Annotated in this window: 50 protein-coding genes (1 of these 50 running past the window's edge); 41 read left to right on the top strand and 9 right to left on the bottom strand. The window is 53.8% G+C overall.

Annotation, left to right across the window (positions count from 1 at the left end):
- From I9W95_RS01945 to I9W95_RS01920, 6 genes are all read left to right on the top strand, one after another.
- On the top strand, positions 1–818 hold the 3' portion of the coding sequence (locus I9W95_RS01945; RefSeq protein ID WP_225671277.1) for a DUF6160 family protein. 208 nt of this gene lie to the left of the window's left edge; the window shows 818 of its 1,026 coding nt (coding positions 209–1,026); its start codon lies beyond the left edge, outside the window; its stop codon occupies positions 816–818.
- A gap of 182 nt (positions 819–1,000) precedes the next feature.
- On the top strand, positions 1,001–1,933 hold the full coding sequence (locus I9W95_RS01940) for a C39 family peptidase (RefSeq protein ID WP_225671275.1): 933 nt from the start codon (positions 1,001–1,003) through the stop codon (positions 1,931–1,933).
- A gap of 25 nt (positions 1,934–1,958) precedes the next feature.
- Positions 1,959–3,026: a transporter gene (locus tag I9W95_RS01935; protein WP_225671273.1), complete on the top strand. Its 1,068-nt coding sequence runs from the start codon at positions 1,959–1,961 to the stop codon at positions 3,024–3,026.
- Positions 3,027–3,062: 36 nt separating this feature from the next.
- Complete coding sequence (locus I9W95_RS01930; RefSeq protein ID WP_225671271.1) at positions 3,063–4,721, top strand: OmpP1/FadL family transporter; 1,659 nt, start codon at positions 3,063–3,065, stop codon at positions 4,719–4,721.
- Between the two features lie 20 nt (positions 4,722–4,741).
- On the top strand, positions 4,742–5,506 hold the full coding sequence (locus I9W95_RS01925; protein WP_263866058.1) for a hypothetical protein: 765 nt from the start codon (positions 4,742–4,744) through the stop codon (positions 5,504–5,506).
- A 9-nt stretch (positions 5,507–5,515) separates the two neighbouring features.
- Positions 5,516–6,367, top strand: coding sequence for an alpha/beta fold hydrolase (locus tag I9W95_RS01920; protein WP_225671267.1), 852 nt, complete (start codon positions 5,516–5,518; stop codon positions 6,365–6,367).
- Here the strand turns inward: I9W95_RS01920 and ppsR are convergent.
- Complete coding sequence (gene ppsR / locus I9W95_RS01915) at positions 6,356–7,177, bottom strand: posphoenolpyruvate synthetase regulatory kinase/phosphorylase PpsR (RefSeq protein ID WP_225671264.1); 822 nt, start codon at positions 7,175–7,177, stop codon at positions 6,356–6,358. The two genes, I9W95_RS01920 and ppsR, sit on opposite strands and share 12 nt — an antisense overlap.
- Positions 7,178–7,278: 101 nt before the next feature.
- On the opposite strand from ppsR, the gene ppsA reads away from it, so the two are divergent.
- The 4 genes from ppsA (at position 7,279) to rraA (ending at position 11,832) form a co-directional block, all read left to right on the top strand.
- Positions 7,279–9,642: a phosphoenolpyruvate synthase gene (gene ppsA / locus I9W95_RS01910; RefSeq protein ID WP_225671262.1), complete on the top strand. Its 2,364-nt coding sequence runs from the start codon at positions 7,279–7,281 to the stop codon at positions 9,640–9,642.
- Positions 9,643–9,647: 5 nt separating this feature from the next.
- On the top strand, positions 9,648–10,589 hold the full coding sequence (locus I9W95_RS01905; protein WP_225671260.1) for an alpha/beta hydrolase: 942 nt from the start codon (positions 9,648–9,650) through the stop codon (positions 10,587–10,589).
- Positions 10,552–11,250 (top strand): Rossmann-fold NAD(P)-binding domain-containing protein, encoded by a 699-nt coding sequence (locus I9W95_RS01900; RefSeq protein WP_225671326.1) that lies wholly within the window; start codon positions 10,552–10,554, stop codon positions 11,248–11,250. Before I9W95_RS01905 ends, I9W95_RS01900 begins: the two co-directional genes overlap by 38 nt.
- 87 nt (positions 11,251–11,337) lie before the next feature.
- Positions 11,338–11,832 carry a ribonuclease E activity regulator RraA gene (gene rraA, locus I9W95_RS01895; RefSeq protein ID WP_225671258.1) on the top strand — a complete coding sequence of 165 codons (495 nt, stop codon included), beginning with the start codon at positions 11,338–11,340 and terminating at the stop codon, positions 11,830–11,832.
- A gap of 50 nt (positions 11,833–11,882) precedes the next feature.
- Here the strand turns inward: rraA and I9W95_RS01890 are convergent, their stop codons facing one another.
- Entirely contained in the window at positions 11,883–13,154 is a 1,272-nt protein-coding gene (locus I9W95_RS01890; RefSeq protein WP_225671256.1) for an FAD-dependent oxidoreductase, read from the bottom strand.
- 188 nt (positions 13,155–13,342) lie between these two features.
- Here I9W95_RS01890 and I9W95_RS01885 point away from each other — a divergent pair, with 188 nt between their 5' ends.
- From I9W95_RS01885 to prpF, 5 genes are all read left to right on the top strand, one after another.
- Positions 13,343–14,011, top strand: coding sequence for a GntR family transcriptional regulator (locus I9W95_RS01885; RefSeq protein WP_225671254.1), 669 nt, complete (start codon positions 13,343–13,345; stop codon positions 14,009–14,011).
- Positions 14,008–14,886: a methylisocitrate lyase gene (gene prpB / locus I9W95_RS01880; RefSeq protein ID WP_225671251.1), complete on the top strand. Its 879-nt coding sequence runs from the start codon at positions 14,008–14,010 to the stop codon at positions 14,884–14,886. The genes I9W95_RS01885 and prpB overlap by 4 nt, the downstream gene beginning before the upstream one ends.
- A 96-nt stretch (positions 14,887–14,982) precedes the next feature.
- Entirely contained in the window at positions 14,983–16,113 is a 1,131-nt protein-coding gene (gene prpC / locus I9W95_RS01875) for a bifunctional 2-methylcitrate synthase/citrate synthase (protein WP_225671249.1), read from the top strand.
- Positions 16,114–16,166: 53 nt separating this feature from the next.
- Positions 16,167–18,764 carry a Fe/S-dependent 2-methylisocitrate dehydratase AcnD gene (gene acnD, locus I9W95_RS01870; protein WP_225671247.1) on the top strand — a complete coding sequence of 866 codons (2,598 nt, stop codon included), beginning with the start codon at positions 16,167–16,169 and terminating at the stop codon, positions 18,762–18,764.
- Positions 18,765–19,005: 241 nt separating this feature from the next.
- A complete protein-coding gene (gene prpF / locus I9W95_RS01865; protein WP_225671245.1) occupies positions 19,006–20,178 on the top strand; it encodes a 2-methylaconitate cis-trans isomerase PrpF in 1,173 nt (390 codons plus the stop codon).
- 99 nt (positions 20,179–20,277) lie between these two features.
- Here the strand turns inward: prpF and rne are convergent, their stop codons facing one another.
- The gene (gene rne / locus I9W95_RS01860; RefSeq protein ID WP_225671243.1) at positions 20,278–23,403 is read right to left on the bottom strand and encodes a ribonuclease E; all 3,126 of its coding nucleotides are present in this window, start codon (positions 23,401–23,403) and stop codon (positions 20,278–20,280) included.
- Between the two features lie 459 nt (positions 23,404–23,862).
- On the opposite strand from rne, the gene I9W95_RS01855 reads away from it, so the two are divergent.
- The 15 genes from I9W95_RS01855 to I9W95_RS01785 all read left to right on the top strand — a co-directional run bounded on the left by I9W95_RS01855 (position 23,863) and on the right by I9W95_RS01785 (position 35,529).
- On the top strand, positions 23,863–24,831 hold the full coding sequence (locus I9W95_RS01855) for an RluA family pseudouridine synthase (protein ID WP_225671241.1): 969 nt from the start codon (positions 23,863–23,865) through the stop codon (positions 24,829–24,831).
- A complete protein-coding gene (locus tag I9W95_RS01850; RefSeq protein WP_225671239.1) occupies positions 24,818–25,486 on the top strand; it encodes an HAD-IA family hydrolase in 669 nt (222 codons plus the stop codon). Before I9W95_RS01855 ends, I9W95_RS01850 begins: the two co-directional genes overlap by 14 nt.
- A complete protein-coding gene (locus tag I9W95_RS01845; protein ID WP_225671237.1) occupies positions 25,479–26,459 on the top strand; it encodes a S49 family peptidase in 981 nt (326 codons plus the stop codon). The genes I9W95_RS01850 and I9W95_RS01845 overlap by 8 nt, the downstream gene beginning before the upstream one ends.
- A gap of 45 nt (positions 26,460–26,504) precedes the next feature.
- Positions 26,505–27,023: a YceD family protein gene (locus tag I9W95_RS01840; protein ID WP_225671235.1), complete on the top strand. Its 519-nt coding sequence runs from the start codon at positions 26,505–26,507 to the stop codon at positions 27,021–27,023.
- 25 nt (positions 27,024–27,048) lie between these two features.
- On the top strand, positions 27,049–27,234 hold the full coding sequence (gene rpmF / locus I9W95_RS01835) for a 50S ribosomal protein L32 (RefSeq protein ID WP_225671233.1): 186 nt from the start codon (positions 27,049–27,051) through the stop codon (positions 27,232–27,234).
- A gap of 1 nt (position 27,235) precedes the next feature.
- On the top strand, positions 27,236–28,258 hold the full coding sequence (gene plsX / locus I9W95_RS01830) for a phosphate acyltransferase PlsX (protein ID WP_225671231.1): 1,023 nt from the start codon (positions 27,236–27,238) through the stop codon (positions 28,256–28,258).
- Between the two features lie 134 nt (positions 28,259–28,392).
- The gene (gene fabD / locus I9W95_RS01825) at positions 28,393–29,331 is read left to right on the top strand and encodes an ACP S-malonyltransferase (RefSeq protein WP_225671229.1); all 939 of its coding nucleotides are present in this window, start codon (positions 28,393–28,395) and stop codon (positions 29,329–29,331) included.
- A 1-nt stretch (position 29,332) separates the two neighbouring features.
- Positions 29,333–30,073, top strand: coding sequence for a 3-oxoacyl-ACP reductase FabG (fabG, locus tag I9W95_RS01820; RefSeq protein ID WP_225671227.1), 741 nt, complete (start codon positions 29,333–29,335; stop codon positions 30,071–30,073).
- Between the two features lie 44 nt (positions 30,074–30,117).
- A complete protein-coding gene (acpP, locus tag I9W95_RS01815) occupies positions 30,118–30,351 on the top strand; it encodes an acyl carrier protein (RefSeq protein WP_145468776.1) in 234 nt (77 codons plus the stop codon).
- An 83-nt stretch (positions 30,352–30,434) separates the two neighbouring features.
- The gene (gene fabF, locus I9W95_RS01810) at positions 30,435–31,673 is read left to right on the top strand and encodes a beta-ketoacyl-ACP synthase II (RefSeq protein ID WP_225671225.1); all 1,239 of its coding nucleotides are present in this window, start codon (positions 30,435–30,437) and stop codon (positions 31,671–31,673) included.
- Positions 31,642–32,481 (top strand): aminodeoxychorismate lyase, encoded by an 840-nt coding sequence (gene pabC, locus I9W95_RS01805; protein WP_225671222.1) that lies wholly within the window; start codon positions 31,642–31,644, stop codon positions 32,479–32,481. Before fabF ends, pabC begins: the two co-directional genes overlap by 32 nt.
- The gene (gene mltG / locus I9W95_RS01800) at positions 32,478–33,524 is read left to right on the top strand and encodes an endolytic transglycosylase MltG (RefSeq protein WP_225671220.1); all 1,047 of its coding nucleotides are present in this window, start codon (positions 32,478–32,480) and stop codon (positions 33,522–33,524) included. The genes pabC and mltG overlap by 4 nt, the downstream gene beginning before the upstream one ends.
- Entirely contained in the window at positions 33,521–34,165 is a 645-nt protein-coding gene (gene tmk / locus I9W95_RS01795) for a dTMP kinase (RefSeq protein WP_225671218.1), read from the top strand. Before mltG ends, tmk begins: the two co-directional genes overlap by 4 nt.
- Positions 34,162–35,154 carry a DNA polymerase III subunit delta' gene (locus tag I9W95_RS01790; protein WP_225671216.1) on the top strand — a complete coding sequence of 331 codons (993 nt, stop codon included), beginning with the start codon at positions 34,162–34,164 and terminating at the stop codon, positions 35,152–35,154. Before tmk ends, I9W95_RS01790 begins: the two co-directional genes overlap by 4 nt.
- Before the next feature lie 21 nt (positions 35,155–35,175).
- On the top strand, positions 35,176–35,529 hold the full coding sequence (locus I9W95_RS01785) for a PilZ domain-containing protein (RefSeq protein WP_225671215.1): 354 nt from the start codon (positions 35,176–35,178) through the stop codon (positions 35,527–35,529).
- Positions 35,530–35,565: 36 nt separating this feature from the next.
- Here the strand turns inward: I9W95_RS01785 and I9W95_RS01780 are convergent, their stop codons facing one another.
- Positions 35,566–36,702: an aminotransferase class V-fold PLP-dependent enzyme gene (locus tag I9W95_RS01780; RefSeq protein ID WP_225671206.1), complete on the bottom strand. Its 1,137-nt coding sequence runs from the start codon at positions 36,700–36,702 to the stop codon at positions 35,566–35,568.
- Positions 36,703–36,810: 108 nt separating this feature from the next.
- Between I9W95_RS01780 and I9W95_RS01775 the strand changes: the two genes are divergently transcribed.
- The 7 genes from I9W95_RS01775 (at position 36,811) to I9W95_RS01745 (ending at position 44,757) form a co-directional block, all read left to right on the top strand.
- Entirely contained in the window at positions 36,811–39,714 is a 2,904-nt protein-coding gene (locus I9W95_RS01775) for an insulinase family protein (protein ID WP_225671204.1), read from the top strand.
- 89 nt (positions 39,715–39,803) lie between these two features.
- Entirely contained in the window at positions 39,804–40,562 is a 759-nt protein-coding gene (locus I9W95_RS01770; RefSeq protein WP_225671201.1) for a DUF3450 domain-containing protein, read from the top strand.
- A complete protein-coding gene (locus I9W95_RS01765; RefSeq protein WP_225671200.1) occupies positions 40,559–41,947 on the top strand; it encodes a MotA/TolQ/ExbB proton channel family protein in 1,389 nt (462 codons plus the stop codon). The genes I9W95_RS01770 and I9W95_RS01765 overlap by 4 nt, the downstream gene beginning before the upstream one ends.
- Positions 41,944–42,441 carry a MotA/TolQ/ExbB proton channel family protein gene (locus tag I9W95_RS01760; protein ID WP_225671198.1) on the top strand — a complete coding sequence of 166 codons (498 nt, stop codon included), beginning with the start codon at positions 41,944–41,946 and terminating at the stop codon, positions 42,439–42,441. The genes I9W95_RS01765 and I9W95_RS01760 overlap by 4 nt, the downstream gene beginning before the upstream one ends.
- A gap of 5 nt (positions 42,442–42,446) precedes the next feature.
- Complete coding sequence (locus I9W95_RS01755) at positions 42,447–42,854, top strand: ExbD/TolR family protein (RefSeq protein WP_225671196.1); 408 nt, start codon at positions 42,447–42,449, stop codon at positions 42,852–42,854.
- Positions 42,854–43,477, top strand: coding sequence for an energy transducer TonB (locus tag I9W95_RS01750; protein ID WP_225671194.1), 624 nt, complete (start codon positions 42,854–42,856; stop codon positions 43,475–43,477). The genes I9W95_RS01755 and I9W95_RS01750 overlap by 1 nt, the downstream gene beginning before the upstream one ends.
- The gene (locus tag I9W95_RS01745) at positions 43,477–44,757 is read left to right on the top strand and encodes a tetratricopeptide repeat protein (RefSeq protein ID WP_225671192.1); all 1,281 of its coding nucleotides are present in this window, start codon (positions 43,477–43,479) and stop codon (positions 44,755–44,757) included. The genes I9W95_RS01750 and I9W95_RS01745 overlap by 1 nt, the downstream gene beginning before the upstream one ends.
- A gap of 111 nt (positions 44,758–44,868) precedes the next feature.
- Here I9W95_RS01745 and xthA read toward each other — a convergent pair whose 3' ends face one another.
- A complete protein-coding gene (gene xthA, locus I9W95_RS01740; protein WP_225671190.1) occupies positions 44,869–45,681 on the bottom strand; it encodes an exodeoxyribonuclease III in 813 nt (270 codons plus the stop codon).
- A gap of 168 nt (positions 45,682–45,849) precedes the next feature.
- On the opposite strand from xthA, the gene I9W95_RS01735 reads away from it, so the two are divergent.
- Entirely contained in the window at positions 45,850–47,655 is a 1,806-nt protein-coding gene (locus I9W95_RS01735; protein ID WP_225671188.1) for a TonB-dependent receptor plug domain-containing protein, read from the top strand.
- Positions 47,656–47,720: 65 nt separating this feature from the next.
- Here I9W95_RS01735 and thiI read toward each other — a convergent pair whose 3' ends face one another.
- A complete protein-coding gene (thiI, locus tag I9W95_RS01730; RefSeq protein ID WP_225671186.1) occupies positions 47,721–49,232 on the bottom strand; it encodes a tRNA uracil 4-sulfurtransferase ThiI in 1,512 nt (503 codons plus the stop codon).
- A 229-nt stretch (positions 49,233–49,461) separates the two neighbouring features.
- Here thiI and phbB point away from each other — a divergent pair, with 229 nt between their 5' ends.
- Positions 49,462–50,208 carry an acetoacetyl-CoA reductase gene (gene phbB / locus I9W95_RS01725; protein ID WP_225671172.1) on the top strand — a complete coding sequence of 249 codons (747 nt, stop codon included), beginning with the start codon at positions 49,462–49,464 and terminating at the stop codon, positions 50,206–50,208.
- 26 nt (positions 50,209–50,234) lie between these two features.
- Here the strand turns inward: phbB and I9W95_RS01720 are convergent, their stop codons facing one another.
- Positions 50,235–51,458, bottom strand: a complete 1,224-nt coding sequence (locus I9W95_RS01720) for a tyrosine-type recombinase/integrase (RefSeq protein ID WP_225671170.1) — start codon at positions 51,456–51,458, stop codon at positions 50,235–50,237.
- Positions 51,459–52,235: 777 nt separating this feature from the next.
- The gene (locus tag I9W95_RS01715) at positions 52,236–52,541 is read right to left on the bottom strand and encodes a helix-turn-helix transcriptional regulator (protein ID WP_225671168.1); all 306 of its coding nucleotides are present in this window, start codon (positions 52,539–52,541) and stop codon (positions 52,236–52,238) included.
- A gap of 208 nt (positions 52,542–52,749) precedes the next feature.
- On the opposite strand from I9W95_RS01715, the gene I9W95_RS01710 reads away from it, so the two are divergent.
- Entirely contained in the window at positions 52,750–53,211 is a 462-nt protein-coding gene (locus tag I9W95_RS01710) for a hypothetical protein (protein WP_225671167.1), read from the top strand.
- A gap of 47 nt (positions 53,212–53,258) precedes the next feature.
- Here I9W95_RS01710 and I9W95_RS01705 read toward each other — a convergent pair whose 3' ends face one another.
- Positions 53,259–54,563: a YdgA family protein gene (locus I9W95_RS01705; RefSeq protein ID WP_225671165.1), complete on the bottom strand. Its 1,305-nt coding sequence runs from the start codon at positions 54,561–54,563 to the stop codon at positions 53,259–53,261.
- 204 nt (positions 54,564–54,767) lie between these two features.
- Between I9W95_RS01705 and rapA the strand changes: the two genes are divergently transcribed.
- Entirely contained in the window at positions 54,768–57,524 is a 2,757-nt protein-coding gene (gene rapA / locus I9W95_RS01700; protein WP_225671163.1) for an RNA polymerase-associated protein RapA, read from the top strand.
- Positions 57,525–57,671: the final 147 nt, after the last annotated feature.

Below are 57,671 nucleotides of genomic sequence, written 5' to 3'. Positions count from 1 at the left end.
CCCTTCCAGTTGCTGATATCGACACCACTGGCGACGGCAATGCTGATGCACTGAGTGGCGGTTCTGTAGTCATCAAAGATCTCGCAGTTCGCGGCATTGACCAAGCTGCATATGATGCAGACGGCACCGTGACAGCGACAGAGTTGAGCATCACTCAAACTATTGATGTGACCGAAGATGGCGACCTTGTTCTGGGTATGTCTACTCCAACTGATGTTTATATGAACGTATCCGTTGGTGGTGTTGAACTGCAGAGCAATGTCGCCGGTACAACCAACGCAAATAGCGAGCTGGTTAACAAGGTTGACGCGGTTATTCAGCTGGGCGCAGAATCTCGCACAATTATTAATAATGTTAACTATGCCACTGAAACTGTTGGCGACTACGGTGTGACCGGCTCTTTTGCAAGCCAGAAGTCAGGTCTGGTAATTCAGAGCAACGCTGCAGTACGTGTTGTTAACATGGATGCAGAGATGTTCGGTTACAGCGATGCACAGGCAGTCATGATTGCCAATGCCCCTGGCAACGGCAATGGCGACGCTGTGGTTGATGCTGGTGCTGAAACAGCCATCTATGACGCTGCTCGCAATGGCGCAGCTGTTAAGATCAAAGGTCTGAGCTTCGATGACGGTGCCGGCGGTACGGTTAACGTCAATCAGACCATCTGGGCTCAATCTGATGGCGTATACATTCAGATGGGCAATATTGCTGGCGACCTGAATATCAAGGCAATTGAAATCGGTGGCGCATCTATCGGCTCCGTAGCCGTTTCAGGTATCAACCTGGCAGGCATGACTCAGCACATCTACGGTCACTAAGATCTGAGATCGCTAAAAAACCCGCTTCGGCGGGTTTTTTTATACCTCTAATATGCTGAAATATTTACAAAATGTTCTTTCGCGGCCAATTTAAAGGTTGGTACGCTTTGTTTTTTTATGTAACATTGATTCGCTAAATTAATAACAATAAAAACGCTCACCCGAGCAGAGGCACCTGATCAGTGTTTATTATTTTACTGGGATCCATTATCGGCTTTGCCATGGTTCACGAGCTGGCTATCGTCAATGACCGCCAGCAGGGCGATACTTTCTATCGTGTCGCTGTTAACGAACCGTTTCAACAGGACCAGCTGGTTAATGTTGAGCCGCTTAATGTACAGAAATTCCGTAATGTTGTACGCCAGGCGTACGACTACTCCTGTGGCTCTGCAGCTCTGACCACCTTGCTCGACTTTTACCTCGGCCGTAACTTCCAGGAGCGTCAGGTAATGGAAGGTCTGCTGCGCTTTGGCGAAACGGAACGCATCGTTGAACGCCGCGGATTTTCCCTGCTGGACATGAAGCGACTGGTAACTGCACTGGGCCATCCATCTGGCGGCTTTAAGGCAGAAGCTAAAGATTTGCTTGAGCTTGACCACCCGGCAATCGCTCCCATTGAATACGCTGGTTTTAAGCACTTCGTTGTTATTCGCTCGGTGTACGATAACCGCGTATATGTTGCCGATCCGGCACTGGGAAATATCAGCTTTACACTGAGCCGCTTTCTCGAAGTCTGGGACAACAATGTACTCTTTATTGTATTCCCTAATGGCCACCGCCCGGCAAGCGGCCTCGAGTTGCGCGAAGAAGACATGCGCTATGTATCCGACTACCTGATTGCCGAGAATACGTTTAAAGAATTTCCACTGATGACAATGAAATACGAGGACGCGATCACCAATAAAATCGCCTCTCTCAGCAATAATGCTCGCTCTTCATTTCAGCTGAAGCTCGACGAAAACGGACTTGCAGTTAAAAATGATGATGATCAGTACGTTTACGAAATAGTTATTGAAGACGCTTCCGATGGTGTTGACGCTTCAGAATTTAACGTGCGCTATACCACCGAAATTGAACCAGCTTACGAAAAAGAGCTGCGCTTTAGACGAAAATAATAAATACAGGTTTAAAGGAATATTCATGTTTATTCGCTCTCCAATTATTCTTACTACTGCACTCACTCTGCTGGCGCCTGTTGCTTTTGCGGATCAGGCGCAGGACCTGTCCAAAGCACGTGAAGCTCTGACTAAACAGGACAACGACGCAGATACTGAGAAAGCACTTGAAGAAGTGTTTGAGGCTGCCGAGAAAAACTATTCGCTTCTCAAACGCGGTGGCGTTTCGCTGAATTACAATTTTGATTACAGCTACTACGGCGACCAGCGTATCAATCTTGTTATTGAGCAAAACCTGGATTCAGAAGATCAGCCAACGGGTAATCAGGTGATTCGAAATGCGGACGTTTCGCCAGTTGCCAGTCACACCTTCACTAATGCCTTTACTCTGGACTACGGCCTGTTTGACAACATCACCCTGAGTGGTCGCCTGCCGCTGGTCGCCAAATTCGACACTGAAGAAGAGCTGACCGCGTATTCCATGGGTGATATCAGCGGAACAGTTCGCTTCCAGCCGTTTGAGTACGTCCCGGGCAAAATGTCAGAAACTTTTTTCGCCACTGGCAAACTTAAAACCGGTGATAGCCCATACGAAATCAACCTCAACAAAAACCTGTCTACCGGCTCTGGTACATATAGCCTGAGCGGTGGTATGAGTGCATCCAAAGTAATGGACCCGGTTGTGTTGTTCGGTTCTGGTAGTTACACCTACAACGTTCCGGTTACCGACCTGAATCAGGTCCGCGGTGCATCAATTCTTAAAGAAGTTCACCCGGGCAACAGCATTTCTTTTTCCATGGGTTTTGCGTATTCGCTTTCCTATGATGTTTCATTGAGCGCATCTTTCCAGGGCTCATACAATGATCGCACTCGCTTTGAACTTTATACGCCATCAACAGGAAACACCCAGAGTTCTGTGGCTGGCAGTCAGATGAGCGGCATCATGAACTTTGCACTCGGCGTACGCGTCTCGCCAAAAACCATTGCCAACATCAACGTCGGTTTCGGTATGACGGAGCTTTCCCCGGACATTATTCTGGGTCTGTCTTTGCCGATCGACATTGAGGGCGTCAAGCCGGCCTCCGGCAGTTAATTGTCATTTACTGAAACTTATAAGAACAACAGGGTAGTGACAGTTATTATGCGTTTTCTTACACCACTTATTCTTTTGCTTCCGGGAATGGCCAGCGCTCAGCTAGCGCAAAACCTGTTCCTGGACACAAAAGCGATGTCGCTGGGTAATGCGGTTACTGCAGACCCGGTCGGCATTATGGATATCCACTTCAATCCGGCTGGCCTTACCAAGCTGGATGGACGTCAGATTCAGATAGAAGCCATGAATATCGTCTTGTCTGCCGAGGCGAAATTCTCCTTGCCGGACGACTATGATCGTAACGAAGGAAATCTGGTCGAAATTGCAGATGATCCGATCCTCGATGAAAACGGCGAGGCGGAAAGCCATGCGTCTGCTGCAGCCTATCTTCCCGGCGTAGGAATTTTACCGATGCATATGCCGGTACTGACCTTGCCGACTGGCGGTGTCTCTATTCAGCCACCTGGATCCAAGTTCACCTTTGCCAATGCTGTTTACGCGCCAATGGCAGCGGGCTTTGCCAAGGAAGACGACGATCCCGGCCGCTACCAGGCCAAGCAGGTAGCGTTACAGCGCTTCACTTACCTGTCGCCATCGTTTGGCTACAAGGTTAATGAAGAGTTTTCTGTAGGTGCCAGCTTTCTGTTCTCACACCAGGCGGTAGCAGTTGAACAGGATCTGCGTGCACCTAACATTCTGATTGGCGTACTGGAAGAGCTTCAGGATGCCTTTGGTTGTTTTGACGAAGACGGAAATCAGACCGGCAACGATCCTCTGGCACCGATCATTACCCTGTGTGGTGGTAATGTCGGGCCGTACGATGATGTTGGTACATTAAAGATTCAAACCGAAGAAACCCTGTCACCGTCTTTTAACCTTGGCTTTTTATGGGAACCTTCGGACTGGTTTGCAATGGGTGTCGGCTATCAGAGCGAAGCGGAAGCTCACCTTAAAGGCACCTATGATCTTAAATATACGGATGATTTTTCGGAGTTCTTCCAACGCTTCAATCAATCTATTATCGGGGCTATTGGCGGGGCGATTTTTTCGCTGCCATCCGGCGTCGCCCGTGAAAAAGGTCATGTTTCCACCAAGCTCACCTATCCACAGCACTTGCAGATTGGTACCAAGTTCCGTTTTCTCGACCGTTATCAGTTAAATGTCGATGCTGGCTGGACAGATTTCGATAAATGGGACTCGCTGTATTTCGAATTCGACCGCCAGGTTGGTTTCCTTGGTGCCGCAAAAACCCTGGCTCCGGAGCTGGTAACCTCGACAACCCTGCGCCAGCCGATGGGCTATCGTAGCGTATGGAGCTATTCCTTTGGCTTCCAGTACGACCTGAACTCACGAATTCAATTGCGAGCAGGCTATGAGCCACGTGAAACCTCTATTCCGGAAGATGCACGAAGCATTCAGGCTCCGCTAGGCTTCATGCGCATGTATAGCGTGGGTATGGGTTATCAATGGGATATGGATACGGTCGTTGATCTGTCGCTCAGCTTCATGCAATCTAAAGAGACTATTCTCGCTGATCCGCAAGATGCCGAGGCGACCGGTGATTATCCAAATTCAAGTAATTCGCTTAACCGAAACTGTCTGACATGTACCGTAACCAACCCTTATCCTGGTCTCGACGTAGAAACCAAGCTCACCATCGGTGCCGCCGGTATCAGTTTCCGAACAAAATTCTGATTTCACTTCTGTGTCTTCTTTTGCCGCTACCTCTTGCGGCAGAAGAAGAATACTTCACCTGGGTTGATGCAGAAGGACGCATTCACAACACCCTGAAGAGCTCCCAGACACCCCGGCAGGAACAGGTCTCAACCTCACCGAACATAAGTGCCAAGAATGAGTTTCTGGACGAAGAGCAGCTGGCTTCGAAACTTGCCGAAGAACAAAAGAACAAACCGCCGTTCTACATCTGGATCGATAGTTCAGGTCAGCGTCATACTGAATTTGTAACACCAGAAACAGCGAGTGCTGTCAGTGAGACATCGGCGGTCGAGGAAGAGTTTTTTGATCACTCCCTAATTCCGCCTATGCGGCTGCCACAGCATATCTATGATGGCCCTTGTTGCGGCCAGTATCTGAAAGCGTTTGCTGATAGTATCCCGGAAAACAAGTCGGTGCTGTTTAGCAGACCAGGAACCAATACATTATTCAGAACTGTAAAAGGCGAAGCCCCAGCCTGGTTTTTCAAAGTACGCCGCAGTCCGACAAATCATATTCTTTCAGTGATATTGCGTGGCGATCATTCGGGACCTGCGCTACTGGCTCTTGATAAGCATGCAAAACCACTCCACCTGATTCCTGCGCTAAGTGGTGTAATCAACGCAGAAACATGGGCGAGCGTAGAAAACAGGGAGTCACGCATAGAGGTGGCAGACCCTGATGTTACTCACTTTATCCTATACTTTCCCAACGGTGCGGCAGCAGATGCTTCTGCTGAAATTGAATGGCTACCGGTGAGTCGCTGAACAAATACTATGGAAAAGATACAGGTCAATATTTCAACGCAATCTGCCCGACAGCACGCGATCATTGCACGTCACAGTAACGAAGAGCAGGGTTTGTCAGGCAAGCGCCTGCTGCTACTGCACGGAGCTGGCGTCCCGGGGGAGTTGACCTGGACATACCTTGCTAACTACCTGCGTGGCTGGGATGAGCTTCTGATTCCGGATATTGCTGGGATGGGGAAGTCGCAATTTCTCGCCAACCCGGCCCCGAGACTGGAAGATTTCACGCAGCAGATTGAAGAACTTCTGTACGCTCTGGACTGGCACGAGTTTGATGTTTGTGGCTATTCCTTTGGCGGAATGATTGCTCACCAGTTATTAAGCAAAACATTCAACACGGAACTGTGTTTTCTTATTGAGCCTGCGATGCTGTTTTCATCTGATCAGCAGCTAATCATCCGCAAGGCTGATGATTATCTGACAGTGTCGGATCAGGTACTAGCAAATCCAGACGACTCGCAACCCTACCTGGACTTCCTGAACTCGGTTTCGCCGCAGAGACTCAGCAACCCCCAGATTGATCGACTGACAGTCGACCGCCTTAAGCAGAATAGCAGGGGCTTCGCGCACGCCCTGCGTTCAGTAAGTCAGGCACTACTCAATCATCAGGTTGAATTCGGTCAGTGGGTTGCCCCGACCAGTGGTATCAGCTTTGCCGGTGAGTTAAGCCCTGCTTCGATGCATGGACGCCACCGCCTGCTGGCCGAGCAATCAGCCGACTGGCAGTTTGTTGCGGTGCCCGGAGCAGACCATAGCCTCGTCTTTACCAAACCGCGCTTTATCGCAAAAGCGATGAGTCAGCTGCGCCAGTCAACTCTGTAAACGGCGTTCCAGTCCGGTTTCAGCCATAATTCGGGTAGATATTTCCTCGATGGATTTATCTGTGGTGCTGATAAACGGAATGTTCTCACGCTGATACAGCATCTCGACCTCGTCGATTTCGTGATAACACTGTTTGAGTGAGGCGTAACGGCTATTGGCGCGGCGCTCGTTGCGTATTGCTGCCAGACGATCCGGGTCAATAGTCAGCCCGAACAGCTTTTGCCGGAAGGGCTCGAGGGACTTAGGAATACGCAGGTCCATCATATCCTCTTCGGTCAGAGGGTAATTCGCTGCTTTGATTCCGAACTGCATTGCCATGTACAGGCAGGTTGGCGTCTTACCGGAACGGGATACACCCACCAGAATAATGTCCGCCTCTGCGTAATGGCGGGTGCGGGCACCATCGTCGTTATCCAATGCAAAATTCACAGCATCAATGCGATGCAGGTAATTGGGACTGGTCGTTGCTGAGTGCGATTTCCCCACACTGTAAGACGATTCCACCTCAAGCGCTTTTTCAATGGGCGCCAGAAAGGCAGTAAAAATATCGATATTCAGCCCATTGGCCTGGTCAATAATTTTACGGATATCCTTATTCACGATGGTATCGAAAATAATCACCGGGTGACCTTTTTCAGCCGCCTTGCTGTTGATGCGCTCAACCGCCTTAAGGGCTTTTTCGGTGCTATCGACATAGGGCAGGGTAACCCGCTCGAATTCTATGCTCTCAAATTGAGCAAGCAGGCTGTTGCCGAGTGTTTCTGCAGTAATGCCGGTGCCGTCTGAAATAAAAAACGCTGTCCGCTTCATGTGGAAATTTGTTTCCTGTCCACTTAGTATTACGCAGCCCTGAGACCGCAAAAGTCGATTGTAGGGGATTAAGGCAGACGTGCAAACACAGGAGAATAGCGTTGACTGATTACGTACTCTGGTTCGATCAGGTATCCATGGGCGATGTAGAGCTGGTAGGTGGCAAGAACGCCTCGCTCGGTGAAATGATCAGCAATCTTACCAATGCTGGCGTTTCGGTGCCCAATGGCTTCGCAACCACTGCTTCTGCCTATCGTGAATTTCTCGCCCACGAAGGTCTCGATACCCGCATCCAGGCCGCGCTGGACAGCCTGAATGTAGACGACATCCGTGCGCTGACCGAAACAGGCGCTCAGATCCGCAACTGGATTCTCGAGGCACCGCTGCCTCCGGCTCTGGAATCCGCAGTTCGTGAGGCTTTCAGTAAACTGCAGGAAGGCAATGAACGTATGGCCGTGGCCGTACGCTCATCAGCAACCGCAGAAGACCTGCCGGACGCATCCTTTGCTGGTCAGCAGGAGACACATCTCAATATCGTTGGCATTGAAAACGTACTGCACGCCATTCGGGACGTGTTCGCCTCGCTTTTCAATGACCGGGCCATTGCCTACCGTGATCATCAGGGCTTTGATCACCACAAGGTTGCCCTGTCAGCGGGTGTGCAGCGCATGGTGCGCTCAGAAACTGCCTCCAGTGGTGTCATGTTCACGCTGGACACCGAATCCGGCTTCGATCAGGTGGTGTTTGTAACCTCATCCTACGGCCTCGGTGAAACTGTCGTGCAGGGGGCTGTAAACCCGGACGAATTCTACGTACACAAGAACAACCTGACAGAAGGGCGTCCTGCCATTCTGCGCCGCAACCTGGGCGCTAAGGCCATCAAAATGGTTTACGCCGAGGACGCCGCCGTCGGCCGTTCTGTCGAAACTCAGCGTGTCGACCGTGAGTTGCGCCAGGTATTCTCCGTTACCGACGCAGAAGTCGAAGGTCTCGCCCGTCAGGCAATGATCATTGAAAAACACTACGGGCGTCCGATGGACATCGAGTGGGCCAAAGATGGTGACGACGGCCAGCTGTACATTGTTCAGGCACGTCCTGAAACCGTCAAAAGCCGTGCCAGCAAGAACGTAATGGAGCGTTATCTGCTGAAAGAAACCGGACAGGTTCTGGTTGAAGGCCGTTCTATTGGCCACCGCATTGGCAAAGGCAAGGTACGCGTCATTGACAGCATTGATCAGATGGATCAGGTCCAGGAAGGTGACGTTCTGGTAGCAGATATGACTGATCCGGACTGGGAGCCGGTCATGAAGCGCTCTGCAGCCATCGTAACTAACCGTGGCGGTCGCACCTGCCATGCGGCCATTATCGCGCGCGAACTCGGCATTCCGGCGGTGGTCGGTTGTGAAGATGCCACAGAGAAACTGAAAGACGGTCAGGATGTCACTGTATCCTGCGCTGAAGGTGATACCGGCTTCGTTTATCAGGGCGCTCTCGACTTCGACATCCGTACTAATAGCGTCGATCAGATGCCGGACCTGCCGTTCAAAATCATGATGAACGTTGGTAACCCGGACCGTGCATTTGACTTCCAGGGACTGCCAAATGCCGGCGTCGGTCTTGCCCGTCTCGAATTCATTATCAACCGTATGATTGGCGTACACCCTAAGGCGTTGCTCAACTTCGACAATCTGCCGGATGAAGTTAAGCCTACCGTTGCTCGTCGGATTTCAGGCTACCCTGGGCCGGTCGACTTCTACGTTGAAAAGCTTGTTGAGGGTATTTCGACGCTGGCGGCGGCGTTCTGGCCTAAGCGCGTTATCGTACGTCTGTCCGACTTCAAGTCCAATGAATACGCCAACCTGATTGGCGGTCGTTTGTACGAGCCGGAAGAAGAAAACCCGATGCTGGGCTTCCGTGGCGCGTCACGTTATATCTCGAAAAACTTCCGTGACTGCTTCGAACTTGAATGTCGTGCGATGAAAAAAGTACGTAATGAAATGGGCTTCACCAACGTTGAAATCATGGTGCCATTTGTACGTACTGTTGGCGAAGCCGAGCAAGTGGTGAGCTTGCTGGAGGAAAATGGTCTTAAGCGTGGCGAAAACGACCTGAAGCTGATCATGATGTGTGAACTGCCGGCCAACGCCATTCTTGCGGAGCAGTTCCTTGAGCACTTCGATGGATTCTCTATCGGCTCCAACGACCTTACTCAGTTGACACTGGGGCTGGATCGCGACTCCGGCATCATCGCTCACCTGTTTGATGAACGTAATGAGGCGATACTTGCACTGCTGGAAAACGCCATCAGCGCCTGTAAAAAAGCCAATAAGTACATTGGCATCTGCGGCCAGGGACCATCGGATCACCCGGATTTTGCCAAGTGGCTGATGGAACGCGGCATTGATAGTGTATCGCTCAACCCGGACTCAGTACTGGATACCTGGTTCTTCCTGGCGGATAAGTAATTAGCATGAAGAGTAGCAGTCAGCTATTCCCGGTATCGTTGCTGAGGGCGGATGTCTTCGGCAGTCTGACCGAAGATGTGTATCTGGTTAAGCACAATCTGGACGATGACAAATCAGTCCAGATTGCCGTCTCTCACCTGGGCCTAGCAGGCGTTACAGCCAGCAAGGGTCCGGTTGTACTCCTGCATGGCAGCTTCAGCAATCGCGGCTTCTGGCTCTCGGCCAAAGGTGAGGGGCTTGCACGGCATCTGGCCGAGAACGGCTTTGATGTATGGATGATGGAGATGCGCGGCCATGGTTTATCGCCGCGCAACCATCAATACAGTAAAAACACTCTCGAACAGTATGTGCTGCACGACTTGCCCGCAGTAAATGCTTTTGTGAAGGAAAAGTCAGGCGCCAGTCCGGCATGGATTGGTCACTCGCTTGGCGGTGTTGTCATTGCTTCTGCCATCGCAGCCGGCACACTGGCAGAAGCCGACTGTCGTGCCATCGTACTATTGGGCAGTCAGGCTATACGTCGCCCCTGGTATCAGTGGATCCCTGGCATTAGTCTCAGCCTTCGTGCAGCTGTTCGTAGTAAAGGTGAGATGGACGGGCGCAAACATGGCATTGGCCCGGAAAATGAACCGGCAGCGCTAATTAGTGAGTATCTGAAGCGCCACAGTCTTCTGGGTAGCTGGCAGCTGCCCGCACAGAGAAAAAAACTACTGCCGCTATGGAAGCAGGGGACCCAGGTACCATTGCTGGCACTGGCCGCAGCAGCTGACTCGTCTGATCCGGCACGCTACTGCACGCGCTTTGCAGACATGTATGGCGGCGAGAAGACGGTTGAAACGCTGGGTGTGCAGAGTGGTCTGAGCAAAGATTACGGCCATGTCGATATGATCGTAAGCCCCGAAGCTGCGCGTGAAGTCTGGCCGCGCATTACCAGCTGGCTCAGTTAATATGCCTGAGCGCATTCTGCTCCTTGGCGCCAGCGGCCTGATTGGCCGCGAGCTGCTGCGGGAGCTATGCAAGCGCGACGCTTTTCTTCTGGTTCCGGTACGCTCTGTTCATGAGCTGCAGTCGTTTGTCGATACACTTCATGCGCAAGCCAGCGTGTCGGTTATCAGCTATGAAAAGCTCTGGGCAACGAAGTCTGAAATCGACACGTGCTTTTGCACGCTAGGCACCACGCAGAAGGTTGCCGGCAAGGCCGGCTTAAAGTCAGTTGATCTTGATCTGGTGGTCAGAGGCTGTCAGTGGGCTGTCGATAACGGCGCACAACTACTGTCTGTTGTCAGCGCCATTGGCGCGAATCCGCGCTCACCTTTTTACTACAATCGCATTAAAGGCTCGATGGAGCTTCACCTGCAAACACTGAACTGCAGCAGTCTGCACCTTTGGCGACCGTCGATATTGCAAGGCAGTCGTCCTGAATCTCAGCCAGCACGCCCCCTTGAGCAGATTTCAGGCGTACTGCTGAGTAGCCCTTTGTGGCGGAATTATCAGGCGCTACCAGCCCGCAGCGTTGCCCGTGCCATGCTTAAGGCGGCGAGACTGGAGCGACACCGGGAGTCTGTTTTTACTGCTGGTGATATTCGTCGATTAGCCCATGACGACTAAGTTTGCACCAGTCGGCCGACTGGAACAATTTCAGCATTTTGGTTATAAGGTGGCGGATCGCCACACATTCAATCTAAGGAAATACCCATGACTCAGTACGTTACCCCAGACCTTTGTGATGAATACCCGGAACTGATCCAGGTTGTAGAGCCGATGTTTAACAATTACGGCGGTGTTGAGTCCTTTGGCGGCGAAATCGTGACCGTTAAGTGCTTTGAAGATAACTCCAAAGTGAAAGAACTGGTCGACACCGACGGCAAAGGCAAAGTTATGGTTGTCGATGGCGGTGCATCAATGCGTCACGCTCTGCTGGGCGATATGCTTGCAGAAAAGGCAGCTAAGAACGGCTGGGAAGGCATTATCGTTTACGGCTGCATTCGCGATGTGGACGTTATCATGCAGACTGAGCTGGGCGTGCAGGCTCTGGCAACGCACCCACTGAAAACCGATAAGCGTGGTCTGGGTGACGTTAACGTAACCGTTAAATTCGGTGGCGTCGAATTCGTTCCGGGCCAGTTTGTATACGCAGACAACAACGGCATTATCGTTTCTCCGCAAAAACTGGAAATGCCAGAAGCCTGATCTGACCTTTCTGTGCAGATCCGTTAAAAAGCCGGCAAGCGCCGGCTTTTTTATGCATCCCAGCAGCGCGAACTACCGATCAGGCGCGCAATATGCAGCGAACTTTTGACCGCTCCATCGAGCAGCGGAATGCCATCACACAGGTACGCCCCCGACAGCAGGATTGCATCGCTTTCACCCTGGCTGTCGCGCAGGGAGGAAACAGCCTGTCTGGATTTCAGAGTCACCAGCGGGCGACTGAAGGTAACGTCCGCCAGCAACTTAGCCGCAGCAACTTCGCGTACGGGATTCCACACCTGAAGTAACGGGTCGCCATGGCGTAAGCTGCTGATTGCACGGGTCAGATCAACAGCAACTTCCGGTCGTTGGGTGTCTGCAGGTAGAAAATAGGTTACAGGGGATAACGGCAACAGGCTGCATGGCAGTAAACTGTCATCCGTATGCAGCTGCATTCGCGACACACTTAGGGGGATTGCATGCAGATGCTCAACCGTATGCCGCAGATCCTTCTCAGACGCCAGCAGCTCGGCGGCGTGGTGTGGCTGAGTCGCAATTACTACCTTATCAAACGTTTCAGCGCCATATTTGCTGACCACTTCAACATCTGAACCTGCTTTTCTTACCGCCTGCACGGTGCAATTACTTCTGAGCGTGACTGGTGATTCCAGCAGACGTGCTATGACATCGTCCACACCGGAAGTTGCACGCATGACTCCCTGATCCATAACACCACAAGTAAGGTAGTCAACAATAATGTCGGCAGGATAATTTTCGATATCCCGATAGTCACAGGTGCATACCGTTGCCAGTGCCGGCATAAGGACATCACTCAGATATCTCGACTGCAATCCCTGCTCGGAAATAAAGCCGCCAAAGGTCATCGACTTCAGTCGCACATCTCCTTTGCAGCTTTTCAGCTTACTGAATAAACGGAGGTGTTGGCGAAAAAGAGCAGGGCTGGCCGATTTAGGGAAACCAAGACTGCGCTCACCAAGCAGCCAGTTGCCATAATGAAAAAACAGTTGATTGTGTTCATTGGCGTAAGCCGCTGAGTGATCGGTCCTCTCGGTCCGGACTCCGGCCCGCTGATAAAGCCTGAGCAAATCCGGATAGTAGCCCGGGGTGAATACTCGCAGCGGTATATCTATCGAGGTGATTCCTCGCGTCCAGGGAATGTCAACACTATAGATTCCCATCCCCGGTTTTTCTGCCCGTTCAAACAGTGTCACACGGTGGTCTTTACTGAGTAACCAGGCGGCACTAAGCCCGGCGATACCGGAACCGATAATGGCGATTCGTTTTCCTGCGACTAAGGTGTTCATGGAGTATTTTTTTATGTATTTAGCGCAGCTTAAAGCATGAGGTCAGACTTACCCAGAAAAAACCTCGGAATGCAATTGTGATATCCGGTCGGAAAAACGCGATTGTATACAATCTTAGTCTTACTCAGGTTGATATTCGCCAGAAAAACCGTATTCTTGCCATACTTAAACACAGATTGTAGACAAGCATGAGCGATAATCTCACTCTCGCAGACAAAGTGTTCAACGAACTCACTACCGCCATTGTGCGCGGTGAATTGTCTCCGGGAACACGACTGTCAGAGCAAACACTGGTAGAGCGCTATGGTGGCAGTCGGGCACCAATGCGCGAAGCGATCCAGAAGCTGGAGTCGCGCAACCTGGTTGTCAGAGTTCCTCATGCGGGTGCACGGGTCGTGTCACTTTCGCTCAGCGAGCTGCGGGATATCTACGAAGTGCGGGTTGAGCTGGAAAGCATGGCCTGTCGTCTGGCAGCGCAACGCATGACTGACAGCGAAATAGATGAACTTCGCCGTCTGCTTGCTGAGCACGAAGCCTCGATCGCGGCGGAACAGGGCCAGAGCTATTACCAGAAGGCCGGCGATCTGGATTTCCACTACCGCATTATCAAAGGCAGCAACAACAGCCGCCTGCACCAGATGCTGTGTGGTGAGCTGTACCATCTGGTGCGCATGTATCGCTACCAGACCAGTACCAGTAACAAGCGTCCGCAACTGGCGCTGCAGGAACACCAACGAATAGTAGAAGCCATTGCTGCGCGCGATGCAGAACTGGCAGAACTTCTTATGCGCAGGCACATTCAGGCCTCGCTGACTAACCTTGAAACACGATTGGCTGAAGAGGAGGGTCAACAATGACTCCAGGTCAGAAATTCCGTAAAGCACTCGAAGACAACAAGCCGCTGCAGATTGTAGGCACCATTAACGCATACGCTGCCATGATGGCAGAGCGTATCGGCCACCAGGCAATTTATCTGTCTGGCGGCGGGGTCGCCAACGCCTCCTACGGCCTGCCGGACCTGGGCATGACCTCCCTGAACGATGTGGTGGAAGACGTGCGTCGCATCACTTCTGCCAGCAGCCTGCCTTTGCTGGTTGATATCGACACCGGCTGGGGCGGTGCATTCAACATCACCCGCACCATCCAGCAGATGGAAAAAGCAGGCGCGGCAGCCGTGCATATTGAAGATCAGGTGATGCAGAAGCGTTGCGGCCACCGCCCGAACAAAGAAATCGTATCCAAGGGCGAAATGGTTGATCGTATTAAGGCGTGCGTTGATGCTCGTGTTGACGACAACTTTTTCATTATGGCTCGTACCGATGCATTCGCTCAGGAAGGCCTGGAAGCGGCTATCGAGCGCGCTCAGGCATGTGTCGAGGCCGGTGCTGACGGCATCTTTGCTGAAGCTATTAAGACCGAAGAGCACTACCGCGCTTTCTCTGAGGCACTGAACGTACCGATTCTGGCTAACATCACCGAATTTGGTCAGACCGAATTGTGGAACCGCGAGCAGCTGGGCGAGTGGGGTGCCGCTATGGTGCTGTATCCGCTGAGTGCTTTCCGCGCTATGAACAAAGCCGCAGAAACCGTATACAAAAGCCTTCTCGAAGAGGGCGATCAGCGTAAGGTTGTCGACATCATGCAAACCCGCATGGAGCTGTACGACTACCTCAACTACCACGCATTTGAACAAAAGCTCGACGCACTTTTTGCCGAAGGCAAGAATAAGTAACACAACCAGAAGAAGCGACGGACGATGCCTGTCGCAATCTTATGAATATTCGCGTCTGGCAAATAACGTCTGACGCTACGCTAAGGGGAAATAGCTATGGCAGCAGCAAAAGAATTAAGTGGCGCCGGCCTGCGTGGTCAGGTAGCTGGTAAAACCGCACTGTCCACCGTGGGTAAGTCCGGCTCCGGTCTGACCTATCGTGGTTATGACGTAAAAGACCTGGCAGACAACTGTCAGTTTGAAGAAGTGGCCTACCTGATCCTGAAGGGCAATCTGCCCACTCAGGCTGAACTGGATGCCTACAAAACCAAACTGAAAGGCCTGCGTAAACTGCCGCAAGCCCTGAAAGAAGTGCTTGAGCGTATTCCGGCATCCGCTCACCCGATGGACGTGATGCGTACCGGTTGCTCCATGCTGGGCAACCTGGAAACTGAAGAAAGCTTCGACCAGCAGCAGGACGCTACTGACCGCATGCTGGCGCTGTTCCCGGGCATGATTAACTACTGGTACAACTTCAGCCACAACAATGGCAAGCGCATCAATGAAGAAACCGATGCGGATTCCATCGCTGAACAGTTCCTGTGGACACTGCACGACGAGAAACCGAGCGAGCTGCACACTCAGGTGATGCATGCATCGCTGATTCTGTACGCAGAGCATGAATTCAATGCCTCCACCTTCACTGCACGCGTATGCGCCTCCACCCTGAGCGATATGCATTCCTGCGTAACCGGCGCTATCGGTTCTCTGCGCGGCCCTCTGCATGGTGGTGCTAACGAAGCGGCAATGGAGCTGATCGAAGGCATGAAAGACGCTGAAGATGCAGAACAGAAGCTGATGGGCATGCTGGAGCGCAAAGAGAAAATCATGGGCTTTGGTCACGCCATCTACCGCGAATCTGATCCGCGCAATGCCATCATCAAGCTTTGGTCTGAGAAACTGGCTGGCGAAAGCGGCAACACCAACCTGTACGACATTTCCGTGCGTTGCGAAGCAGTGATGTGGCGCGAGAAAAAGCTGTTCTGTAATGCCGACTTCTTCCACGCATCCGCGTACAACTACATGGGTATTCCAACCAAGTTGTTCACGCCAATCTTCGTATGTTCCCGCCTGACCGGCTGGGCAGCACACGTCATGGAACAGCGTGCCGACAACCGCATTATCCGCCCAAGCGCTGAGTACACTGGCGAAGAATTCCGCACTGTACCAGCCATCAGCGACCGTTGATCAAGTCAGTGCACCCGCTACGGCGGGTGTGCTTTTTTGTTTGAGAGAAGACAATGAACACCGAATTCCGTAAACAACTTGCCGGCACCAACCTCGATTACTTCGACACCCGTGCCGCGGTAGATGCCATCAAACCGGGCAGCTACGACACCCTGCCATACACCTCACGTATCCTGGCTGAGCAACTGGTGCGCCGCTGTGAGCCAGCGCTGCTGAACGACGCTCTGGGTCAGCTGATCAACCGTAAACGCGATCTCGATTTTCCGTGGTACCCGGCACGCGTGGTTTGTCACGACATTCTGGGGCAGACCGCTCTGGTGGATCTGGCTGGTCTGCGTGACGCGATTGCCGACAAAGGCGGCGACCCGTCCAAAGTAAACCCGGTTGTACAGACTCAGCTGATCGTAGACCACTCGCTGGCAGTGGAATGTGGCGGTTTTGATCCGGATGCCTTCCAGAAAAACCGCGATATCGAAGAGCGCCGCAATGAAGACCGTTTTCACTTTATCAACTGGACCAAAACCGCGTTCGACAACGTGGATGTGATTCCGGCAGGTAACGGCATCATGCACCAGATTAACCTGGAGAAAATGTCTCCGGTGGTGCAGGCAAAAGACGGCGTAGCCTACCCGGATACCTGTGTTGGTACCGACTCTCACACCCCGCATGTTGATGCACTGGGTGTTATCTCTGTCGGCGTAGGTGGTCTGGAAGCAGAAACCGTGATGCTGGGTCACCCATCTATGATGCGTCTGCCAGATATCGTTGGTGTTGAGCTGACCGGTAAGCGTCAGCCTGGCATCACCGCCACTGACATCGTACTGGCTCTGACCGAATTCCTGCGTAAAGAGCGCGTCGTTGGCGCCTATGTGGAATTCTACGGTGAAGGCGCACGCAGCCTGTCCATCGGCGACCGCGCGACCATTTCCAACATGACACCGGAATACGGTGCGACTGCGGCGATGTTCTCCATCGACGAGCAGACCATCGACTACCTGAAGCTGACCGGCCGAGAGCCGGAACAGGTTGCTCTGGTTGAACAGTATGCAAAAGAAACAGGCCTGTGGTCTGATGCACTGGCGACTGCGCAATACGAACGCGTGCTGACGTTCGATCTGTCAGCTGTTGGCCGTAACATGGCTGGTCCGTCTAACCCGCATGCTCGCGTTGCCACTGCCGATCTGGCAGCAAAAGGCATTGCCGGCAATCTGGACGCGGCCAAAGCTCAAGAAGCCGAAGGCCTGATGCCTGACGGCGCTGTTATCATCGCGGCGATTACCTCCTGTACCAACACCTCCAACCCACGTAACGTGGTTGCAGCCGGTCTGCTGGCGAAGAAAGCCAATGAACTGGGCCTGATCCGCAAACCATGGGTGAAATCATCCTTTGCACCAGGTTCCAAAGTAGCCGAGCTGTATCTTAAAGATTCCGGTCTGCTGCCGGAACTGGAAAAACTGGGCTTTGGTATCGTGGCGTTCGCCTGTACTACCTGTAACGGTATGTCCGGTGCACTCGACCCTGTGATCCAGCAGGAAATCATCGACCGCGACCTGTACGCCACGGCGGTACTGTCCGGTAACCGTAACTTCGACGGTCGTATTCACCCGTACGCCAAACAAGCCTTCCTGGCATCGCCACCACTGGTAGTTGCTTACGCCATCGCCGGCACCATCCGTTTTGATATCGAAAACGATGTGCTGGCAGTGGTTGATGGCAAAGAAATCCGTCTGAAAGATATCTGGCCATCCGATGAAGAAATCGATGCTATTGTTGCCGCCTCTGTGAAGCCGGAGCAGTTCCGTCAGATCTACATCCCAATGTTCGATCTGGGAGAAGCGGAGAAAGCCGAGAGCCCACTGTACGACTGGCGTCCAATGTCGACCTATATCCGTCGCCCACCATACTGGGAAGGTGCTCTGGCCGGCGAACGCACACTGAAAGGTATGCGTCCACTGGCACTGCTGCCGGATAACATCACCACCGACCACCTGTCGCCATCCAACGCTATTCTGATGAACAGCGCGGCCGGTGAATACCTGCATAAAATGGGTCTGCCGGAAGAGGACTTTAACTCTTACGCAACTCACCGTGGTGACCACCTGACCGCTCAGCGTGCAACCTTCGCTAACCCGAAACTGTTGAACGAAATGGTGCGTGATGAAGACGGCAACGTGAAACAGGGCTCTCTGGCGCGTATCGAGCCGGAAGGCAAAGTAACCCGCATGTGGGAAGCCATTGAGACCTACATGGAGCGCAAACAGCCGCTGATCATTGTTGCTGGTGCCGACTACGGCCAGGGTTCTTCCCGTGACTGGGCTGCCAAAGGTGTTCGTCTGGCCGGCGTTGAAGCCATCGCTGCTGAAGGTTTTGAGCGTATCCACCGCACTAACCTGATCGGCATGGGCGTACTGCCACTGGAATTCAAAGCCGGCACCACGCGTAAGACTCTGGGCCTCGACGGTACCGAAACTTATGACGTACAAGGCGAACTGAGCCCACGTGGCGATGTAACCCTGGTGATCACCCGCGCTAACGGTGAAGTGGTTGAAGTACCGATGACCTGTCGCCTGGACACTGCTGCGGAAGTGGAAGTGTACAAGGCGGGTGGTGTGCTGCAGAAGTTCGCTCAGGACTTCCTGCAGGGCGAGTAACGAAGCTGGCTGCGTTGCTGCAATGGTGTTGCGTCCTCGCTCACCCCGTCGCCTACCAGTCGGTATGTCTCGGGGTCTCGCTGCGGGGCGCCTTATTGCAGCGGCCTCGCCGACGCTTCTGTAGCGTTGTAAATCTTGCGGTTTGCAGCGCGCGTTAAGCATTCCAAGTAGGGTGGGCACTGCCCACCTTATTTTTTACGGGCATTGATGCCTTAAATGGCATCGGCAAAGAGAAATAATCATGTCCAAGCAAATTAAAATTCCGGCCACTTACATGCGTGGCGGCACCTCCAAAGGTGTATTTTTTTCCCTGACCGATTTACCCGAAGCCGCTCAGGTGGCGGGGGAAGCGCGCGATAAAATTTTGCTGCGTACCATCGGCAGTCCTGATCCTTACGGCCAGCAAATTGATGGCATGGGTGGAGCAACCTCAAGCACGTCCAAGACCGTTATTCTGGCAAAAAGCGAACAGCCGGATCACGACGTGGATTATTTATTCGGCCAGGTGGCGATCAATAAACCTTTCGTCGACTGGTCCGGCAACTGCGGTAATTTGACCGCAGCGGTCGGTGCTTTTGCTATTTCTAAAGGTCTGGTCGTGGCAGAACGCATTCCACAAAACGGTATTTGCACCGTGCGTATCTGGCAGAAAAATATTCAGAAAACCATTATCGCTCACGTGCCGATTAGCAACGGTGAGGTGCAGGAAACCGGCGACTTTGAACTGGATGGCGTAACCTTTCCGGCAGCTGAAGTGGTAATTGAATTTATGGATCCGGCCGATGGTGAAGGCTCCATGTTCCCAACCGGCAATGTCGTCGACGATCTCGAAGTGCCGGGCATTGGCACCTTCAAAGCAACCATGATTAACTCGGGCATTCCGACTATTTTCGTGAATGCTGCGGACATTGGCTACACAGGCACCGAACTGCAGAAGGATATTAATTCCGACGCAGAAGCGCTGGCGAAATTCGAAACCATGCGCGCTTACGGCGCAGTAAAAATGGGTTTAATAGCCGATATTTCTGAAGCGGTTGCGCGCCAGCACACACCAAAAATCGCCTTTGTGGCACCGGCTACCGATTACGAAGCATCCAGTGGCAAGCAGATTTCTGCAGCCGACATCGACGTCTGCGTGCGCGCTTTGTCGATGGGCAAACTGCACCATGCAATGATGGGTACGGCATCCGTTGCCATTGCCACAGCTGCTGCTGTACCTGGCACTCTGGTGAATCTGGCGGCCGGCGGTGGTGAGCGTGATTCAGTGACCTTTGGTCATCCGTCCGGCACGCTACGCGTTGGTGCGTCTGCTGCTGAAGTGAACGGCGAATGGACTGCAACCAAAGCGGTAATGAGCCGCAGTGCGCGCATCATTATGGAAGGTAATGTGCATATTCCTGACGGAACCTTTTAAGCATTCCTTGTAATTTTCTGAAAAGCACGCACAAAAAAAACGGGAGCAGATGCTCCCGTTTTTTTATGGTCGAAGAGGGTAGTTTAACCACCCTGACTGTTACGCCTTAGGCGTTTCAGCTTCTTCTTCGCTCGGCGCTTCCGTCACTTCAGTTGCAGACTGTTCTTCTGCAGTGCCGTCAGCATCTTTTGCAGTTTCAGCAGCTGGCTCTTCAGCCTGCGGCGCTTCGGCAACCACGTCGGCAACGACTTCTGGTGCTGCAGCCTCTGTGGTAACAGCAGGTTCATCCGCTACAGTTTCGGCAGCAGCATCTTCGCTGACTTCGCCATTGTTACGCGGATCATTAGAAGCACGACCTGCAGCTGGGCGACGACGACGGCTGCGACGACTGCGACGATCATTGCCATCGGTAGCCGTTGAAGCCTCTTCCTGAGAGGTTTGTACGATTTCTTCCGCAGCAGCAGCTTCTGATACTGCAGGCTGATCATCGACAGCAGGCTTAACAGTTTCAGCCTGAACCTCTGCAGGAGCCGCTTCAACGTCTTTCTCTGCAGACTCGTCAGCAACAGCTTTATCAGTAGTCGCAGCCTCAACAACCGGAGTAGCAACCTCTGCATCTGCAGCAACGTTTACCGTTGTTTCAGCAGCAGAAGATTCCACAGGCTTCTCAGACTCAGCAACGTCATCAGAAGATTCGTCATTCTTACGCTCATCGCGGTTGCGATTACGGCTACGACGATTGCGACGGCGAGTTGGCTTCTCACCAGAATCTTCATCAGAGGAAGTTTCTGCAGCAGCGGCTTCAGTCTTAACGTCAGCTGGCGCATCGGCAATTGCTTCTGGGGCAACGATTTCAGACGCGACCTCTGCAGCAACAACTTCTTTCTTTGTATCCGCAACCACAGATTCCTGTGCGGCTGCATCTGCGGCAGTTTCAGTTGCTTGCGCTTCAATAGCTTCCGCTGGTTTATTGCTGTTGCGCTCGCTACGGCGACGACGTGAACGACGGCCTTCGCGATTATCAGTCTTAGTCTCAGCCACTACGGTTTCAGAAGCTTCAACACTTTTTGTCTTCGCGTCTTCCGCTACTGCATCTGCAACAACATCTTTTTCCTGTTCACGCTTGCGGGCAGGGCGGCCATTAGCACGATCACGGCGTGGTGCCGTTGGCGTATCGTTCGCTTCAGCGGCACTCTGACGACCATCAGAATTGCGCTCGCCACGTTCTTTACGCTCTTTGCGCTCGCCACGCTCTTTACGTTCTGGGCGCTCAGCACGCTCTTTGCGCTCAGGACGTTCGCGCTGCTCGTCCTGACGAGAGGACTGACGCTCATCACTGTTACGATCGGCTTTTTCACCGCGATCGTTGCGTTCATTACGGTTACGGTTGCGGTTACGGTTGCGGCCGTTGCCATTGCGCTCGCCATCATTGCGACCGTTATTGCGACCATTGCGTTTTTCAGTGGTTGGTTTGGCTTTCGCCTTGGTTTCAACCGGCTTTTCTTCAGGCTTTTCTTCACTACCGAACAGAGCGTTCAGAGCTCCGCCCAGTTTCGCCCAGAATCCACCTGTAGCTTGCTCGGAGGCTTTGCCAACCTGCTGGGGAGCAGCCGGAGCTGGCGCAACTGAAGCGTGAGAGATGGCCTTAACCGCAGCCTGCTGCTGACGCGCTGGCTCACGAATAGTCAGATCAACACCAAAATCGACTTCTTCTTCTTCGATTTTATGTTCGTAGCTGACTTCACCAATCAGAGAATCATCAGGGCGCAAACGCAGCACTTCGTAGTGCGGAGTTTCCATAGCCGGATTTGGAATAATCACGACTTTAGATCCATGACGCTGCTCAATACCGGAGATCAAAGCACGCTTTTCGTTCAGCAGGAAAGTACCCACCGGAACTGGAACCAGAGCACGAATTTGTCCGGTGTTTTCTTTAGCGGCTTCCTCTTCAATCAAACGAAGAATAGACAGACCTGTTGACTGAATATCACGAATTACGCCAGTGCCATTACAGCGCGGACATACGTGACCGCTGGTTTCTTCCAACGACGGACGCAGGCGCTGACGGGACATTTCCATCAGACCAAAGCGGGAAATGCGACCAACCTGAACACGGGCACGGTCCATTTCCAGTGCTTTCTTCAGACGATTTTCAACTTCACGCTGATTCTTGTTCGACATCATATCGATGAAGTCGATGACCACCAGGCCACCCATGTCGCGCAGGCGAAGCTGACGGGCAATCTCATCAGCTGCTTCCAGGTTGGTATTCAGCGCAGTTTCTTCGATATCGGAACCCTTTGTAGCGCGGGCAGAGTTGATATCGATGGAAACCAGAGCTTCGGTCGGATCAATAACGATCGAACCGCCGGAAGGCAGCTTAACTTCACGCTGGAATGCGCTTTCGATCTGGGTTTCGATCTGGTAACGATTAAACAGCGGTACGGAATCGGTGTAACGCTTGAATTTAGACTGATAGTGCGGCATGACCTGCTGCACAAACGCATTGGCTTCATTGAAAGCTGCATCGGTATCAATCAGAACTTCACCAACGTCCTGGCGCAGGTAGTCGCGAATCGCACGAATGATAACGTTTGATTCCTGCAGCAGCAGGCAAGGGGCGGAGCGTTCTTCAGAGGCACGCTGAATGGCGTCCCACAGAGTCACCAGGTAATCCAGGTCCCACTGCAGTTCTTCTGCGCTGCGGCCGATGCCTGCAGTGCGAACGATAACGCCCATTTTGTCTGGCACGGTGACGCCTTTCATGGCTTCACGCAGTTCGCTGCGCTCATCACCCTCGATACGACGGGAAATACCGCCAGCTCGAGGATTATTAGGCATCAGAACCAGATAACGTCCAGCCAGCGAAACCTGAGTAGTCAGGGCGGCGCCTTTGTTGCCACGCTCTTCTTTATCAACCTGAACAATGACTTCCTGACCTTCTTTCAGGACTTCTTTGATGTTGATGCGACCCGGACCCGGATCTTTAACGAAGTACTCGCGGGAGATTTCTTTCAGAGGAAGGAAACCATGACGCTCAGCGCCAAAGTCAACAAACGCAGCCTCGAGACTGGGTTCTATGCGGGTGATTTTACCCTTATAGATGTTGGATTTCTTTTGCTCACGTGAGCCAGACTCAATATCCAGATCATAGAGTTTTTGCCCATCCACAAGGGCAACACGCAACTCTTCAGGCTGAGTCGCGTTGATAAGCATTCTTTTCATGCTGTCCGTTTACTCGTTAGGGCAACAAACAGCTGGCAATGCCGGATTCCGGCCACTACCAAAATGTTTATGGGTGCTTTGCAGCATCAACCGGCAACGGTATTAGGTTGCCCGGCTTGTCTCGCAGTGGTGCCTCTGGTTTGTCGTGCACCAACACTGTCCATAATTTGATAATGCGAGATTGCCAGCAGGTGTGCTGCCTGGTTTATCTCACGGGTGCCTGGCGAAATCGTTCCGCGCCAGCGCTCACCATTTTATTCGTCAGGAAGAGTTTTAACGTTAACCCATCTTCCTTATACTCTGCCGCTCTTTGCGGCTACGGCCGACCTTTCGGTATCGTCTCGGGTGGCTGTCTTACATGTTACTTGCAGCGCAGTACCGGGGCCGTCGGCGAATATAGCAACAATGTTTGCCCCCGGCAAATGCCATACCATCTTATAACCCGTCTCTGGCGACACTATGTCTAAGCAAGCGATCGACCCCACACAGGTCTCTCTGGTTACCATCACGCAGGATAATGAAGGGCAGCGGGTTGATAATTTCCTCATTACAGCCCTGAAAGGCGTGCCCAAATCAGCGGTCTACCGCATCGTCCGTAAGGGCGAAGTGCGGGTAAATAAGAAACGCGTAAAAGCCGACACACGCCTGCATGCCGGCGATGTTCTGCGTATTCCTCCGGTGCGACTGCCGGAGAAGGGCGAAACTCCTGATGTTTCGGAGAATCTGCAGAACCTGCTGAATGAATCAATTCTGTATGAGGACAGCGGCCTGATTGCGGTTAACAAGCCACACGGCCTGGCCGTGCATGGCGGCAGTGGTGTCACCCTCGGACTCATCGAAGCCATGCGAAAGATGCGACCAGATCATTCTTTCCTTGAGCTTGTACACCGACTGGATCGGGATACCTCTGGCGTGATTCTGATAGCCAAGAAACGCTCCGTCCTGACCGGGCTGCAGCGTATGCTGGTCAATAAGGCCGGAATCACCAAGCGCTACCTCGCTATGGTTCACGGACACTGGCCGGCAGCCATTACTGAAGTAAAAGAACCACTGACACGATTTGAACGCCAGTCCGGGGAGCGAATGGTGATGGTCGACCCGGAAGGTAAAACCTCCCATACACGCACAACACTTCTCGCCAGCGGATCTCATTACTCACTGATCGAGGCTGAGCCTGTGACCGGCAGGACCCACCAGATTCGCGTTCATTGCCAGTTTCACGACCACAGCATTGCAGGCGACGCAAAGTATTGCGACAAGGTTCAGCAGGGTATTGATAAGAAGCAAGGAGTTCGCCGCTTGTTTCTTCACGCCTGGCAGCTTTCCTTCAGACATCCGGACAGTGGCGAGCAGCTCACTGTCACTGCTCTGCCAGATGCTGAATTCACTGACATACTCAATAAGGCGGACTGCAATGCCGGATTTTAAGCACAAGTACCGCCTGATTATTTTTGACTGGGATGGAACGCTGGTTGACTCCACCCAACGCATCGTCGATAGCATGAGTCGGGCAGGGTCAGAAGTAGGCCTTCCTGTCGTGCCGGATGCCGCCATTCAGAACATCATCGGTCTCGGACTGCCAGAAGCATTAAAAACCGTCTGGCCCTCCATTAGTGAGCAACAATTAAAAGCCATGCACCCGGTGTACGCTCGCTACTTCGTTTCTGACAGCCAGATAGACATGGGCTTCTTCATTGGTACAGAAGACTTCCTGAAAGACCTGCTCAGCAAAGGCTACATCCTCTCTGTCGCCACAGGAAAAAGCCGTAAAGGTCTTGATCGCATGCTTCATGATCTGAAAGTAGGGCATTTGTTTGCAACGACGCGTTGCGCCGACGAGACCCGCTCTAAGCCAGACCCATTAATGCTGAACGAAATCCTGTCCGAGTTGTCGATAGCTCCATCAGAAGCACTGATGATCGGCGACACAACCTATGATCTCGACATGGCCAATGCTGCAGGAATTGATTCTGTAGCTATGGGGCATGGTGCCCACGACGACAACACACTACTGGCTTGCGGCCCGAAAGCGATCTGCCATAGCATTCAGGAACTGAAAAACTGGATAGAGACACATGGATAACAACACATCAAACAACGATTCCCGACGCCCTGACGACAACAGCAAAGAATGGAAGCTGATTGAGAAAGTCCTGCTCGACATGCAGGGCGAGCAAAAGAGAAGTCGCCGCTGGGGTATTTTCTTCAAGTCTCTTACCTTTATTTACCTGTTTGCCATCATCTGGCTGCTGCGCATTCCAGGCGAACATGGAAATATGGAGCCTCAGGCATCTGAATACGCTGCCGTCATTGAGGTGAACGGTGTTATCGCCGCCGATCAGGATGCCAATGCCGACGCGATCATCACGTCTTTACGTGACGCCTTCGACGATGAAAAGGCCCTTGGTGTTATTTTGCGCATCAACAGCCCCGGCGGCAGTCCGGTGCAGTCTGGCTATGTGTTTGATGAGATTCGTCGACTGAAAGAAACCCGTGAGAACTTCCCGGTTTATGCAGTCATCATGGACCTGGGGGCATCAGGTGCTTATTACATTGCAGCTGCGGCAGATGAAATATACGCCGACAAGGCCTCTCTGGTCGGCTCCATCGGCGTGGTGGGTTCCGGCTTTGGCTTTACCGAGGCAATGAACAAAATCGGCATTGAGCGCCGCCAGTACACTGCTGGCGAGCACAAAGGCTTCCTCGATCCGTTTCAACCTGAGAAACCTGAAGAGAAAGCTTTCTGGCAAAGCGTCCTGAAGGTGACACACAACCAGTTTATCAGCCAGGTACGACTGGGCAGGGGAGATCGCCTGAAGGAAACTCCGGACACATTCAGCGGCCTGATCTGGTCCGGCGAACAAGCTGTCGAAATGGGGCTGATTGATGGCCTGGCTTCTTCCAGCCAGATAGCCCGCGAGAAACTGAATACAGAAGAACTGGTCAACTTCACCTATCAGCCAACCCCGTGGGATGAACTGGTCAGTCGACTGGGTGCCAGCATGGGGAGAGGCTTTGCCACCCTGCTGACAGAACAAACTTTAACTCTGCGTTAAATAATTTTGACAGCAGGCTCCGGCAAACCTATTATACCGCGCACTATGGCAGAGGCTCAGTTACCCAGACGCGTCGATGCGGTTAAATTAGTTGATAACAATCAACAACTTAACGCACACATCGACAGCTCAAAGTTAACCAGACTTGGCGAAACGGCAGTGCGCTGTGACGCTCCGGTTCACTGCAACATTCAGTTTGCACGCGATCCGGAGAATAATCGGCTGCTCTCGGGAAGCTGTCATACGCAGGTTGTTATGACCTGCCAGCGCTGCCTCGGAGATGCTACAATCCCCGTGGAAAGCAGCTTTGAGTTGGGACTGGTTTTCAATGATGATCAGGCCCGACAGCTACCCAAACGTCTGGAACCTGTTGAGCTTGATGAGCAGGGTATTCTGGATCTCTGGACAGCGATGGAAGATGAAGTCTTACTGGCTCTGCCTTCCTATCCTGTTCATACTCAGGGTGAATGTGAGCTGAAGCAGCCTGAGCCTGCGCCGGAAATAACAGAATCTGACGAAAAGCGGCCCAATCCGTTTGACGTTTTAGCTAAGCTCAAACAGTAATAGCGAATAGTTAGGAGCCTTTAAAATGGCGGTTCAACAAAACAAAGTAACCCGTTCCAAGCGTGGCATGCGTCGTTCCCACGATGCGCTGGACACTGGTGCAATTGCACTGACCACTGATCCGACTTCCGGTGAAACTCACCGTCGTCACCACGTAAGCCCAGACGGTTTCTACCGTGGCAAGAAAGTCGTGGAGACTGGCAACAACTAATATGTTTACCTACGCGGTAGATGTAATGGGCGGGGACTTAGGTCCCCGTGTTGCGTTTAAGGCCTGCAAAAAATTTCTGCGCTTCCGGCGGGATGTCAGCCTGACCCTGACCGTTACCACAGAATACTACCAAGAGGCCTGTTCTTACTTTTCTGGCAATCCGCGCGTTCGCGTCATTCAATGCCAGTCATCCATAGAAGCCACCGACAAACCCTCGCAAATGCTGCGCAAGGGGCAATCATCAACTATGGCTGTCGCACTGCTGGAGCATCAGCAGGGAAGAGCTCATGGCGTATTATCGATCGGTAACACCGGCGCCCTGATGGTCCTTGCTCGCCAGTCTATGGGCATGCTCCCTGATCTCGAACGACCAGCACTGGCCACCATGCTACCAACCCGAGGCAAGCCGCTGTTAATGCTGGATCTGGGTGCCAATCTGTCCGTAGATGCTGACCGTCTGGTGCAGTTCGCCTGCATTGGCGCAGCCTGGTCTGAGACACTGACCGGACAGCCAGCCAGCGTCGGCCTGCTCAATGTTGGACGGGAATCCGGCAAGGGGACTGACTGCGTACGGATTGCCGACGAAAACCTGTCGGAACTGATGCCTGAGAACTACCAGGGCTTTCAGGAAGGCGATGACCTGTACAAAGGCGAGCTGGATGTGCTGGTAACCGATGGTTTTGCCGGAAATATCACCCTCAAGGCCAGCGAAGCCCTGTCAGACTGGCTCCTTGAACTGTTCAATCGCGAATTTCGCCAGCACTGGTTGATGAAATGGTTTGTCTGGCTCTGGCTACCCGCTGTGCGTAGCATCGAACGCCGGGTGTCGCCTGCACGTCATGGCGGAGCATTGCTGCTTGGCATCAAGGGCGTCGTTGTCAAAACACACGGCAGCTCCGATGCACGCACTTTCCGCTATGCGCTGCGCTACCTGCATGAAAAGACCCGAAACTTCGATGCGCTTCAGCTTCAGCAGCGCTACCTGAACCATCGCAGACACACTGCCAGCAGCAGCGATGAGTGAAATAGTTTCAATAATCTTGTGCATTGTTGACCATTTATTGTAACAATTTGCCCCCATACTATGTGTCCGGTTTTTCGGCTCGGTATGACTCTCGACACCGAATAACAACGAATTCAAGAATTAAGGGCGTTTGAATGACAGATGTAATTGCATTCTTCCCGGGACAGGGAGCACAGCACACTGAAATGCTGAGCGACCTGGCGGCTGAATATCCTATTATCCGACAAACCTTTGAAGAAGCGTCATCCGCTATCAACATGGACCTGTGGCAGCTCAGCCAGCAAGGCCCGGCGGAAACCCTCAATCTGACATACAACACACAACCTGCCCTGCTGACAGCCAGTACGGCACTGTGGCGCGTAATTAACGAAACATGCCCCGCACTCAATGTAACTGCAGCAGCCGGCCACTCGCTTGGTGAATACTCAGCCCTGGTTGCAGCAGACGCTGTCGACTTTGCTGATGCAGTGCGTCTGGTGCGCAAGCGCGGTGAATTAATGGAAGCCGCCGTCCCGGCAGGACAGGGCGGCATGGCTGCCATTCTTGGTCTGGATGAAGAGCAAATTATCAGCGTTTGCGCTGAAGCGTCAGCAGCCGGTGTGGTTGAGCCAGCCAATTTCAATGCTCCTGGCCAGATTGTAATTGCCGGTGCTGCAGGTGGTGTTGAAAAAGCCATCGAACTGGCAAAACAAGCAGGGGCTAAACGAGCACTGCCACTGGCAGTCAGCGGACCATTCCATTCCAGTCTGATGAAAGCAGCAGCAGAAGAGTTTGGTGAAGCTCTGGCGCAGGTCGCTTTCCGGGCACCGGCATTCCCGGTATTCCATAACGTCGACAATCAGACCGCAACTCTGGCAGAAACACCTGCTCGATTGCTTGCTCAGCTCTACAGCCCGGTCAACTGGACTGGCGCGGTTCTGGCCACCCGCGGCAAAGCGGATATCGCGATCGAATTTGGTCCTGGCAAAGTTCTGACGGGCCTGAACAAACGCATCGACAAAACATTGAACACTGTAAACACTGGCGATATGGCCGCACTGGCAGCAGCCATCAATACCATTCAGGGATCCTAATATGAGCGACAAAGGCTTAGCACTGGTCACTGGCGCCTCGCGCGGCATTGGACGAGCAATTGCAGAGCGCCTGGCGAACGACGGTTTCAAAGTCGTCGGTACCGCCACTTCAGAATCCGGCGCAGCGCAGATCAGTGAAGCACTACAGGGAATTAACTCAGAAAATGCCGGCATTGTGCTGAACATTTCTGATGCCGACCAGACTGATGCTGCACTGAAGCAACTTCTGGCCGACCATGGCACGCCTGCCGTGGTGGTAAACAACGCTGGCATCACCCGCGACAATTTGTTTCTGCGCATGTCAGAAGAAGAGTGGGATGCTGTCATCAATACCAACTTAAGTGGCGTTTTCCGTGTCTGTAAAGCCATGGTAAAACCTATGATCAAACAGAAATCAGGCTGCATCATTAACGTCAGCTCGATCATTGGCACGACCGGCAACGCTGGCCAGGCTAACTACGCCGCCGCAAAAGCTGGTCTGGAAGGATTTTCGCGTTCACTGGCTCAGGAAATTGCCAGCCGCAACATTACCGTCAATTGTGTAGCACCAGGATTTATTCAAACAGATATGACGGAAATCTTGCCTGAAACGCAAAAAGAAGCCATCCTAGCGACCATTCCGGTCAAGCGTCTGGGACAGGCAGGTGAAATCGCCGGTACGGTGGCATTTTTAGCCAGCTCCGACGCCAAATACATTACGGGCCAGACCATTCATGTGAATGGCGGCATGAACATGGGCTGAGGTCATTACGACCGCAGGACAATTGTAAAAAACAGGAAACAACCATGAGCAATATTGAAGAACGCGTAAAGAAAATCGTTTGTGAACAACTGGGCGTTAAAGAAGAAGACGTAAAAGCTTCATCTTCTTTCGTTGATGACCTGGGCGCGGATTCTCTGGACACTGTTGAGCTGGTAATGGCTCTGGAAGAAGAATTTGAAACCGAGATTCCTGACGAAGACGCTGAAAAGCTGACCACCGTACAGGAAGCTATCGACTACATCATCGCAAACCTGTAAGTCTGAGATGATGAAAAAGCCGCCTCTTCGGATGCGGCTTTTTTTATGCTCAGCTGGACCGGAAACCAGAAAGAAGCAGGCTTATGAATAAGCGCAGAGTTGTTATTACTGGCCTTGGGACCGTAAATGCCCTTGGACTTAATACCACCGATACCTGGCAGGCGTTACTGGCCGGAAAAAGTGGTATCAGCACCATCGAACACTTTGACACAGAGGGTTATGCAACCCGCATCGCCGCAAGCATCCCGGACTTTGACATTTCCGCCATCATGACGGAGAAGGAAGCCCGCAAGATCGACCTTTTTCTGCAATACGCATTAGTCGCAGCGGAAGAAGCCATTCTTGACGCAAACCTGCCAGACTCACTCGACCGTGACCGCATTGGTGTGGCCGTAGGTTCAGGCATTGGTGGCTTGAGTACCATCGAAAACAGCCATGTCCAATTACTGAAAAGCGGCCCTCGTCGGGTTTCACCGTTTCTGGTGCCGGGCGCTGTTATCAATATGGCCTCCGGCAATATCGCCATCCGCCATGGTTTTCGCGGCCCCAATTTTGCCATCACAACAGCCTGTACTACTGGCACCCATAACATTGGTTACGCAGCACGCACCATCGCCTATGGCGACGCAGATGTCATGATAGCCGGGGGAGCTGAGGCAGCCTCAAGCCCATTGGGTATCGCTGGCTTTTCTGCTGCTCGCGCCATGAGCAACCGCAACGATGAACCGCAGCGCGCAAGTCGCCCCTGGGACAAAGAACGCGACGGATTTGTTCTTGGCGACGGTTCCGCAGTACTGGTACTGGAATCACTGGAGCATGCTCAGGCGCGTGGCGCCACCATCTACGCTGAACTCTCGGGACTGGGGCTGAGTGACGATGCTCACCACATTACCAGTCCTCCAGAAGATGGTTCAGGTGCTGCTGCAGCCATGCTCAATGCCCTTAAAGATGCCGACCTGCAGCCTGAAGATATTGCCTACATCAACGCCCATGGCACCTCCACCCAGGTTGGTGACATTGCCGAAACCCGCGCAATAAAATCTGTGTTTGGCGAACATGCTTACAAACTCGGGGTTTCATCAACCAAGTCCATGACAGGACACCTGCTGGGTGCAGCCGGGGCTATCGAGGCGCTGATTACCATTCTGGCTATTCGCCACAACATCGCGCCACCGACTATCAATCTGGACAACCCGGATGAAGGCTGCGACCTGGATTACATTGCCCACACAGCACGCCCTATGACCATCAATGCCGCCATATCCAACTCATTTGGATTTGGCGGAACCAATGGAAGTCTGTTATTTACACGGTATGACTAATACCTATCTGTGGAATCCGGCAGCCAGACGGTGGCAAACCGGCAATTCGGTAAAAAGCGATGATCGGGGCCTGAGCTATGGCGATGGCCTGTTTGAAACCCTGCGCCTCAAGCCAGATGGCACTTGCCCGCTATGGCACTGGCATCGACAACGTTTGGTACAGGGACTGGTGGCGCTGGATTTTCCGATCAACGCACTGGCCTTAATCGACGAGGCGATAGAGCAGGCGCCACGCCAGGGAACTGCAGCGAAACTGGTGATTACCCGCGGTACGGGCCCGAGAGGTTACTTACCTCCGGCAGAACCTCAGCTTACCGTTATATGGCAACTGTTTACCGCGCCCGACTGGGCGCACAACCGGTGTCCGGAAGGCTTCGACTGCCAGTTCAGCGATATCCGCCTTTCTCAGCAACCATTACTGGCCGGCATCAAACATCTGAACCGGCTGGAGCAGGTATTGTGTCGCCAGCGAATGCCAGACGGCCATCAGGAAGCCATCATGCTCGACCAGGACGACTGGGTGATTGAAGGCTGCATGAGTAATATTTTCCTTATGGAAGGGCAGAAGATCATCACGCCAGACCTGAGTCGCTGCGGGGTCAATGGTGTCATCAGGCGCTGGCTGATAAATCAGACCTCCGTGACTGAAGCATCAGTGTCAGCGGAACGACTTCTCAAATCAGACGCTGTACTGATGACGAACAGCCTCAATGGCGTGATTCATGTTCGCAGCGTTGGCAGTAGACGGTATGATCACAACCCCGAAATCAGAGAACTGCAGCGGAGCCTGCAGGAGTTGTTTGTGTGAAAAGAATAATCCGCCTGGGTGGTGTCATCGCGTTACTGGCCATCGCACTGGTTCTGGGCCTGTCACAGCTGCCAACCAACAATGAACAAACCATTCGTATCGAAATCACCCCTGGCGACACCCTGAGTGGATTATCCCGCCAGTGGCAGCAGGATGGCTGGCTGCCATCCGCTTTATTGTTACGTATTCAGGCAAAACTCAGTGGTCAGAGCCGTATTCTGCGCCCAGGGGAATACGACATACCCGCAAGCCTGACCGCCAGCCAGTTGCTTAATCATCTGGCCAGTGCCAGTCCCGTAGCTTACCGGGTGACACTGATTGAAGGGCATGACCTGCGCGAAGCCCTGTCAGCGATCAGTACCGCACCCAAATTAATACAGGACATAAAGCCGTTAACACCAGAAGCCGTTTCAGCGCTCCTGCAACTCGATATCAATCCGGAAGGGCAGCTGTATCCGGATACCTATGTTTATCACAGTGGCGACAAGGCATCGGTCATTATTCAGCAAGCCCACCAGCGCCTGCAGGAACAGCTGCAGCAAGCCTGGCAGCTGAGAGCATCAGGCCTGCCATACAGCAGCCCGCAGCAGGCGCTGATCATGGCCTCGATTGTGGAAAAAGAAACCGGTGCCGCGGCAGAGCGGCCAATGATCGCAGGGGTTTTTGTGCGTCGCCTGCAGAAGAATATGCGACTCGAAACTGACCCTACGGTTATCTATGGTCTCGGGCCAGAGTTTGATGGCAACCTGCGTAAGAAACACCTGCAGGATCGCAGCAACCCATACAACACCTATCGCCACAAAGGTCTGCCGCCAGGACCTATTGCGCTGGCTGGCCGTGCCGCCATGGACGCCGCACTTAATCCGCAGGACGGTGACGAGTTATACTTCGTCGCCAAAGGGGATGGCAGTCATCAGTTTTCCGCCACACTGGAAGAACACAGTGCAGCGGTCAGACGTTATCAGATATATCGCCGCACAAAGGATTACCGCTCGGCACCAGCCCCGCAATCTACCCAAGAAGAGCAGCAATCGACGTTATGAGCAATCCGTCAAAGGGCCGCTTCATCACCTTTGAAGGCGGTGAAGGGGTTGGCAAATCGACCAACATCCATTTTTGCGCCACATGGTTGCGCGACAAAGGCATCGGGGTAATTACCACACGAGAGCCAGGTGGTACGCCGGTGGCCGAGACCATTCGCGAGAAGCTGCTTAAGGCTCATCATGAAGAGCCGGTTGATCCACTGGCAGAGCTGCTGCTGATGTTCGCAGCCCGCGCACAGCATCTGAATACTCTGATCCTCCCGGCACTGGAAGCCGGAACCTGGGTGTTGTGTGATCGCTTCACCGATTCCACCATCGCCTATCAGGGCTATGGTCGCCAACTGCCAATGGAACACATCCACAACCTGAAAGCGCTGGTACAGCACAATCTTGAGCCCGACCGCACCTTTTTACTGGATGCACCACTTGAGGTTGGTATGGGTCGTGCCCGGGCGCGTGCCGACAGTGCCGGTGAACAGATCGATCGCTTTGAAACAGAAAAACTTGCCTTCTTTGAACGCGTACAGCATGGCTTTCATGCCCTGGCCGCAGCTGAAGAACGCTTTGCCACCATCGATGCGTCACGCCCACTGACTGACGTTCAGCAAGATCTTGCGCTCGAGCTGGAGAAACTGCTGTGACCGCGCTCCTGCCATGGCAACACAACGCCTGGGCGGATCTTGTGCGTCGCCACCGCAAGGCAGGCCTTCCGCACGCTCTGATGCTCACTGGCATAGAGGGCATCGGCAAGCATGAGTTGGCCAGATACAGCGCCAAGTGGCTGCTCTGCCAGCGCGACGAAGATACACCCTGCGATCAGTGCCACAGCTGCCAGCTGTGGAATGCCGGTTCTCACCCGGATTACATGGCCGTTCAGCCTGAAGAGGGTAGTCGTCAGATTCGGATCGATGCCATTCGCCGGGTGAATGATTTTCTTGCACAGACACCGCAGATCAGCCGCTGCCAGGTAGTCAGTCTGCGTCCGGTTGAAGTCATGAACACCAACGCGGCCAACGCCTTACTGAAGACACTCGAAGAGCCGGCCGGTGAAAGCTTCCTGCTCCTGGAAACAGAACGCTTTGGCTCCGTTCTGCCGACCATTCGCTCCCGCTGTCAGCGCTTTACTCTCGACACCCCCAGTCACGAGCAATCAATTCACTGGCTGGCGAATAACGGCCAATCCGGCGAAGCAGCCGAACAGGCCCTCAAGCGCAACACTGGTGCTCCCCTGAAGGCACTGCAGTGGCTGGCCAGCGATCAGCGCGAACAGCAACAACGCTGGATGGAACTGCTGGGGCAGTGGAGTAATGGTAGCGCCCCCTTGCAAGTGGCCGCCGAAGGTTGGAATAAACTTGATATTTCCGATGTAACCAATTGGTTTTATTCGTTTTTATCCGACTGCATAAAGCTCAGCATGGGAATTCAGCCAAACCAGCTCACCTATGGCACCATCGCACGAGAGATGCTCGGTGAATCTATGCCACCTGCTGCAAAGCTGATACCCTTGCATGACAAAATCAAAGAAATTCTCGGCCGCCTGCTTTCCGGTGCCGGGCACTATAATAAGCAACTCCTGATCGAGTCCCTGTTACTCGACTGGCAGAATACACTCGCTCAGCGTGAGCGCTGAGTAAGCAAAAGGGGAAGTACCATGACAGCTGGAATGGATGGCGCCCGCAGTGGCATCCTGTCGCTGACCATCAAAGATAAGTCGGTTCTGTATGCGGCCTACATGCCTTTTATCAGGGAAGGTGGTCTGTTTATCCCGACCAATAAGCAGTACCAGCTTGGCGATGAGGTTTTCATGCTGCTGAAGCTGATGGATGAGCCAGAAAAGATCCCGGTAGCCGGTAAAGTGGTGTGGATCACCCCGCGCGGCGCGCAGGGCAACAAGGTAGCTGGCGTAGGCGTACAGTTCACTGGTGATGACAGCATTGCCCGCGACAAAATCGAGACATTCCTGGCTGGCGCACTCAAGTCCGACCGCCCAACCCATACCCTGTAAGCAAGCATAAAAAAGGCCGGATAAACCGGCCTTTTTTCATTCGGTATCGAGCAATTCCTCGAGTACATCCACCGCATCGTTGAGAACATCTTCCGTAGTATGGAAGTGGGGCGAAAACCGAATACCACCGCCACGATGGGCACAAATAACCCCCACGTGCATCAATCGCTGATACAGAGCAGCCATATCGTGATCCCAGAAATGAAAGGTCAGAATGCCGGACGGGCGCTGATCAAGCAGCGGATTCACAAACACAGCGCCTTTGTCTTCCAGCAGCTCCTTCAGATACAGCACATTGGTAACGGTGCGCGTGGCGACCACATCCATGCCCACTTCCAGCAGCAGGCCGGTACTGGCGTTCAGTGCCGTCGCCGCCAGCATATTCGGACTGCCGCATTCATAGCGGCGCGCATCCGCTGCCAGCTGCCAGTCTTTATTGTCGTAGTTACCCATATCCGCCACCATATGCCAGCCGTATTCGCTTGGCGGCAGTGAATCCATTATTTCAGGACGCACGTAGAAGAAGCCCAGCCCCTCGGGGCCCAGCAGCCACTTATGGCCATCCGCCATGGCAAAGTCAGCCTGAATCGCCTGCACCGAGAATGGTAGAGCGCCTACTGCCTGAATGGCATCAACACAAAACAACACACCGCTGGCCTTACAGGCTTCACCAATGCGGATCAGATCCATGGTCAGGCCACTGGCATACTGCACGGCACTGATCGACACAAGGCGCGGCTTGCGGGCGATTGCAGCCAGTAGCTCGCGCTCCGGGTCTTCCCATGGCAGTGCGACTTCCACCACCTGCACACCACGTCGCTTTAGGGACTCCCAGACAATTCGGTTGGAAGGAAACTCCTGATCACTGATCACAACCACATCGTCTTGCTGCCAGTCGATGCCTGCAGCGACAAACGACAACGCCTCTGAGGTGTTTTTTACCAGCGCAACACTGCCTTGTGGCGCGTCGATCAGTGCTTCGAGATTACGTTTAAGTGAGGTTTCAATGGTCAGCCATTGCGGGTAGTGCGACGCACCAAAGGCCACATTTTCGGTAGCAAAATCGGCCACCGCCTGCCGGGCACGTTCCGGCCAGGGCGCTACGGCGGCATGATTCAGATAAAGACATTCATCGTTCACCGGAAACTCGTCCAGCCATGGATACTCAGTCATCACAGAAACCTCTTGATAAAGATGATGAGAAGCATAATCACCCGTTACGGCATGCAAATAGCCTGTTAACATACTCCAGTAAAGCAGAAAAGGATAAGCAGAGAGCCTATGTCATCTAACAGCGCATTCCGTCATATCGGCAAAACCCGCGTTGAGTCACTCAATATCGATATCGAGCACTACGAACACATCAACACCGGTGCTGTGCATTATCACCTTGCCACTGAACATGACGAGAAAGCCTTTATAGTAGCCGTGCGCACTATGCCGCACGATTCCACCGGCGTAGCCCATATTCTCGAGCACACCGCGCTGTGTGGCAGCGAAAAATACCCGGTACGCGATCCATTCTTCATGATGACGCGCCGCTCGTTGAACACCTTTATGAACGCCATGACCAGCAGCGACTGGACGGCGTATCCGTTTGCCTCGCAAAACGACAAAGACTTTAACAATCTGCTCGACGTCTACCTCGATGCCGTCTTTTTCTCGCGCTTGCACGAGCTGGACTTCGCTCAGGAAGGCCATCGCATTGAGTTCAGTGAAGAGGGCAACCCGCAGTCACCACTTGAATACAAAGGCGTTGTGTTCAACGAAATGAAAGGCGCCATGTCATCCACGGTCAGTCAGTTGTGGCAGGGCATCAGTGCCCACCTGTTTCCGACGACCACTTACCACTACAACAGTGGTGGCGAGCCCGCAGAAATCACCGACCTGACCTACGAGCAGTTGCTGAGCTTCTATCGCACGCACTACCACCCGAGCAATGCCATCTTTATGACGTTCGGCTCAATCGACATTGATGAGTTGCACGACAAACTGGAAAGCCAGGCACTGAGTCGCTTTGAGCGTCAGGACAAACAATGGCGGGTGGAGCCGGAAAAACGCTACCCGGCACCCATTGCCGTCGAACAACGCTACGGTATCGACAGCGAAGACCTGTCCGCCGCCACTCACCACGTAGTGGGTTGGCTGCTGGGCGACTCTATTGATCTCGATGCTCAGCTGGAAGCACACCTGGTCAGTCAGGTACTGCTGGATAACAGTGCCTCGCCTCTGCGTCGCGCACTGGAAGAAACCGAACTGGGTGGCGCACCGTCACCACTGTGCGGTCTGGAAGACTCTAACCGAGAAATGAGCTTTATGTGCGGCATCGAAGGCAGCGAGCCTGAGCATGCTGAAGCGGTAGAGCAGCTGATTATCGATACTCTGCAAAAAGTAGCCGACGAAGGTGTTGATCAGAGCATGATCGACGCCGCCCTGCATCAGCTGGAGCTGCATCAGCGCGAAATCGGTGGCGACCATTACCCATACGGGCTGCAGCTGATTTTCAATTCACTACCAGCCGCCACCCACTATGGTGATCCGGCCGGCCTGCTGAACCTCGACCCGGCACTGGAAACCCTGCGCGAACGTACCCGCAACCCGCAGTTCATGCAGGAAGCCGTCACCCGTTTGCTGCTTAATAACCGTCACCGGGTACGCTTCACGCTGCGTCCGGACGACGGTGTCAACGCCGAAGCCAAACGCCTGGAAGAAGCTCAGTTACAGCGCATCCGCGAGCAACTCAGCGATGACGATTGCCAGCAACTGATTGAACAGGCCGAAGCACTGAAAGCCCGCCAGGCCCAGGAAGATGATCCGGGCATTCTGCCGCAGGTGACTCTGGCCGATGTACGCCCCGAAGTTTCTTACATGGCCGCAGACGCCAGTACTGATAACACAGCAGCCATGCCGGTGACTGAATACACGGTCGGCACCAACGGCATTATCTACCAGCAATTGCTGTGCGATCTGCCGACCCTGAGCGGTGAGCAGCTGACCTGGCTGCCATTTTTCACCCAGACCTGGAGTGAAGTCGGTGCCGGTGGTAACGACTACCTGCACCAGCAGCAGAAGCAAACCGCACTGGTAGGCTCGCTGACCAGCTATGCCAGCATCAAGGGTCAGGTCGATAATCCGGACCTACTGTCCGGCTATCTGGTAATGAGCGGTAAAGCACTGAGCAGCCGCAGCGAAGACTTTTCTGCACTGATGAAAGAAACCTGGGGTAGCGCTACCTTCGACGAAGAAAACCGCCTGCTGGATTTATTAACCCACGCCAAGTCGCGCCGTGAGCAGGGTATTACCGGCAGTGGTCATAGCCTTGCCATGTCACTGGCAGCTGCACCACTGAATGCCGCAGCCAATATTGCTAACGAACTGGGTGGTCTGCCGCAAATCCGCCGCGTAAAAGAACGCTGGCAGCAGGCGCAACAGGAAGGTGCCGGCTTTATCAGCAGCGCCCTGAACGAGCTGTACACCAGCATCACCACGCCGGCGGAAGCCTTGCTGGTGTCTGACGAACAGAGCCGTAATGCGCACCGTGAGGCGCTGCTGGCGCAATGGAACAGCGTGACCGCGCCAGCCAGTCAGCCCATGAACTGGCGGAACACCGACCCGGCCACGTACTGGATGGTGGACTCACAGGTGAACTTCTGTGCCTGGGCATTCCCGACCGTCACCATGGATCATGCTGATGCTCCGGTACTGGCGGTACTGTCCGGTATTTTGCGCAACGGCCACCTGCATACCGCTATTCGCGAACGAGGCGGTGCCTATGGCGCAGGTGCAGCACAGGATTCTGCACTGGGCTGCTTCAAGTTCTACAGCTATCGCGACCCAAGAGTAGAAGGCACATTTGCCGACTTTGCTGCCTCAGTCGACTGGGTGCTGAATCGCAGCAACGGCGATGATCTGATTGAACAATCAGTGCTGGGACTGATCGGCGGCATGGACCGCCCGGGATCGCCAGCCGGCGAAGCCAAGCAATACTTCCATCAGGATCGCACCGGACGTACTCGTGAACTGCGTCAGCAATTCCGCGAGCGACTGCTGGCCACACAATGGAGCGATATACAGCGTGTTGCCGCCCAGTATCTGCAGGGGCAAAACGGTGTGAAAGCCGTGGTTGCACCACGCGGCACTCAGTCGGTTGCAGAACAACTTGGGCTGAAAGTCGCCGAATACTGATCAAAAAAATCTGGGTCGTATGTTCATGCTCCGTTCATACAGAGGTGAGCATACTACCTGTCATACGGATTACAGGAACACAGACCGTCATGAGACGTATCATGTTTGGCGCCACCTTGCTGATGACCATCAGCACCTCCATGGCCGACGAGCTGACTCAGGGACAACAAGCCATTTCCGGCACTGACCGCCAGGGTCAGACCTCCCAGCAACGTGTCGAATCACTGGACGAGCGCAGCCAGCAACTGCTGGCCGAGTACCGCCAGATTCAGGCAGAAACCGAGCAACTGGCACTTTACAATCGTCAGATGGAAACCATTGTCGCCAGTCAGCAGGAAGAACTGCTGTCACTGGCACGCCAGATAACTGAAATCGAACGCACCGAGCAGGGTGTACTGCCTTTGATGAGCCGCATGGTCGACTCACTGGAGCAGTTCACCGCGCTGGATACGCCTTTTCTGCCGGAAGAACGCAGCACCCGTATTGCCATGCTGCGCGACATGCTGACCCGTGCCGATGTGACCACCTCAGAGAAATTCCGCCGGGTACTGGAAGCCTATCAGGTCGAAGTGGATTACGGCCGCAATATTGAAGCCTACCGCGCCCGCAGTGCCGACGTTTCCTACGACTTCCTGCGTATCGGTCGGGTGGCCCTGTACCGCCTCAGCAACGATGGCAGTCAGGCCTGGGTCTGGCATCCGGGTCAGAATGACTGGCTGGCACTGGATGGTGGCTATCTGCGCGACCTGAACAAAGCGTTAAAAGTGGCCCAGCAAACCGCCGCACCAGAAATGCTGATGCTGCCACTGCCAACCCCATCCAGCCTGAAGCAGGGAGGCCAATCATGAAGCGCATTCTGTTATTGGCGGCCAGTCTGCTGAGCCTGAGCACCTATGCCGCAGACGATGCAACCACCAGCAAAGCCAACATGGCGGCAGAGAAGCCTAGTCCTCTGGCCAGTTTACTGCAGCAGATAGATCAGTATCAGTCGCAGGAAGCAGGCAATAACAAAGCCCGTGAGCAACGCTTTTTGCGCGATGTAAAAGCTCGCGAGCAACTGTTGCGTGAAGCAAAAGCCGCATTAAAAGTGGAAAAAGACCGTGCCGCGCAGCTGAAAAAGGCCTTCGACAGCAATGAGCAACAGCTCACCGAACGCGAAGAAGAACTGCGCCTGCGGGTTGGTAATCTGGGTGAAATGTTTGGCGTTGTACGTCAGACCGCCACCGATCTGAACACAGTGATTGACGACAGCCTGACCATTACCGAACAACCGCAACGTCGCGCTGCCCTCGACAAACTGGCCGAGGCGAAAGAACTGCCAACCATCCGTGAGCTGGAAGATCTGTGGTACACACTGCAGCAGGAAATGATTCTGAATGGACAGATCACAGACTATCAGGCCGACGTCATTGGCCGTGATGGCACTCAACAAGCCCGTCAACTGACCCGACTCGGCGTATTTAACGCCATCAGCGAGCAGGGCTATTTCGCCTACGACAGCGAACTTAAGCAGTTGCGCGAGCTCGGCCGCCAACCTCAGGGCGCTGACCTGCTGGCCGACTACCTGAAGACTCAGAATCCTGTTGCCGCTATAGCACTCGACCCGTCCCGTGGTGCGCTGCTCAACATGACACTGGAAAGCCCTGACCTCGCCGAACGTATTCAGCAGGGGGCGCTGGTCGGTTATATCATCCTGACTCTGGGAGCCGTCGGTTTATTAATTGCCGCCTGGCGCACATCGGTTTTACTGAAAATCAGCAGTGCCATTGCTCGCCAGAAACAGAACATGACCACACCAAGCGACGACAACCCGCTGGGTCGCGTACTGCGCAGCTGGCATGAGCTACCAAAACCGATTGATGTCGATGTACTCGAAGCACGCATGGACGAAGCGGTGCTGCGTGAACTGCCGGCGCTGGAGCGCGGCCAGACCATCATCAAACTGTTCGCCGGCATTGCGCCATTACTCGGCCTGCTGGGCACGGTCACCGGCATGATTGCGACCTTCCAGGCGATCACAAACTTCGGCACCGGTGATCCTAAGCTGATGGCATCCGGTATTTCCCAGGCGCTGATCACCACGGTACTGGGCCTGATTGCTGCCATCCCTCTGTTGCTGGCCCATAGTTGGGTCGCAAGCCGCAGTAAGGCGCTGATTCAGCTGCTGGATGAGCAGTCGGCTGGTCTGATGGCAGAAGCACTGGAAAATCAACAACAGAACGGCCGCTCATGAACTGGTTACTGGACTTCATGACCCAGGGCGGCCCTGTATTATGGGCCATCCTGGCGCTGTGCATCGTGCTCTGGAGCCTGATCCTTGAGCGCCTGTGGTTCTACCGTATCAGTTTGCCGGGCAGCAATCGCCAGTTGGCAGAACGCTGGTCGCAGCGAGGAGAACACCAGAGCTGGGAAGCACGCAAGATACGCGCGTACTGGCTGAGCCAGCAGAAGCAGGCACTGGAGCAATACCTGCCGTTAATTGGCATTCTGATCGCAGTCTGCCCACTGCTGGGCCTGCTGGGCACAGTGCGCGGCATGATCAGCGTATTCGACGTACTGGCCATCACCGGCACCGGCAACGCCCGCGCCATGGCCAACGGCATCTCCCAGGCCACCATCCCGACTATGGCAGGCCTTGTGGTCGCTCTGACTGGCCTGTATTTCCGTACCCGTTTTAAGCGCCTGAGTCAGCGCGGTCTGCAACAGCTTGCAGACAGTCTGGAGTAAGTAACATGGCAAGACGTCATACCGACACGGGTAGCGATGGCAACGATATCGACATCACGCCGATGCTCGACATTGTGTTCATCATGCTGATCTTTTTTATCGTCACCACCTCATTTGTTAAAGAGAGCGGTGTTACTGTCAGTCGCCCAAGCGCACAGACGGCGGAAGAAAAGAAGGGCAGTAATATTCTGGTCGCCATTCGCGCCAACGGCGAAATCTGGATCGATCGCCGGGCTGTGGATGTGCGTGCCGTGCGCCCCAATATCGAGCGCATGAAAGCGGAAAATCCCGAAGGTGCCGTCATCATTCAGGCCGACGAGTTTTCGCCCACCGGCCTGCTGGTCAAAGTGATGGATCAGGTGCGCCTGGCCGGCATCAGCAACATCTCAATTTCTGCTGAGGCTGCCGACTGATGCACCGTCTGGCTATTGCCTTACTGGCCGCCACCGCTGTAAGCCTGGGATTGTTCTGGGTGATGCAGCGCATGGTCACGCCGGACGAAAACCTGAAACGCGCAGACAACAACAGTGCAATCGTTGATTTCGTGCGCCTGCGTCAGGACAGCCAGACCGAGCGTAAGGAGCGCCGCAAACAGGAACCTCCCAAGCCGCAGAAACCGAAGCTGCCACAACAGGCCGTGGCAGAACAGGCACCAACGATGCAGACCATTCCCTTCAATATGCCGGATGTCAGCCCGGACCTGGCACTTAATCGTCAGTCGTTATTGGGTGATGCTGTCGTCGGTAAAGGGTTTGGTGATACCGATGTCATTCCTCTGCATCGCCAGCAGGCGGTATATCCGCCGCGGGCGCTGCGCCAGAAGATTGAAGGCTATGTGCGAGCGCGCCTGCAAATCTCACCGGAAGGCACGGTCGAGGATGTCGAGATCATCGAAGCCGAACCGCGCGGCGTCTTCGAGCGCGAAGCGGTGCGGGCGCTGTACCGCTACAAATTCCGCCCGAAAATGGAAGATGGCCGCCCGGTGGCACAGACCGCTACCCAGACACTGGAATTCACACTGGCAGGTTCGCAATAATGAATTTGCATATACAACCATTACTGTTGGCGCTGCTGATCATAACCACCGTGATGCTGCCGTTTAGGGCGATGGCTGCAACACCGTCACTGTCGCCAGCAACCTATGAAAGCCTGAATAGCATTCAGGCGGCATTGGGCGAATCACGTTTCGACGACGCACGTAGCCAACTGGACGAACTGATTGCCGACCTCAAGCCCGGCTTCGGCATGGCCCTGGCTTATGAACTATATGGTCAGCTGTTTCTGCTACAGGACAACAACCGCGAAGGGCTGCGCTGGTATCAGAAATCACTGGCCGAGGATGCCCTGACACCTGCAATGGAAGCCGGCATGGCCACGTCCGTGGCGCAGCTACTGCTGGCAGAGGATGACTTTCAGGCAGCGATTGATGCATTAGCGCCAAGACTCAGCAAGCTCAGCGCCGAAGAAGCGCGTCAGCAACAGGCAAAAAAAGAAACTGCCAGCGCCATTATTCAGCCCCTGGCCTACGCCACGCTGGGTAGCGCCTACCATCTATTGAAAGACTACCAGCAATCAACCAAAGCCTTCGAAGAGGCGCTCCGCCGCGCCACCAGCAAAGGCGAAAGTCCCCGCGAAAACTGGCTGCAGATGCTGATGTCGGGCTATTACCAGCTCGGTGACTATCAGGCCACGGCAAGGGTTCTGGCCGACCTGATTCGCATTAATCCCGGTAAAGAAGACTACTGGGTACAGCGCGCATCCATGTTTCAGTTGCTGAACAAACAAACTGAGGCTTTGAGCTCACTGGAAACCGGCTATGCCGCAGGCTATGTCAGCAAAACCAGCAATATACTGCTGCTCAGCCAGTTGCTGATCAGCCAGGGCATTCCCGAGCGGGCTGCACGCATTCTTGAGCAACACCTGGCCCAGCCGGAAAGTGAAAGCCGCGAAGAAGACTGGCGTTTACTGGGCATGGCCTGGCAGCAGGGGCGTGAACGTCTGGCAGCGATTGAGGCCATAAACAAAGCCGCAGAATTCTCCGACGACGGCAAGCTGCCGTTATTTGCTGCAAGGCTCGCTTATCAGGACAACAACGTGCAGCTGGTGTTGAGTCAGATCGACCTTGCTCTGAGCAAAGGACTGGAAGCCGATCAGAAAGCACAGGCATTGATGCTCGCCGGTAGTAGCGCGCTGCAGCTGGATGATAAACCCGCCGCGCGGCGCTACTTTCAGCAGGCGCTAAAACATCCGCATACCGCAGCGAATGCCCGATCCTGGCTTAATTACATTGATGCTCTCGATCAGTACGGCGGGTGATTTCGTCTGAAGACCAGAAAACAAAGCAAAAAAGCCGGGCAATAAGCCCGGCTTTTTTGCATTCAGTTTGATCAGGTTGGCCTTCAACAGACATCACTGAAAGGCTGAGTATCAGCTGAAACGTGACCAGATAGGTGCGTGATCAGACGGTTTTTCAGTGCCGCGAATGTCGTAGCTGACACCTGCTGCCACGCATTCGTCATACACACTGTCGGTCGCCAGAATATGATCGATACGCAGGCCGCGCTTTGGCTCGTCGTCAAAGCCCTTGGAGCGGTAATCAAACCAGCTGAAGGTATCAGCGGATTCCGGGAAGTGCTTGCGATAAGTGTCTTTCAGGCCCCAGCCCAGCAGAGTCTGGTACCACTCGCGTTCTTCCGGCAGGAAAGAGCACTTGCCGGACTTCAACCAGCGCTTACGATTCGGCTCGCCAATACCAATATCCGTGTCTTCCGGCGAGATATTCATATCCCCCATAACAATCACACGGTCAGCCGGGGTGAAGTTCTCGTTCAGGTAACGCATCAGATCGGCGTAGAACTTTTCCTTGGCCGGAAATTTGGTTTCGTGATCGCGGCTTTCGCCCTGTGGGAAATAGCCGTTAAGAACGTTCCAGACTTTGCCATCAATCACGTAGCGGGCGTGAATCAGGCGGCGCTGTGCGTCTTCCTCATCCCATGGCCAGCCTTTCTGCACGAACTCCGGAGCCACTTTACTCAGCAGCGCCACGCCGTAGTGGCTTTTCTGGCCGAAGAACTCAACGTGATACCCCAGAGCCTCAATGTCTGCCAATGGAAACTGTTCGTCGTGGACCTTTGTTTCCTGCAGACCCAGGATATCCGGATCAAGCTGATCGCGAATGGCTTCCAGCTGGTGAGGGCGGGCACGTACGCCATTGATGTTAAAGCTGATGATGGTGGTCATGATGCTGTCCATTGTGAATCTGCGCGCCATGATACCAGCACCGCAACACATGACCAGTCCGCAACCTGATCGATATATGCACAACTGACAACCTTGCCTCATCAGGATTTTGGCTGGGCCAATGCGAGTTTTTAAACTGCTGCGAAATTTCTCAGGATGCAGATACCCATGACATTCCGCCGTTACACACTGGCAAGCGCCATCGTTGCCAGCATGGCAGCCAGCACCGTCCAGGCTGTAGAACTCGATACCCAGCAAATCAGTGGTCAGCTGTTCGAACAGAACATCGCTGAGCAGGCATTTGCAGTTGAAGTGCTGGATCGCAGCGATATCGAACTATTGCCAGTCAGCAATATCGCCGATGCGCTGGAATGGGTCAGCGGCCTCGACGTTCGTCAACGGGGTAGTGGCGGAACCCAGGTCGACCTGAGCATCCGCGGTGCCGGCTATGAACAGACACTTATTCTGGTGGATGGCGTGCGTATGAATGACCCACAAACAGGTCACCATAACTTCGACCTGCCACTCGTGCTGGAAGATATTGAGCGCATTGAGGTCGTGCGCGGTCCGGGGGCGGGCCAGTACGGCCCTAACGGCAATGCCGGTGTGATTAACCTGGTGACGCGTAAGCAGGTGGACGGCCGCGTAGCGGGCATCAAACTGGAAGCTGGCAGCAAGGATTACGACCGCGCCATGATCAGCTTAGGTAAAACAGAGGGCAACTGGAGTCAGTTTGCCGCATTCTCCCAGCAGAAATCAGACAGCTACATCCGGGGAGCAGATCTCGACTACACCACCCAGCAGGGCAATTATCGTCTTGTGCATCAGAATGATTCACACACAACTGTACTGGGGCTGGGCTATATGGATAAAGGCTTTGGTGCACAAGGCTTTTATGCTGGGGCGGATAAACGGGCTAACGAAAATACCATTCAACGCCATGTTTATTTTACCCACGATCAGCGCTTTGATAATGACCTGCGCGCCGATATTGCCATCAACTGGCGTCAGCACGATGATGAGTTTTTCTACCTGAACTACGCACCATCTGAGCATCAGACCAACGCCTGGCAAACCCGCCTGCGTCTGCGCCTGGCTAATGATTTTGCCCTGGGTTATGAACACAACCAGGAAGATATCGACAGCACCTCAGTCACCGACAATCGCCATAAACGTGACTATTCCAGTGTGTTTGCTTACGGTCAGCACGATCTGGGGGTTTTGCAGCTGGCAGGCAGCCTGTCTTATCTGAATTATGATGACGGCGACAGCTATACCTTGCCGGTGCTGGGCATGACGATTCCATTCGCCGGGCAACAGCTGTATCTGAATGCAGGCCAATCTGCGCGAGTGCCAACGATGAACGATCTGTACCTGAATCAAACGGCCAACAAAGGTAATCCGGATGTTCAGGCCGAAGAAACCACCAGCTACGAGCTGGGGCTGCGCTTCAATCTGGCTGGCGCACTGGGCCGACTGGCGATATTCAATCGTGAAACGACGGATGCCATTGACTACACCCGCACCGATGCTGAAGTTGCAGCAGGCAGTGCCTATATTGCTCGTAACATTGAGTCTATCAAGACCAAGGGGCTGGATGCCGAAGTGGATATCAGCGGGCTGCTGGCTGAAACCGGGTTTCTTAAAGCCTCGCTGAGCTACACCCGCCTGATTCAGGACTTCACTAACCAGTATGCTGAAGCCCGTTACAGCCAGTCCCAGTTTGAGCATCAGGCGATACTGTCGCTGGCTTACGAGATCATTCCTGGGCTGAGCGCAACCTCGCAGTACAAGTTTGAATCACGCTACAACCAGGACGGCTACCGTTTGTGGGATCTGGGCGTTAAGCAGACATTTGACCAGTGGCATTGGGCACTGGCGGCCACCAACGTACTGGGTACTGAGTACATTGATAGCGGCTACATCGAAGCACCACTGAACGCCTACCGTCTGGAGATCGGTGCTGGCTTCTGAGCTGCGCCAGCGAAAACAAAAAAGGGACCATCAGGTCCCTTTTTTATTGCGCGCAGAATATGCCGTTATTCAGCGTCATCTTCAGTGCCAGCGATCGGCTTTTTCGGCGTCACCGCATCCATCAGCACACCAAAGTCGCCACGACCTTCGCTGACAAAGTGATGCGCATGGATTTTACTCATGGTGCCTTTCTGACAATAGAGCAGGAAGCGCGCGCCTTCGTTGCTGGCAACCAGGTCCGCCACGCGGTTATCCAGGTCGTAGAACGGAATTTCCAGTACCTTGTTATTGGTCAGCACCAGCGGGGCATCTGCCGCTTCGGACGGATGGCGAATATCAATAACAATGTCGGACACGGCAGGCGTGGTAACCAGCTGCACCTGATCCAAACCACTGGCTTCGCCATCCAGAACATTATCAATGCGTTCATAACGGGCTTCAGCCAGTGCTTTCTCCAGCACGGCCATGTCGAATTTGGCTTCTGCCGCTTCCACCTTGGCCCGATCACCAACCGTGGTCGGATTCACCGAGATAACCCCGCAGTATTCCGGCATGGTGGCAGCGAAGGATTCGGTGCCGATGCGACGGGCGATATCGATGATGTCCTGTTTATCCATGGCTGCCAGAGGGCGCAGGATCATATGATCTGACACCTGATCAATCACCGCCAGGTTAGTAATGGTCTGGCTGGCCACCTGAGCAACCGCTTCACCGGTTACCAGTGCAGGGAGGTTGAGGCTGTCTGCCACGCGGGAAGCCGCACGCATCATCATGCGTTTCAGCACGACGCCCATCTGACTGGTGTCGACCTTGGTCAGAATTTCGGTTACGACCTCTTCAAACGGCACCGTGACAAACTTCACCCGGTGGCTTTCTGAATATGTACTCCACAAGTAGTGCGATACCTGCTTCACGCCAATTTCATGCGCACTGCCACCGAGGTTAAAGAAACAGAAGTGGGTTTTCAGGCCGCGACGGCTCATCAGATAACTGGCGACGGTAGAGTCGAAGCCCCCTGAAATCAGCGACAATACCTCGCCCTGACTGCCCAGAGGGTAACCACCAAGGCCTTTGATGGTCTGCTTCACTACCTGCACTTTGTCGTTGCGCAGCTCAGCCAGCACCAGCACCTCAGGGTCTTTCAGTGACACGGCCCTGGCGTCGGTTTCCTTGAGAATGCCGCCGCCCATATAGATTTCAGCCTGATGCGAGGTGAACTCATGCACACCAGCACGCTTGATGCGCACACAGAAGGTTTTACCCGCCACACGCTCACGATAAGCATCACGCACGCGCTGATAGGCTTCATCCAGCGTTTCAAAAGTAAACTCTGTGATCTCCAGCGCAGATGCAATACCCGGGGTATGCGACAGAATCTGAATGGCCTGGCGGCGGGCCGCTTCATCTTCACGATTTACAATCACCACCAGGCTGTCCCAACGATTCTGTACATCCGCCGAAATCCCGTAACGCCGGAACAAGTTCTGCAGGTTCTGGCGCAGAATCTTGGTCATCTGCTTACGAACACTGGTGGACTTAATCGTGATTTCCGGGAACAGCTTAATTACGAATTTCATGGGGATCAGAACGGCGGGTAAAAAGGGCGCGGAATTATAACGGAAACCCGGCCATTCGACATCTACCGTGCAGGCCAGTTAACGATTCGCCCGCTTTGCACCCGCGAAACCCAGGTCAGGCACAGCAACAGACAGACAACAGGCGGATTTCTTTGTAGCGTTAATCTTAGTGTCACAGGCGCTATTGTAACGTCTGCTGACCAATAACAGGGAACTGAAGGAGCAGGTTATGAGTAAGCGCATTGCATTAGTGACCGGTGGCACAGGTGGCATCGGCACAGCGATCTGTAAACAACTCAGTGATGATGGCTACCAGGTGGTGGCCGGCTATTACCACGGTGGCAAGCACGAGAAAGCTCAGGCGTGGCAGGATCAGATGAAGGCCGATGGCTATGACATCGCACTGGCATTTGGCAACATCCGTGACTGGACCAGCTGCGAAGCTTGCATTGAAGGAATCAAAAAGGACTTCGGCACCATCGACGTACTGGTCAATAACGGCGGGATTACCCGCGACACCACGCTGCGAAAGATGTCTCCGGAATACTGGCACGATGTCATCGAAACCAACCTGACTTCGGTGTTCTATATGACCCGACTGGTAATCAACGACATGCTGGAGAAGAAGTGGGGGCGTATCGTTAATATCTCGTCCATCAATGGTGAAAAAGGCCAGTTTGGGCAGGCGAACTACTCTGCAGCCAAAGCGGGCATGTATGGCTTTACTAAGGCCGTTGCCCAGGAAGTAGCAAGCAAAGGCATCACCGTAAACACGGTATCTCCTGGTTATATCGCCACCAGCATGATTATGGATGTGCCGGAAGAGATCCGCGAACAGATCCGCCAGACCATTCCGGTTGGACGCTTCGGCGAACCAGAGGACATCGCCCGCGTGGTGAGCTTCCTGTCGAGCGACAACTCTGGCTTTATTACCGGAGCCAATATTTCCGCCAACGGTGGTCAGTACATGCACTAACGCGATAACGCTTAATGCCAGAGCCACTAAAGCTCTGGCTTAAGCTTCTTGTGTCTCGCACTGGCGTGGCGCTCTCGCAGTTCGGTGTCGATATAGCGGTCAGTGGTTGCCATGCTGGCGTGACCCGCGTCTTCCTTAACATGTTCTTTCGGGCGGTACTTCACGTCTTCTGAAATGCCCGTGTGCCGCAGCCAGTGAACAGTGGCGACGCGTAATTCCTGTGCTTCATCTTCAAGTCCCTGGCTGCGCATGCGCTCAAATGCTGCATCAAAGCAACGTTGCACAAGATAACGAATCTGGCGGGTACTGGTGACCGGACCGCGTCCTTTGATCTTACCAATAAGTGGCGTCTGCTCACCTGTATACGGGAGCTTAGGTAGACCAAGAAATTGGCGATAGCGGCGCAGCGCGTCGAGCATATCGTCAGATACCGTCACAAGGCGTGCTTTGTTTCCCTTGCCAACGACGCGCAACCACCAGTTGCCATCCGCATCGGTGTGAAAGTCACCCATGACCGGAGTAGAACGTTCGTCCGCGACCAGTTCCGATATGCGCAGATACATACCGAACAGCAGCCGCATCACAAACAGCGAACGCTCATGCTCGGGTGGATTATCCCGCGCCATCAACTCTGCAGTTTCCAATACAAAGTCCCATTGCAGGTTTGATATGCGTCGAACCGGCTCCTGATAAGCGTGTTTCTGCAGAAACTTGCTCTTCTGGCGTATAAGAGCAACCGGATTGATACGCAGATAATCTTCCTGCAGCAGATAGTTAAAGTACGTTGAAAGCACTGCGAACAACGCCTGAAGACTCTTCTGTGACAGGGCAAAGCTGCGCTCATCCTTTGGCTGTACAAAGGGCCGCCAGTCATGATTGGCAATACGCTCGCCCTGACTATTCCGAAAGCGGCTGACCTGCTTATGACCAATCCAGGCGCGGGGAGGGGACTGACAGAAGCGTATGTATTCCTCCAGATCCTGGCGGCGCAGCTCTCCAAGCGAACACCCCCGAATAAGCCACACCCACTGCAACAGACGCTCAACTTCGCGCCGGTAGCTGTTAAACGTGGCACTGCTACCGTTGTAACTGACCAGAAAACTAAGGGAATGAACCAGATCCTCAAACGCACCATCGAGTGCTTTGGCAGCAGGTACCCGAGCCAGGATGCGGCGCGCTTCCGTCAGCGGAGAGCCAAGCTGATCCAGCGAATCAATCAGTGGAACTGGTGGATGATCCAGAGCAAACATACATTTCACTGCGACAAAGAATTATCGGAAATATAAGGCATCGAAACCCCAACACCAAGCTAAATCCAAAAACCCTGCAGAGAAGATTGTACTGTTCTGAGCTGGCCAGGCACTGCCAGGCTTTGGATAACACGAGACATTCAAACGCAAGACGGCATCCGACTTATTCACAACCACACCGGAACCCGGAATGCATGGAGTCTTACGTCATAAACAAAAACTATATAAGCCTGATTACGAAATTCTTCCGGACTGAGCAAAACCAGTCTCAACAAGTTTCCATCATGCAAGGTAGGACATTAAGCCCAGGGGTTATTCTGTTTCGCTGGCCGGACCAGTCACGAAGACCTAACATTCAACTCAAATTACGATTTCTATCTATTTGTTTTTAAAAGGTTATTAGTTATTAAACGCGTTGCGGAATGATTATTCCGCCGACTGAATCCGGGCTGATGAAAGATTGCCTGACCAGACACGCCTGATCGGATGGCATCTGACCGCAATCTGGCAACGGTACGAAACATACTGCCAGCTCCCTGAAATAAGCCCAACCAGAGAAGGCAGCAGAATAATGCGAAAGCAGAGGTTATCCACATAACAAAGGTGCTGCCATAGCTCGCAAGACGGTCTCTATCAACTGCAAATATGCCACACCCACTTATTCCGATAATATCAATTATCGGAAGTATCATTGATATATCACCACCCTTAAACACCGTGATGACCGCAAGCATGCCAGCCTGTAGCGCAGAAAAAATTATCGGCCTGTGCCGTTTCTCACTCAGGAGCTAGCCTGCGTTGCTGACGAAAATCCTGAGGAGTCTTACCGCTCCACTCGCGGAACGCCCGGGTAAACACACTGTGCTCGGAGTAACCTAGTAGCATCGCCACATCGATAATCTGCAAACTAGGATCTTCCAGGTATGATCTGGCAAGCTTATAGCGAACCAGGTTCAGCTCTTCACGGTAGCTTGTTCCCGCCACCTGCAATCGGCGCTGCAGTGTTCTGGCGGAGCAATTCAATACCCGCGCGATCTGATCAATGGATGGCTCACCATCACGCAGCCTTTCAAATGCAATCATGGCCAGAATGACAGGCCTTCTGAGCCCCCTGATCGATCGTTTCGGTTTCAGCGACGACAGAATTGCCGAAGCCATTCAGCGCCATCTGAATGAAGGACGTTAGGCCATAGCTAACGACCACCAATATGGCACTCCTGCGCCACTTGTGTTTACAAGCGTCAGCAATGGCCTAGTCTTACTGACAGACGTATTCAGCGCAGGAATCCTTGTGAGCAGGCCTCCCATTCCACCAACGCAAGCGCCCGGCACTCAGCGACTAACGCCGACCAGCGATACTCAGGGCCTGAACTGGCTGATAAAGCAATCAGGACCGGAGCGCTGGGCAATGGACCATGACACTCTCGCCTGTCTGCTTTCCTGCTCGCCGGAAACCCTTGGTTTGTGGCAAGCGGATGCGGAAAAGTCTAATAGCCTGCGTTTGCCAACAGACACCCAGGAGCGCATTGGCTGTCTGTTTCGCCTTGACGGCATCCTGTCCATAGTGATGCCCGCCGAGCTGCGTTTCAGCGCCTTCTGCCTGCCGACCAGCAAAGATTCGTTGTTTAGCGGCCTGTCTATGCGCGACTATCTGTTGTCAGACCCTGCAACAGCGCGGTTCTATCAACTATGCGACTACCTGCAAGGTCATGTTGTACTTGGCCGTTCATTAAGCCAGCAACTACTGCGTTAAATGCCATTCGACAACCCAATAAAAAAGCCGGCTATTGCCGGCTTGTTTTATTCTGCGCTTACCAGGCCATCCAATGGCAGGCTGTTAGCCGTGAGGTTGCCACCACTGAACCTTAATTCACTGACTAAGCGGTCGCCGTCATCACGAATATATCCCGCATCAATCAATGCAAGCATATGCTCTGCCAGCGGACTTTGCAGAAGGCTGTGGCTCAGACTGACGGACAAGCCAGCTTCTGAGCGCCCCGCCCACTCCTGCAGAAGCGCTTCTGCACTACCCGGAGCTAACTGGTAGTAGCCGGTCGCTTTTACATCTCCCGCCGCACCAATGCCATCTGGCCCACGATCGTTAAACACGAAGCTGCTGGTAAAATCTTCCAGCGTCACACTGGCACCACGTGCACCAACTTCAGACAAGGCACGAATCATAACCGCAGGATCTTCACCTCCTGCTGACTGAACCTGTTCACTGACGGAGCGCAGCGACTGCCAGTGGATGCCGTCCACATAAAGGCGCAATGCACTCGGATCAACACTCAGGTCCTTAGAGGCCAGCGTCACTTTCAGATCATCCATCGATGCGGTAATCAGCGTCGCGTAGGTCCCCCGATCAAGCAAGCTGGCTTGCGCTGTTTCAAAGCCACGCAGCAAAACCCGGCTGCCATCAGCTTCGGTAATTGCAATATTGCCTACCCGATAATTGATACGATCGACGAATGGCTGGGTTCCCATAACGTGCGAGCGAGTTGTCAGCTCCATGTCATTGAGCGAGAACTCGCCAGCACCATTGCCTTTGTTGAGACTGACACTGGCCAATGTGATCTTCCCGGAACTACGACGATCTCCGGTGAGATCCATTGTGGTATCCACGATCAGCGGCGCAACAGTCACCGTCGGGCCGTCTCCGAGGCGCAAGTCAAAGGCACCAGTCTGATAATGACTGTCCAGCATCATCGTGCTGCCATTCATTTCCCAATAGCCCTGCTGCCCGTCAATCAGGCCTGGCGCATTGGCCAGCATGACCGCAGCCATGCCTACTTCCGGATCAATACCAAAGGTACCGTAAGCGCGGGTTGGCTCGATAATTACCTGCTGGTGAAACCCCATGATGCGTCCGCCCTGCTTCATTTCAATCAGGACGTAGTTTTCATCACGAACAACGCCGAAGTATTTTTCTTCAACGCTGTCGAGTGTAATGCGCATTCCTTGCGGGTAGAGCGACGCGTTGGTTTCCTCCAGCACAGCTGCAAGCTGTGTGCGGTAGGACTGAACGTTCTGATGCGTCAGATATCCGGTTGCAGCAACAGCCCCAACAATTGGCAGCGCAACAGAAAGTGCCAGAATTTTTCCCATCGTAAATACCTTTCCTTAGTAACAGAGACTCCTGCTCCGTCCCCGGAGCAAGGGGCTATAGTACCTTTACAGCCAGACAATTAGAAACTCCGTGACCTCAACGGTGGGATTTGCGGCGGCCATACGCTAGACTTCGCGCCCGCCCGCTATTGCTACTAAACGGGCCAGAGCGTTAACCCTCCGCAAGTTTCAGGATTTTAGAATATGTACAAAATTGGTCAGCGTTGGATCAGTGAAGCCGAAACCGATCTCGGACTCGGCCTGATTCAGAACGTGGATTTTCGTGTTGTAACGGTGTACTTCCCTTCCGTTGACGATGTCCGCAGCTATTCGAAGCAGAACGCTCCGCTGACCAGGGTGGCATTCAAAGAAGGCGACCTGATCCCACTGTCTGATGGCACCACCATGACCATCACCGACATCAATGATCTCGACGGCATTCTGTTTTACTCCGACGGTGAGCGTCAGATTTCAGAGATCCATCTCAGCGGACAAATCCAGCTGAACCAACCGTCCGATCGCTTGTTTTCCGGCCAGATTGATAACAACAACCTGTTTGAACTGCGCCAGATGGCTCTGAAGCAACTGAGTACCCTGCGCCAGCGCCCTTACTATGGCTTACTCGGCGGCCGGACCAGCTTGCTGCCACACCAGCTCTATATTGCTCAGCAGGTTACTCAGGACGCCATCCCGCGCGTGCTGCTGGCCGATGAGGTCGGCTTAGGCAAAACCATCGAAGCTGGTCTGATTCTGCACCGCCTGTTGTTGCAGCAGCGCATTCAGCGTGCACTGGTCATCGTGCCCGACCATCTGACTCACCAGTGGCTGGTCGAGATGATTCGCCGCTTTAACCTGCGCTTTAACATCATTAACCGACTGTCGATCTACGAAGAAGATGATTTGTTCGGTAATGGCCAGCTGTTCCTTTGTCCGTTGTCACTGGCCACCCGCGACGAAGTACGCGAACAGATCAATGCCAGCCAGTGGGATATGCTGGTAGTCGATGAAGCGCACCATCTAGAGTGGAGTGAAGAAGGCGCGGATACCGGCTATCAACTGGTTGAAGAGTTATCCCTGACCACCCCGGGACTACTGTTGCTCACAGCCACTCCGGAACAACTGGGCGTGGAAGGCCACTACGCGCGTCTGCGCCTGCTCGACCCGCAACGCTACCCTTCACTGCCGCAATTCCTGCAGGAACAAGAAGCCTACCAGCCAATCGCAGAACTGGCCGGAACCCTGGCCTCCGACAATGAGCTGGATGCCAGCCAGACCGCCACACTGGTCAGTTTGCTGCCTGACTTTGCCGATACTGACCTGAGCGACAGCGCCCAGCGCAACCGCGTGCTGGAAGCCTTGATTGACCGTCGCGGCCCGGGCCGTGCGCTGTTCCGTAACACCCGCCATGGTGTAACGGGCTTCCCAGAACGCCTGCCGCAACTGGCAGAGCTGGAAGCGCCTCTATCCGAAGATCTGCCTGATGATCTGACACAACTGTTTCCGGAAGCGGGCCGCAGTGACTGGTGTAACGATGATCCGCGCTGTGACTGGCTGCTGGAGGTTCTGGCGGGCTCAGGCAAGGATAAAATCGTACTGATCTGCCATCACGCCCAGACCGTGCTCGACCTGGAGCAGTGGTTATGGGAAAGCTGCGGCATTCAGGTTGCCGTCTTCCATGAAGATATGGACATGATTGAGCGCGACCGGGCCGCAGCCTACTTTGCCGACCATGAACAGGGCGCACGCATCCTGCTGTGCTCTGAAATTGGTAGCGAAGGCCGTAACTTCCAGTTCGCCCACCATCTGGTACTGTTCGATCTGCCGTTCAACTGCGACCTGATTGAGCAGCGCATTGGTCGTCTCGACCGTATCGGCCAGGCTGACGACATCCGCCTTTACATTCCAGCCTTTGCCGACCATGTCGCCGGCCGCTGGGCGCATATTCTGAATGACGGTCTGGACGTATTTTCGCGCCCGAATCCAGCCGCTCAGTCGTTGCTGGAAACCCATCGTGAAGCCATTGAAGCCGCCATTCTGAGTGGTGATGGTATGGCTGAGCTGATTACTCAGCTGGCCAGTGAGCGTGATGCCATGCTGGCACGCCTGGAAGCTGGTCGTGATCGTCTGCTGGAACTTCATTCCTGTCACCCGGTTCGAGCTAAGGCACTGGCCCGTGAAATGACCATTACCCATATCGAAGACGAAGCTGAGCTGAATGACTTCCTTGAGTTATTTGCTGATGCCTTTGGTCTCGAGCTGATTGATCTGGGTGGCGATTGCATCACCATTGCACCAGGCGACCACATGCTGGTACCCGACCTGCCCCATCTTCCGGAAGACGGATTCATGGCCACCACCCGTCGCGACGTTGCCCTGTCTCGTGACGATGTCCAGTTCCTGAGCTGGGAGCACCCGTTTGTTGATCAGGCGCTTGAATTGATCACTTCCGGACCAGCCGGGAATGCTGCGGCAGGTTACATTGAAGATCACAATCACCGCACCGGCGATTGCTTTATAGAGCTGCAGTTCGTTGCCCGCTGCCCGGCACCGAAAGCACTGGCGGTCGAGCGCTTTCTGCCACCGAATGCCATGCATCTGATGATGACACCAAGCGGTGACCTGAAAGTAAACGATGGTGAATTACCAGGCTTTGTCCTTCCATTAGGCAAAGGTACCGCTCGCGGCCTGGTAGAGCAGAAGACTGCGGCTGTGCAGCCGGTAATCCATAAACTGGAAAAGCTTGGCGCCGGCCAGCTGTCGAAAATGGTTGACCGCGCCACCGCCAAAGCCAGCGAAGCCTACTCAGATCGTATTGAGCGTCTGCATGCACTGGCTGAGCAGAACCCAGCCATTCCACCGCAACTGGTGGATGAAATTCGCGCAGAACGCGATGCGGTTCTGGATGCCATCAGCAACTCTCAGCTGGCACTTGATAGTGTACGCCTGGTGTTCTGCGGCTGATTGCTGCAGACACAAAAAAGCCGGCTCAAAGCCCACTGCTGTCCCACAGTTTTTAATCAGCATCATAGCTGACAAAAACAGCATGTTTTAACATCAAGGCCTGCTGCCTCGCAGGGGAACTTATCCCCTTGCCGGCGGGCCGACCCC

The organism is Thalassolituus marinus (genome assembly GCF_020320395.1).
Taxonomy (GTDB): domain Bacteria; phylum Pseudomonadota; class Gammaproteobacteria; order Pseudomonadales; family Oceanobacteraceae; genus Venatoribacter; species Venatoribacter marinus.
The sequence above is the reverse complement of the archived record's forward strand: the minus strand, read 5'-3'. Positions and strand labels throughout refer to the sequence as shown.

Bases quoted from the DNA above. Each gene is read 5' to 3' on its own strand.
- I9W95_RS01935 (WP_225671273.1), top strand. From the start codon at position 1,959: ATGTTTATTCGCTCTCCAATTATTCTTACTACTGCACTCACTCTGCTG.
- I9W95_RS01920 (WP_225671267.1), top strand. From the start codon at position 5,516: ATGGAAAAGATACAGGTCAATATTTCAACGCAATCTGCCCGACAGCAC.
- ppsR (WP_225671264.1), bottom strand. From the start codon at position 7,177: ATGAAGCGGACAGCGTTTTTTATTTCAGACGGCACCGGCATTACTGCA.
- I9W95_RS01905 (WP_225671260.1), top strand. From the start codon at position 9,648: ATGAAGAGTAGCAGTCAGCTATTCCCGGTATCGTTGCTGAGGGCGGAT.
- rraA (WP_225671258.1), top strand. From the start codon at position 11,338: ATGACTCAGTACGTTACCCCAGACCTTTGTGATGAATACCCGGAACTG.
- I9W95_RS01890 (WP_225671256.1), bottom strand. From the start codon at position 13,154: ATGAACACCTTAGTCGCAGGAAAACGAATCGCCATTATCGGTTCCGGT.
- I9W95_RS01885 (WP_225671254.1), top strand. From the start codon at position 13,343: ATGAGCGATAATCTCACTCTCGCAGACAAAGTGTTCAACGAACTCACT.
- prpB (WP_225671251.1), top strand. From the start codon at position 14,008: ATGACTCCAGGTCAGAAATTCCGTAAAGCACTCGAAGACAACAAGCCG.
- prpC (WP_225671249.1), top strand. From the start codon at position 14,983: ATGGCAGCAGCAAAAGAATTAAGTGGCGCCGGCCTGCGTGGTCAGGTA.
- acnD (WP_225671247.1), top strand. From the start codon at position 16,167: ATGAACACCGAATTCCGTAAACAACTTGCCGGCACCAACCTCGATTAC.
- prpF (WP_225671245.1), top strand. From the start codon at position 19,006: ATGTCCAAGCAAATTAAAATTCCGGCCACTTACATGCGTGGCGGCACC.
- rne (WP_225671243.1), bottom strand. From the start codon at position 23,403: ATGAAAAGAATGCTTATCAACGCGACTCAGCCTGAAGAGTTGCGTGTT.
- I9W95_RS01855 (WP_225671241.1), top strand. From the start codon at position 23,863: ATGTCTAAGCAAGCGATCGACCCCACACAGGTCTCTCTGGTTACCATC.
- I9W95_RS01850 (WP_225671239.1), top strand. From the start codon at position 24,818: ATGCCGGATTTTAAGCACAAGTACCGCCTGATTATTTTTGACTGGGAT.
- I9W95_RS01845 (WP_225671237.1), top strand. From the start codon at position 25,479: ATGGATAACAACACATCAAACAACGATTCCCGACGCCCTGACGACAAC.
- I9W95_RS01840 (WP_225671235.1), top strand. From the start codon at position 26,505: ATGGCAGAGGCTCAGTTACCCAGACGCGTCGATGCGGTTAAATTAGTT.
- rpmF (WP_225671233.1), top strand. From the start codon at position 27,049: ATGGCGGTTCAACAAAACAAAGTAACCCGTTCCAAGCGTGGCATGCGT.
- plsX (WP_225671231.1), top strand. From the start codon at position 27,236: ATGTTTACCTACGCGGTAGATGTAATGGGCGGGGACTTAGGTCCCCGT.
- fabD (WP_225671229.1), top strand. From the start codon at position 28,393: ATGACAGATGTAATTGCATTCTTCCCGGGACAGGGAGCACAGCACACT.
- fabG (WP_225671227.1), top strand. From the start codon at position 29,333: ATGAGCGACAAAGGCTTAGCACTGGTCACTGGCGCCTCGCGCGGCATT.
- acpP (WP_145468776.1), top strand. From the start codon at position 30,118: ATGAGCAATATTGAAGAACGCGTAAAGAAAATCGTTTGTGAACAACTG.
- fabF (WP_225671225.1), top strand. From the start codon at position 30,435: ATGAATAAGCGCAGAGTTGTTATTACTGGCCTTGGGACCGTAAATGCC.
- pabC (WP_225671222.1), top strand. From the start codon at position 31,642: ATGGAAGTCTGTTATTTACACGGTATGACTAATACCTATCTGTGGAAT.
- tmk (WP_225671218.1), top strand. From the start codon at position 33,521: ATGAGCAATCCGTCAAAGGGCCGCTTCATCACCTTTGAAGGCGGTGAA.
- I9W95_RS01785 (WP_225671215.1), top strand. From the start codon at position 35,176: ATGACAGCTGGAATGGATGGCGCCCGCAGTGGCATCCTGTCGCTGACC.
- I9W95_RS01780 (WP_225671206.1), bottom strand. From the start codon at position 36,702: ATGACTGAGTATCCATGGCTGGACGAGTTTCCGGTGAACGATGAATGT.
- I9W95_RS01775 (WP_225671204.1), top strand. From the start codon at position 36,811: ATGTCATCTAACAGCGCATTCCGTCATATCGGCAAAACCCGCGTTGAG.
- I9W95_RS01770 (WP_225671201.1), top strand. From the start codon at position 39,804: ATGAGACGTATCATGTTTGGCGCCACCTTGCTGATGACCATCAGCACC.
- I9W95_RS01765 (WP_225671200.1), top strand. From the start codon at position 40,559: ATGAAGCGCATTCTGTTATTGGCGGCCAGTCTGCTGAGCCTGAGCACC.
- I9W95_RS01760 (WP_225671198.1), top strand. From the start codon at position 41,944: ATGAACTGGTTACTGGACTTCATGACCCAGGGCGGCCCTGTATTATGG.
- I9W95_RS01755 (WP_225671196.1), top strand. From the start codon at position 42,447: ATGGCAAGACGTCATACCGACACGGGTAGCGATGGCAACGATATCGAC.
- I9W95_RS01750 (WP_225671194.1), top strand. From the start codon at position 42,854: ATGCACCGTCTGGCTATTGCCTTACTGGCCGCCACCGCTGTAAGCCTG.
- I9W95_RS01745 (WP_225671192.1), top strand. From the start codon at position 43,477: ATGAATTTGCATATACAACCATTACTGTTGGCGCTGCTGATCATAACC.
- xthA (WP_225671190.1), bottom strand. From the start codon at position 45,681: ATGACCACCATCATCAGCTTTAACATCAATGGCGTACGTGCCCGCCCT.
- I9W95_RS01735 (WP_225671188.1), top strand. From the start codon at position 45,850: ATGACATTCCGCCGTTACACACTGGCAAGCGCCATCGTTGCCAGCATG.
- thiI (WP_225671186.1), bottom strand. From the start codon at position 49,232: ATGAAATTCGTAATTAAGCTGTTCCCGGAAATCACGATTAAGTCCACC.
- phbB (WP_225671172.1), top strand. From the start codon at position 49,462: ATGAGTAAGCGCATTGCATTAGTGACCGGTGGCACAGGTGGCATCGGC.
- I9W95_RS01720 (WP_225671170.1), bottom strand. From the start codon at position 51,458: ATGTTTGCTCTGGATCATCCACCAGTTCCACTGATTGATTCGCTGGAT.
- I9W95_RS01715 (WP_225671168.1), bottom strand. From the start codon at position 52,541: ATGATTGCATTTGAAAGGCTGCGTGATGGTGAGCCATCCATTGATCAG.
- I9W95_RS01705 (WP_225671165.1), bottom strand. From the start codon at position 54,563: ATGGGAAAAATTCTGGCACTTTCTGTTGCGCTGCCAATTGTTGGGGCT.
- rapA (WP_225671163.1), top strand. From the start codon at position 54,768: ATGTACAAAATTGGTCAGCGTTGGATCAGTGAAGCCGAAACCGATCTC.